Raw genomic sequence first — 57,671 nt, 5'->3', positions numbered from 1 at the left:
ACGAAGTTCCCCAAGACACTCAATCCGAATAATCTCGTAATCCAGGAGCCAATGCAAAAACCGGACATTCACGCAGAGATTCAAATTTTTCACACATACAAACGATTTACATCCAAGAAGCAATCAGGGTCTATACAGGCGCTGAGCATCGATCATGAATAGTACGGGATGGTTTTTACTGGTAGGAGCTCTGATGCTTGTCATGGGTTTGACGATGCCGCTAATCAAGCGCTTACCGGTCACCTCGGCCATAGTTTATCTGGCGGTGGGGCTGCTGGTAGGTCCGACAGGTTTCGGCCTCTTTCATTTCAACCCTCTTAAGCAGTCTGCCCTACTCGAAGTGTTAACTGAAGTGGTAGTGCTAATCTCCCTGTTTTCCGCAGGGGTAAAGATGCCGGTGCCGCTCACTTTCTGGCGCTGGCGGAGGCCGGTTTTTCTGGCCTTCTTCTCCATGGCTGTCACGGTCGCATTGGTTGCAGGCTTTGGTTATTACCTCCTGGGCTTATCGCTGGGTGCGGCAGTGCTGCTCGGAGCTATCATTGCGCCAACTGATCCAGTGCTGGCAACCGAGGTGCAGATACGTCATGCAGATGACCATGATCGTCTCCGGTTTATCCTGACAAGCGAAGCGGGAATGAACGACGGCAGCGCCTTTCCCTTTGTTATGCTGGGTCTGGGTCTGCTCGGACTGCATGACTTAGGTGATTTCGGACAACGATGGATCGTGGTAGACGTGTTGTGGGCGACTGCTGCGGGTATCACTATCGGCGTCGTTACTGGTTGGGCGCTAGCCCATTTAGCGACACGCCTGCGAGGCAATCGCCAAAATCCGGATTTACTGAATGACTTTTTGGGTTTGGGGTTGATTGGGGCGGTGTACGGCCTAAGCCTGTGGCTCAACGCCTGGGGCTTTCTCGCCGTATTCTTTGCCGCCGTGGCTTTACGCCACACCGAGCTCAAACTTGGCGGGACCGCCTCGGAAATTCCGCTGCAGCCTCAGTCTGCTGAGCCGCCGGAAGGTCTTTCACAACAGCAAGTCAGTGTAGCCTCTCTGGTTTTCAAAGAGCATCTTGAGAGGTTGTCGGAACTCGTTTTGATCCTGCTCATCGGTGGCATGCTCTTTGTCAATTCGTGGAGTTGGCGTGCCGTAGGTCTTGCTCTCTTCATATTCACCGTTGCACGCCCTCTAAGCGTAATGATAGGCCTGATCGGCACCCGCACAACGTGGCGTATTCGCGGTTTGGTCGGCTGGTTCGGAGTACGCGGTATCGGTTCGTTCTATTACCTGATGTATGCCATCCAGCATGGATTGCAAGAAGAACTGGCTATAGAATTGATCCACCTGACACTGATTGTGGTGACGCTTTCCATACTGGTGCATGGGATCAGTGTTAAGCCTACCATGCACAAATTTTGGCGACGCCCCTCAGGTCTACGAAAACACCTCCTAAGAAGAGATGTAAAAGCAACAGAAACAGCACCGCCCGAACACCAGGCGAACAAGTGCTGATCCGCGATCTTCAGGTCCGGCAAATCGAGTTGGAGAGGCAGAATGCCGCACTCCACGCTGCCCAAAAACAGCTTAAAATATCATTAGGAAGAAGAAATGGAGCAACTGCAAAACAGAGATAACCAAAGATTATCATTGATCCTTTCAGTATTCATGCTTTCAACGGTTGCCAATAACGGGCGAGGAGCAATCCACGCCCGTTAACGGGAAAGTTAGCCATAAAGCGTTTCAATCCACCTGATTGCTTCAGTGTCATTTACCTTCCCAAGATACCGTTGAGTTGTTGAGAGATCCGCGTGTCGCAGGATGACTTTTCTGACGATTTCTATTGGTGTACCAGATCTGGAGGCATAGGTGGCTGCATGACGCCGGAGATCATGAGGCCGCAATGCTATGTTGACCATGTTTCCAGCTTTTTTCACCATCGACCAAGCAGCAACATAGGAAATTGGAAAAATCCGTTCTCTGCTATCGATATTCTTGGATTTAACATAGCTGGTTAACCTTACCATTATTTTTCGTGGGACATAAACAGTCTCCCCGATGCGGCCACTTTTAGGACTCTGAATAGATAGGCTACGTTCCTGAATATCAGCTGGTGTTAAGCTGAGGACTTCGCCTACTCGCATACCACCTCTAGCCATTAATTCCAGCATGAGCCGATTTCGTGCATTCGTAGTTCTTAAGATTATTTCATCTACAGTTTCTTTGTCGACGATATTCCACTGTGTTGCTTGTGGTCGCCTAAAAACTTTTTTGATAATAGTAGTATTGCAGGGATTTGACAGAGCAGAATAGCCAGTATTGATAGTAAAATTGTAGAAAGATGCCAGAACGGAGTAACGGTTTCGTTTTGTCGACTGCTTGTTGTTCTTCGTCAAAGAGAGCAAAAAGTTGAGAACCTCTTCCTGTGATATACTCGCTAGATCACGTATGCCGAACCTCATTGTAAATCGATGCAGGACAAACTCATATGTCTTGATGGTATTTTTTTTTCGAATTTGCCCGGTGATACCGAAGATGAAAATCGACTGCTTGGGAAACTTTCATTGTACACCTCCTGTGGTTGATGGTTTCTGGCGTAAGTGCCATGATTGAATTATACCTCAAGACAAGATCGGGCGACGAGAGAGGTCGACTAGCTCATGGAGAAGCTCTAATTTCAGACTGCGTTCTTATTGTTGGGCTTCTGAAGAATCGCAATTTTCTAGATAGGAAGTTAGTGTAAACTTTTAGATTTGCTGAAATGGTTAACATTGCCATTTTGTATACGTAACAACCTTGTTTCTTCTTTTATTGTTGGGATTTGGTAATAGCAGAAATGCGTATATACAGTAGGCACGTTAAACAGGGAGCAGACCGGTAAATGGGGAGACTATAGCTGGCAATATCAACTTAAATCTGATGCTGAGTGTTCGAAAAATGGGACCACCTCCCGTCCAAGCTCTATGCCGACATCACACCCATCGAACCATAAAATATGTTGGGCCTTTTACAGCGTTGCACCTGCAGATGTAATGGTTCCAGCATCTAAGGAATTGTTGATACCGACAGCTCAAAGGGGTCAAATCAGGACAAGACATACTGCCCAACCAGGATGACAGACATCCCCACAAGGAGATACCGTAGCCAGCGCTTATAAAGAGCCTCATTAATTCTGTGTCTGAAGGACATCGCTAGCGGTGACACAATGACAGAGAGAATTACCAGTAGGAGAGAGATTTTCAACACCTCAACAGTAAAAAAACCTGCCTGGAAAAACACAAGCCCCTGGGTAAGCTTGCCAAACAGGAAACAAAGATTAAAAACCTGGATCGTAACGACTTTTTCCAGTTCCATCTCAAGAGCAAAAATAACGAGGGCGGGCAGCATAACGTTCACCATGCCACCAAGTAAACCTGCGCCCATCCCAAAAACAATCATACCGATTCGAGGATGAGAGTTCACCCAGGAAAAACCAACACCCAGGTGTTCAGCATTAAGATACAAAAGGATTGCCCCTGCTAGCAGTGGCCGGAAAGTTTCTGGGGGAACCAATATCAACAGCCTGGTTCCAAGATAAGAGCCAATGACTCCGTATACGGCCAGCGGCCAGTATTTAGCAATACTTTTCCCCCATCCCCCACCTTGAACAACGTTAACGAGGTTCAAGGTAACTGTTGGAAGCACCAGAATCAGGACGGCAGTTCGTACATCCGTGACCATGGCAAGGAGCGGAGTGGCGATCATCGGAAAACCGATTCCCAATGTACCGTGGACTGCAGCGCCAAACACACATACGACACAAAGCAAAAGTGGCTGCTGAAAGAAAATCATGGTTGCTAACAGTAGATTTTAGCAAAAAAAGGAACTCCGCAAGACATTGAAGAACCAGAAAAATGACACGTGATCTGGTATCAAAAAGCAAAAGCAGCTGGTTGTATCCAAAACATGATAATTATTTTATAAATTTAATATATTTACAGATTTCTTCAACGACAGGGCTTTTTATTCGATTAAACTCCGCCTTGTTTTTATCAAAAAGATTGTTGCCATGGGTGTCGATTGAGATGATGAGCGGACCGAAATTTTTCACCTTGCAGACCCACAATGCCTCGGGCATGCCTAAATCCTTCCATTCCACCTTTTCAATTTTTTCCACTTTACTTGCCGCAAGAACAGCACATCCGCCTGGAAAAACGGCATGGACGGCCTTATATTCAGCGCAGCCTTCCACCGTTTCAGGCCCCATACCGCCTTTTCCGACAATGAGTTTTACTCCGGTCTGATTGATAAATTCTTTTTCATGGACTTCCATGCGCATGCTGGTCGTTGGTCCAATAGAGATCATTTTATAGTCGTTACCATCCTCGGCAACAATCGGTCCCGCATGTAGGATCGCTAAACCTTCAAGATCGACAGGAAGCTGCATCCCCATATCAATGAGCCGCCGGTGGGCCATATCACGGCAGGTTATGAGATAGCCGTCAAGGAAAACAATATCACCGATGGACAACTGTTCTACATCTTCACTTTTCAATGGTGTTTGAAGATTTTTTTTCACAGTGTTACCCCCTTGTGGGAAAGAATTTCATAGCTCATATCCTCACTAATATGAATTGTCCCACGGCGATGTGCCCAGCAACCGACAGAAACAGCCACGCTTATCGTTGACGGGTGACGTGCGGCCTTTTCGATATGAACTCCCATGACGGAGTTGTTGCCTGACAGCCCTTGGGGGCCAATGCCGATTTCGTTGAGCCCTTTTTCAATGAGCAGTTCCATTTTAGCTCCTTTTTCGTCACTGCTGCGTGAGCCAATAGGACGAAAAATTGCTTTTTTCGAGAGGTTTGCGGCGACCTCAATAGAGCCACCGATGCCGATCCCCACAAGCAGTGGAGGACAGGCGTTGACCCCGTAAGAAGTCATGACATCGAAGACGAACTCGGTCACACCTTCATAACCGGCTGCAGGCATCAGTGTCTTGCCTTGACCGGGTAGGCTGCAGCCGCCACCCGCCATATACACTTCCAGGGTAATTCCTGAGTAATTTGGCACAATTTCCCAGTCAATCCAGGGAATGCGATCGCCGGTATTGTTGCCGGTATTCTTTTCCACAAAAATCTCAACCGCGTTGTGTCTAAGCGGTGCCTCACGGGTTGCTCTCTGTACCGCCTCATCAAGAATGGGTCTGATATCAGAGAGGAGAGGAAAGTTGGCACCGGCCTTGATGAAATACTGTATAACGCCGGTATCCTGGCAGCAGGGGCGGTCTAACTCGTCAGCCTTGGCAAGATTTTCAAACATCGAATCATAGACTACTTTGGCAAGCGTGGTGTCTTCCTGAGAGCGGAGCTCACTGAGTTTGTTCATAATATCATCAGGGAGGTGCTTTCCTATATAGTTGGTAAATTTGGCCATGATATCAGTCATGGTTTTTACCGCTTGATCATGTTGCATTACTTACTCCTTACGACCTTTTTTGATATTTTTGCATCTCATCCGCCTTTTCAGGTAAGAGAGCTCATCTCCCTGTAGAGATCCGTTTTTCCCTCAAACCCTATCCCGGGAAGTTCCGGCAGGGAGATATGACCATCAACAACTGCAACCCCATCTGGAAACCCACCGTAGGGCTGAAAGAGATCCGGGTATGATTCATTACCGCCCAGCCCGAGGCCGGCGGCGATATTAAGCGACATCTGGTGACCGCCGTGGGGGATACAGCGCTGCCACGACCAATTATAGCCCTGAAGCATCTCTAAAGTTCTCAGGTATTCGACAAGCCCATAACTTAAAGCACAATCAAACTGCAACCAGTCACGATCAGGCCGCATACCGCCATACCTGATGAGATTGCGAGCATCCTGCATCGAAAAAAGGTTTTCACCCGTCGCCATACTCCCAGCGTAATGGTTAGAAAGCTCCGCTTGGAGTTCAAAGTCGAGTGGATCACCTGCTTCTTCGTACCAGAAAAGGTCATAGTTTGAGAGTGCTCTAGCGTAGGCAATGGCCGTTTGCAGATCAAAGCGACCATTGGCATCCACAGCGAGCTGTTGACCAGGCCCAAGAACTTTTAGAACGTCTTCGATGCGACTAATATCTTCTGCAAGAGATGCCCCCCCTATCTTGAGCTTGACGACGGTATAGCCTCGATCAATATAGCTCCGCATTTCATCCTGGAGTTGGCGGTTATCCTTTCCTGGATAATAGTATCCTCCTGCCGCATACACAAAGACCTTTGGTTGCGCCTGACCAGAGCCATAACGCTCGGCCAGCAGCTGAAACAGGGGCTTTTCTTCTATCTTTGCGACCACATCCCAGATAGCCATATCGATAGTGCCAACAGCGACTGAACGCTCCCCATGCCCTCCGGGTTTTTCGTTTGTCATCATGCAGTCCCAGATACGGTGTGGGTCCAGATTATTCCGATCAGGATCCAACAGTGTTTCGGGGGCGGCCTCAAGCAGTCTTGAGCGAAATCGCTCCCGTATAAGCGCACCCTGCCCATATCGGCCATTCGAATTAAAACCGAAGCCAACCACCGGGTGACCATCACGAAAAACGTCGGTTACCACAGCCACCAGACTGAGCGTCATCTTGGAAAAATCTATGAACGCATTGCGAATCGGCGATGCGATAGGTTTTGTAACTTCACGAATATCGATGATTTTCATATGAAAATAACTGTTAAATCTTAGTGTAATGGACTCTCCGCTGTTTTGGTGCTGACGGCGGAGATCCTTTTTTTGGGTTTATTTACCGCAAAAATTTATCACACCTCTTCAACTTGCCTGTCGAACCGACAAGCGGCACTATTTTATTGATAGGAATCTTTCAAACAACTAGAAAAACATCCCTGTCGGCAATGGCACGTATAGTATCTTGGTGAAGATGAGATAAAAAAAAGTCACCTCAACAATCACGACGGGAATCCAGACCATAAATTTTTTTACAGTAAGCTGCGTTCTTGCCCTTGCCAGGTAACCAACAATGATGGTCATAAAAATCACGGTGCTGACAAAAAATCCCAGAACAGGCATACAGAATACCCAGCCGAAAAACAGGATGCCGGTCACGATCCATCTGGCGTTGGAACCAACACTGAAGATCTGGCTCCGGGTAGGCTTGACAAATCCCAGAACAATCAGAGCCGCGGAAATGAGAAACAGAATGTAGACTACCGTTTTGGGGAAGACGATACTCATCCAGGAAATGTCTTCCAGGCCGAAGAAAAAAACAGACGTCAGGAGCAAGCCGATAATGCCGCTGATAAGTTCAGTATTGACTTCCCTGTTCATTGAGCATCTCCTTTCTTGCTGGCCATTTTTCTCTTTAAATTTGAGACATAAGGCCATATAACTGAAAAGAGAATCATGCCGATGAGAATGTGCGACAGCCCGTTTTCAAAAAGTTTGAGGACAGGATACCGGAATGCCTGCCCGCTAAGTATCGTCTGGACATAGCCCATTTCAGCAATCGTCCCCAGGATGAGTCCCAGAACAATAGGCGCTGGGGCGATCCCCAGCTGCTTAAATAAGAAGCCGAGAGTACCGAGAATCAGCATTATAATGACATCGGTGTGACTGTTGCGTACCGCATAGGTCCCGAGCATAGTCGCCATGGCTATAGTGGGCACAAGAAAATACACAGGGGTCTTAAAGATAACTTTATAGATCAGCCTGCCACCAAGAAGGCCAACCGGAATCATTGCGATGGCAGCCAGTCCCATGGAAATGATAAAGCCATAGGTGAGGTGACCGCTGGTTGTGAAGAGCTCAATCCCCGGCCTCAAACCATGCATCATCATCACGCCAAGGATGACAGCATCGGGCGGTGCACCCGGTATTCCAAGTGTCAGCAAGGGCACCATGCTGCCTGCAACCGTGACGTTGTTACTCGACTCCGTTGCCACCAGGCCTTCGGTCAGTCCTGTACCGAATTTCTCCGGGTGCTTGGAGGCTCTCTTCGCCTCGTTATAGGCGACAAGATTGGCGACATTGCCTCCTGCACCAGGAATAATTGCAACTATTTCACCAATAATACAAGATCGTATGAGATTGCCTGGTTGGGAGAAAACGGTCTTCGTAGCACTCCAGAACGAGCTCCGTTTTTTAGCGTTCACTTCCACGGCTGTAAGTGCCGTTTTTCCTTTGGCGGCCATACTGTACAGCTCTGGAAGGACAAATAGGCCGATCAATGCAACAATCATTGCTACCCCGCCCTGAAGTACTGGCATTCCGGCGGTAAAACGGGTCTCACCGCCGATTGGGGCAACACCAATGGTACCGATAATCATACCAAGCGCACCACCCAACATGCCTTTTACACTGGAGCCTTCTGAAAGACTCGCAATAAGCGTCAAACCAAGGATAGCAACCCAGAAGTACTCTGCAGGTCCAAAGCGAAGAGAGAGTTTGGCTAGAGGAGGAGAAAGAAGGAGGAGAAACAGACTGCCTGCTATACCACCAACAGCTGAGGCCACTGTCGCAATGCTCAAAGCTTCAAGAGCTCTTCCCTGCTTGGCCATCGGGTAGCCTTCAAAAGCTGTGGCAATCGATGATGGTGTCCCCGGTGTATTGACAAGGATCGCAGCAAAGGAACCGCCGTAAATTGCTCCCATATAAACCGCCCCCAGTGCCACCAGGCCATGCAACGGGGGCAGAGTGAAGGTGAAGGGTAGCAGTACGGCCAATGCCATGGTGGCGGTAAGACCCGGCATCGCACCAACAAAGAGACCGGCGGAAACACCGACAAAAATGGAGAGGAGAATCACCGGATCCAGCAGCATCAGGAATGTCTCAAGAAGCATGACAGTATTTTTCCTTTCAAAGTAGCGATCTATTAAGGTTTGCTTACGATTGGAGCGATCTTGTCAATTTTGCCAGACCGCCCCAATGGCAGCACAACCCTCCACGGTTATGACGAGATTTGATATTTATTTCTTCTTGATATCGGCCAACACATCACCGTAGGCAGCGCGCATTGTGTCAATCAGTTTCACGGCATCATCACCGGTTGAATACTTCATGACAAAACCTAGGTCCACCTGCTTCTTGCTGATTTGCTTGTTCGCCTCGGTAAAGGCTTTAGCGAGTTTGTCAACAACGGGTTGAGGGGTTCCAAGAGGCGCCGCTACGCCGCGGAATGCCCCGCCAACGATGTCATAACCAAGCTCTTTAAAAGTGGGGACGTCAGGCATTGCTGGCACACGCTCTTCTGCGGCAACGGCCAGGGTCCTGAACTTGTCCTTGTAATTCACACTTACTGGGGTATAAGTCATTGCAGCCTTGATATGACCTCCCATCAAGGCGGGGATAACCGGGCCAGTTCCGGTGTATGGAACGTAGGTCAGATCAATACCTGCAGTCTTCATGAGTCTCAAGGTCTCAAGATGATTTGCACTATAGGTACCACTGCCACCCACAGTACCTACAAAGGGTTTCTTCTTGGCAAACTCGATGAAATCCTCCAAGGTCTTGAACTCACTATCCTTGCTTACTACCAGGGCATTGGGGGTGAAATGGAACCACATTATGACTTTGAAGCCATCGGTCTTGTATCCGGCATCCCTACGAATTAGGGGCTGACCAATGATATGCGGGATATTGCAGCCAATGATGCTGTAGCCGTCAGGCGTTGCAGTGCGCTGAAAATCACTCCATCCGACTGCTCCACCGCCACCTGGCTTATGGGTGACATTGACCGCCACACCGAGGTTTTTTTCCAGTTCTGGTTCCTGAAGTCTTGCGGTTATATCCGATTCACCGCCAGGGTTAAAAGGAATCGTGTATGTAATAGGCTTTTCGGGGAATTCTGCAAGTGCGATGGCTGGAACCATCAGGACGGCACAAAGAACTGCTAGAATCGAACACTTTGTTGTAAATTTCATTGTTCCTCCTTCCATTTGTTGGATTTGTAGTAAACAACTTGGCCTTTCTATCAAGCAGACGTAGGTGTCAGCCCACGTTACCTGCTAACAAACGAATTCGAGTGCAAACTGCTTCGGTAACCTCCCGGGTGTTGGCCCGACCGCCAACATCAGCAGTGGTCACACCCGCTTCAAGTACCTCGCGCAGGGCCTGCATGACCAATTCTCCTTCATCTGCGAACCCGAGATGCTCGAGCATCATGGCGCCGCACCATATCTGCCCCATCGGGTTAGCGATCCCTTTGCCTGCTATGTCGGGAGCAGAACCGTGTACCGGTTCAAACATCGAAGGATATTCCTTGGCCGGATTAAGATTGGCAGACGGGGCAATTCCAATACTACCTGCTATTGCGGGACCGAGATCGGTGAGGATGTCACCAAACAGGTTACTTCCGACAACAACATCAAAATCCTGAGGATGTGTTACGAATCGGGCACAGAGTGCATCGATATGAAACTGATTACGTTCAATAGTCGGGTAGGTTTTGCCGACTTCCTCAAAAATCTCGTCCCAGAACGGCATAGTAAAATTAATGCCGTTGGACTTCGTTGCAGAACTCACCTTCTGCCGCCCGGTTTTTAGCGCAAGCTCAAAAGCGTAGCGTATTACCCTCTCCACAGCGTAGCGGGTAAAAACCGTATTCTGAACGACGACCTCCCTTTCTGTTCCCTCATAGAGGCGTCCTCCCATGTTCGAATATTCCCCCTCATTGTTTTCACGGACGACGAGAAAATCTATATCTTCCGACTTTTTGTCAGCCAGAGGTGTTCGAATACCAGGCATGAGTTTAACAGGACGAAGATTGATATATTGCTGAAAGGTTCGTCGGATCGGCAGTAAAAGTCCCCAGAGTGAGACATGATCGGGGACGCCTGGGAAACCTACGGCACCAAGATATATTGCGTCGCACGGACGCAGTATATCCAGACCGTCTTCAGGCATCATGCGGTTGTGCTGGAGGTAGTACTCACAACTCCAGTCAATATCGAGGTACTCAAAACGGAGCCCGCCGTGCGCCTCACATACGGTTTCCAAAACCTGACGGCCTGCTGGAACCGTTTCTTTTCCGATACCATCACCTGGGATGGACGCGATCTGAAATATCTTCATTTTGCAACCTCATAAAAGTAGTTCATTCATGTGAACTGTTGCTAACTGCAATGAAATCCCTCTCTTCCTTTTCTATGCCATATCCATGCCAATAAAAAAAACGATGTAATTATGGACCTATAGCCATTTCACATTGAGAAAATTTTACTTTTGTTGCATAATTGTTTCAATTCTTTTCAATCGTGTTTCAAAAGGGGCCAATTATGTCTATGATCGCCTGTATCCTCCCAGATCCCTCCTTAGTTGAGCAAGCCCATCAAACTTTTCAACATGGGCATAACGATATTCAGATCGAGGTAGGATTAATGGAGGACGGTGTTAAGCAGGCTGCAAAACTTGCAGAAGAAGGGTTCGAGGTTTTTATCAGCCGTGGCCGAACCGCACAGCTCATTAATAACGGTAATCCAGAATGGTCAGTCGTTGAAATTCCATTTACCGTCCTCGATGTATTCCAGACGATTAAGCGATCCAACTTGTATGGTAAAAACATTGGGGTTATCGCATTTGCCCCGATGATAGCCGGGCTTGACTACTTCAGTATGGTAATGGACACGTCCATTCGATTCTACCCCCTAAATAATGAAGACGAAATAGAGTCTGTTGTACTTCAGGCTGTTGCAGATGATATTGACATGATCGTTGGGGGTGCAGTCATCTGCACTGTTGCTAACCGACACAACGTCCCTTTTTCCGTCATTGAAAGCAGCCCGGAGAGCATTCGTCAGGCTGCCCAGGAAGCAAAAAACATTGCGCTTGCTAAGCAAAAGGAAAAGACCAAAGGAAATCTTTTTCGCGTCGTACTCGATTACGCATATGACGGTATCATTTCTGTTGATGCAAAGGGCCAAATAACAATCTTCAACCCTGTAGCTGAGAGGATCACTAAAATTGCAGCTGCAAAGGCTGTAGGACGTAATATTCAGGAGATTCTCCCCAACTTTGAATTTAACCAGGTATTGTCCACCCAGAAAGAAGACCTGGCACAGCTGCTGATAATCAACAACGAACAAGTTGTCTGCAACAAGGTACCACTACGTGTTAACAATGAAGTCGTAGGTGTCGTCATTAACTTCCAGAATGTGACCAAGTTCCAACAGATGGAGGCCAAGTTAAGGAGGCGTCTTTTTTCATCCGGACACGTGGCTAGCATGCGCTTTAACGATATTATCGGTACCAGCCGGCAGATACAAAACTCCATCTCACTGGCAAGGGATTTTGCCAAGACAGACTCCGCTATTCTCATTCTTGGAGAAACTGGAACTGGTAAAGAGGTCTTCGCCCAGAGTATTCATAATGGCAGCAATCGAAACAAGGGACCATTTGTTGCCCTCAACTGTGCGGCGCTGCCGGAGCAGATCCTTGAGAGTGAGCTTTTCGGGTACGTTGGAGGCGCTTTTACGGGAGCCAGCCAAAAGGGCAAGGCAGGGCTGTTTGAGGTCGCCCATGGTGGCACCCTCTTCCTCGATGAAATCGGTGAAATGACCTCAGTAACCCAGGGAAAACTGCTGCGAGTGCTACAGGAAAAGCAGGTTATGCGCGTTGGAAGTGACCGTGTGACTCCAATAGATGTTAGAATCATTTCAGCAACCAACAGGCCACTGAAACAACTCGTCAATGAGAAAAAGTTTCGGGCTGACCTCTACTACCGACTTGATGTCTTGCAGCTACGGCTTTACCCTCTCCGGGACCGCAACGAAGATGTAATTGCTTTAGCCCAGTTTTTTCTCAAAAAGCACGCGACCAATATGAAGCGGAGGCTCAAATTTTCTTCCAATGCTCTGAAAGAGCTGACCCACCATAACTGGCCGGGGAATATCAGGGAACTGCAAAATGTAGTGGAAAGAATTCTAGCAACGCTGAAGGGATCAAAAATAGATACAGCAATTGTAAAGATGCACCTTGAAGAACAGCTTGACGGTGAAATCAAACTGCAACTTAAAAATGCTGAAATGGAAGATATCCGCCGCGCTCTGTTACTCAGCAGGGGAAAACATGCCGAGGCAGCTAAAATCCTGGGTATTAGTCGCGTAACTCTATGGCGTCGTTTAAAAAAAATGAAAATCTGAGTACCTAAAATTCGCAAAAAAAATATCGATGGCTATTGCAAAAAAACCTTACTGTGTTTTTGCAGATTTCATTATTTTCACTGTATGTTACAGGCAAACATGTGCCTATTTCAATGGAAATGGTCAAAAATAGAGCGACAACAGGAATGTCAGATTGAGGAATTATCAAAATATTCAATTCTTCGACATAGGTATCTTTAAGCGGTACTCATTAAGCCGGAATAGTTTGTTACGATTTACTTGAAATTCTGGTAATGTTGCCCCCTTCTTCAGGCGTTGGCTCTACAAAGTGCTTTGTAACTGCCTCGAACATTTCGACAGTATCAGTTGATGCTCTTTCTGGTTGTTCAACACGCCGTTTTTCGATCTGTTTAAGACAGACTGCACTAGGTTGCATCAAGGATATATTAACCTTTTGGAAGCATTTGAAGCATTTGAAGCATTTGAAGCATTTGAAGCATTTGAAGCATTTGAAGCATTTGAAGCATTTGAAGCATTTGAAGCATTTGAAGCATTTGAAGCATTAAAGAAAAACGAAAACCTTCGTTTACAATTAAGTAAAGGACTGTAAGTTGTAAAAACAGAAAGCACCGCTCAGTAACTAGCGGCGCTTGATGTATGCAGACTGGGAAAAGGTGTCGAAAGGAGGAGGTTAAGACACAAGAGCCTGCTGGTAGATGTAGTTTATCAACCTGGATACTTATCTGCGATATAGTCTTTGAGGTATTTGTTTTCCACGTGAACTTCTTTGAACTGGCTCTTGACCACGTCACCGATGGAGACCAGACCCTTTACCTCTTTGCCAGCTAGAACCGGAATATGGCGAACACGGTTTTCAGTCATAATGGCTTGGACGTAAGCAATATCGTCGTCTTCACTGCAGACAATGAGATCCGTTGTCATAATCTCTTCAACCGTCATTTCTTTTATATTATCGTAGTTATTGATAACGGCGTTGAGAACGTCCCGAGCTGCGATTATACCAAGAATAGTATCATCTTTATCTACTACGAGCTGGGAACCAATCCGATTGGCGGAGAAAATTTTCATTGCATCAAATACATTTGCGGACTGTTCAATAGTGACGACTCGGCTCCCTTTGCTAGCCAAAATATCTTTTACTTTCATAAAATAGCCTCCCAAAAAATTTAACCAGCAGTTGTATAAACCTGAAGCCAGTTGTTGGCAAATTCGTATCAGTTAAAAAAAAATTATTTGCAACAAACAACTACGGGGTAGAGAGAGCAATCGCAAAGACGAAAAACACGAGAACAAAGATGTCGGCGGTTGCAAGCGGTATCCCCTGGACTTCGAATTTATCTTATACCTCATTGAAATACACTGTAACTATTAGTCGCAGGTAATACAACATTGACAGTATACTGCTGACTGATCTGGTAAGAAAATCACAGATACTTTCTTAAGAATTATTTTTAATCCTTCAGGAGGTTATCTTGCGACAATAAGGTGGAAGATATCGAAAGACAAGCGTGCTCCCGCACAACGCTTTGTTGATTGTTTGTCCTCACGGGCTCACTTGCGAGGCGCACTCTGCTCGCAAATTTGTGTCTGCCAAGTGTCTATTTGTTCTTTAGCCAGTCTATTTCCCGCTCCCTCCAATCAGGATCCCTGACCTTGACAAATTCTTCTAGGACGACCGGATCAGGCCTCATACTCGGCGCCGTTAGGTAGCGCATTCGCGTTTGCAAGCAACTTGCTTAGGCTGCGAATCTCACCTCTACGTTCCTCTATGGTGCTCTTCATGTCCGTCAGCTCTGGGACGATAGTATCCTGTCTAGCCTACAGAGCGCTTTGTTGCTCGAGGACTTCCTCCTTTGCTGCCTTGATGCGGTCCTCCATTGTTGTTGCCGCCTTCCACACGATTGTGGCGGCACCAACGAACACTGCTGAGGCAATGAGTTGGAATGAGATACTTTATGGATAAGTGTACTGCATTGAGCGAGTAAGTTTCTCGCCCGTTTAGAGCAACAGGAAGAAGGGAATTTTGAAGATTTTTTCTCAACCAAAGATTGGCGTATATCACTTCCTACACCATGTAAGCAAAGGTGCCTCCCGGATGATCCGGAATCTCAAATAAACTCCAGACAGATCTTCTGGTATCGCCACAGCAGGCGTGGCATACAGTCTCTAGGTAGATTCACTTCATCCTGTTTTGCTCCAGTCTTCGAGGTGTCGCAGGGTATCCTTCTCCATAAAAATGCTTATCGTTTTTAACATGTAAATGTAAGTCTTCTAGCTACAGATCCCTGGAAGCAATTTTTCACCAGTTTAAACAGGTAACATCCAGATACATGAGGAGTGTGAGATGGTTCAGTATCAGATTTCTGTTGAAGAGTTCGGTTCCTTTAACGTCTACAATGATAACGAAGAGGCCGTCAAACTATCCTCTTTATGGCATAAGGGACCTGCTGTTTTGGTCTTTGTTCGTCATTTTGGCTGAGTAATCTGCCGTCAGCAGGTTGCTGAATTAGCTGGGTATCAGGATGATTTTTCACAACGAGGAGCGCAGCTTGCTGTCATCGGCAATGGCGGGAGCTATGATCTAATAAAATTCAGGGGCGTGACAGGATACCCGGGGATATTGCTTAGTGATCCTTCCCTGGAGACATATAAATTTTTGAATTTTAAAAGCGGTTTTACCGATGTCATCGGAATGAAATCCTTCACCCAGGGTTTTGCAGCTCTTAGGGCTGGCTTCATGCCTGGTTCGCTGCAGGGGCATGCCCTGCAGCTTGGTGGTGCCGTGGTTGTCGTGCCGGAGGGCAAGATCACATACCTTTTCAAAAGCTCTGCGGCAGGCGATCACCCGCCTATTGAAGCTCTGCTGGCGGCTGCTGGGTAGGTATCGTCCGTGATCACCTCTCCAAACCTGCATTTTTATCTCATCAAGCATGAAAGATACGAGAACAAAGTCGTGCAAAACCAGATCAGATGTTCTTATTGGCAGTATCCAGCTATTACAGCTCTTTTTACGTAAAAATGTTTCCTGATTAGGTAATTTGAGCAACTGATCCTCGAATTTAACATTGCCAAATCAAAGGCAATCAATCTTGTTGCCGACTCGAACGAGAGGTGTTTCCTGTTTCTTCTGAGAAAGCGCAAAATGCGCGTTCCCCTTAGCGAAAGGTGTTTGCAACAATGTCATATATATCTAAACCATCTGCTGAGCCCTGCGTAATGACCTTCGATGAGTTTGTGCGATTAGCGGATTATTCCCTGATGGATACCTTGAATCCCGACCCGGATGCCACCGGAGATGGTGATGATCACCATGCCCGTCAGGTTTTTTCTGGTCATTTTGTACCTGTGAAACCCACGCCGCTTACAGATCCAGAATATGTAACCCATAGCCGCACGTTTTTTAATGAACTTGGGCTGAGCGACGAGCTGGTGTTTAATGCAAGATTTCGACAGGTATTCTCTGGAGATCTCTCGGCTACACATGAGCCTATGCGCCAGGTTGGCTGGGCGACTGGCTATGCATTGTCGATTTATGGCACCGAATATACCCAACAATGTCCATTTGGTTCTGGTAATGGTTATGGCGATGGTCGGGCGATATCTGTATTTGAAGTAATACTCAATGGGCAGCGCTGGGAAATGCAATTGAAAGGTGGCGGATCAACGCCTTATTGTCGTGGTGCCGACGGGCGTGCAGTACTACGTTCAAGTGTGCGTGAGTTTCTCGCGCAAGAATATATGCATGCTTTAGGTGTTCCAACATCGCGCTCTTTAACACTTTATGTTTCTAAATCTGAGACCGTTACCCGGCCTTGGTATTCTCAAGACTCCCACTCCACTGATCCTGATATTTTGGTGGACAATCCTGTGGCGATCTCAACTCGCGTCGCACCGTCCTTTTTGCGCGTTGGTCAGCTAGAGTTGTTTGCCCGCCGCGCTCGCAACAATGCTCATCCAAGAGCATTAGAAGAGTTGCGCATGATAGTGTCGCATTTAATTGAGCGAGAATACAAAATCGACATTAATCAAGACCTTGTTTTTGCAAATCAATTGGTTGAGTTGGCTAAGCTATTTCGCCAGCGTCTTACTTCACTGGTGGCCAATTGGCAACGTATTGGTTACTGCCAGGGTAACTATAATAGTGACAACTGTGCCGCTGGTGGCTTTACCCTCGACTATGGACCTTTTGGATTTTGTGAAATTTTTGACCCGCAGTTTCAACCTTGGACTGGCGGCGGAGAACACTTTTCATTCTTCAATCAGCCAATCGCAGCTGAGGCGAATTATCACATGTTTTGGACAGCTGTGAGACCGCTACTCGCAGAAGATAATGAAGCTTTAGAACACTTCGACCACGTGCGCCATGGCTTTGCAGAAGAAATGCAAAAGCAAATCCAAAAAATGTGGGCGGCGAAACTGGGCTTGCGTGAATATAACCCGAAGCTATTCAAGAGATTAATGCAGTTAATCATCCTCTCAGAGGTAGATTACACCATTTTCTTCCGTGAGTTATCCCATATACCAGAGGATGTTTCAGCATTGAAAAAGAGCTTCTACGTTAAAACTTCACAACAACTCGATGAGCAATGGCAAGCCTGGCTAAAAAGCTGGCGAGATATCGTCATTAAAGACGGCAATTTGGCAGGGATATCAGCAAGTATGAAACAAACTAACCCAAAATATACATGGCGAGAGTGGTTGATAGTCCCCGCCTACCAACAAGCCTTGCAGGGTGACTACACCTTAGTTAGAGAATTGCAAGAAGTACTTAGTTACCCATATGATGAGCAATCACAAGAAGTAGAGGATAAATACTATCGTCTAAAACCTAGGTCGTTTTTTAACGTTGGCGGCGTGTCGCACTATAGCTGTTCATCTTGATTTTGAATAAAATTCGAAAACTTGGAATCAGGTTTGCCTAGCTGGTCACAGCTAACAAGTCAATTTTGCCGGACTTGCTAACGCGCCTGGTACCCACATTAGTGTTGCCATATCGAAAAGGTCTGAAAAAATTTCAGATCATATTTCGATTTTTGCTATTTAGACTGTTCTCCTGTAGTTCTCCAACCACACCGTGTTTTTGAATTTCAGATCGAAGGTCCGATATCACTCTTCAGGTAAAATACGTTATTACTCTCCTCCCGAACCAGGAAGATCTTATACATACTATCTGGTTCAGGATGCGTATGTTGGCACAAATGTAAATGGTCGCCCGGATTCGATTCCGGAGAAGTGCGAGCACCGACACATGGAGTTGGTTTGTCTCTTATTTCCTGGTTTTATCCTTCACTTCTCTTCTACTCTTATGGAGAACAGGCTCAGTATACCCGCTGGACTGCTCACACCCTTTAAAAACAAGATCACAAGCTGCCTGGAAAGAGACGGAGATGGAAAAATCCTGCGCCATCGGTAGATAAGACGGATCAGCGCTATTCTGGTTATCAACAACCAAAGCCATCCGTTGAAGTGCTTCAAGCACCTGTTCTTTCGTACAGATACCATGCCGTATCCAATTAGCGAGGTACTGGCTGGAAATACGAAGGGTAGCCCGATCCTCCATCAGACCAACATTGCTGATATTCGGCACTTTTGAGCAGCCGATCCCTTGATCAACCCATCGCACGACATAGCCCAGGATTGATTGGGCGTTGTTCTCCAGATCCCTTGCAATCTCCTCCTTGGTCAACTCTTTATTCTGGAGAGGTATGGTAAGCAACTCATCAATCGATGCTCTCGGTCCATTTTCAGCCAGCTCTTTCTGCACTGCAAAAACGTCGACCTGGTGGTAATGCATGGCGTGCAGTGTGGCCGCCGTCGGGGAGGGAACCCAGGCGCAGTTGGCTCCGGACCGGGGATGGCCGATTTTCTCTTGTACCATCTCCCCCATCATATCCGGTTTGGCCCACATGCCTTTACCTATTTGCGCCCTTCCGCTAAACCCAGTTGACAGGCCGATATCAACGTTTCTGTCCTCATAGGCACGAATCCACCTACTGTTTTTCATATCCTCTTTACAGACCATCGGACCGGCTTCCATGGATGTATGGATTTCATCTCCGGTTCGGTCGAGGAAGCCGGTGTTGATGAAAATGATCCTCTCGCGCGCCATGCGGATACATTCTTTCAAATTCACAGAGGTACGGCGTTCTTCATCCATAATCCCCATTTTCAGGGTGTTGGGCGCAATACCTAACAATTTTTCAGCCCTTTCAAAAATCCTGCAGGCAAAAGCAACTTCTTCCGGCCCATGCATTTTGGGTTTGACAATATAAATGGAACCATACTGGCCGTTGGTATAACGAACTTTGCCGCGAATCTGGTGCAGACCAATGTAACCGGTTACCATCGTATCAAGCATACCTTCCGGAATCTCCTCACCATCATAAAAAACAGCGTCCGTGGTCATGAGGTGCCCCACATTCCTAATCAGCATCAGGCTCCGACCGGGGAGGGTCAACTGGCGGCCATCCACTGATTGATAGGAGCGATCAGGATTCAGTTCACGCCTCACGATTTCCCCCGCTTTTATAAACTCTGCTTTCAGTTCTCCCTTGATGAGACCCAGCCAGTTACGATAGGTCAGTGCCTTGTCATCACCATCAACTGCAGCAACAGAATCTTCACAATCGCAGATAGTTGTCAGGGCGGCTTCAAGGATGATATCTTTTATTCCTCCAGGGCTTCGGCTGCCGACGATATGCTTCCGGTCTATCTGTAGTTCCAGGTGCAGGCCGTTTTTACAAAAAAGCAGTACATGCGGCGCATTTTCTCCTCTATAGCCAACGAGCTGATCTTTATCTTGTAAACCGGTTACGCTGCCATTACTAAGTTCCACCTCTAAAACGTCACGTTCACCGGATTTTACAACGCGGTATGTCGTTGCCTCTGCATGGCTGCCTTTAACCAAAGGTATTGCACTATCAAGAAAATCAACCCCGTAAGCGACGACCTTCTCACCTCGTATCGAATTGTAACTGTGCCCTTTTTCAGCTCCATCTGCTTCTGCTATGACATCTGTCCCATAGAGAGCATCGTAGAGACTTCCCCAGCGCCCGTTAACAGCGTTAACGGCATATCTGCTGTTGGTTACCGGAACGACAAGCTGGGGACCGGCGATAGTTGAGATTTCAGAATCCACATTACGGGTAGAAATGGTAAAGTCGTCGCCTTCCTCGACTATATAACCAATATCTAGAAGGAATTGTTTGTATGCAGCAGGATCATACGGTTGGTCGAACCTGTCCTTATGATAGCTGTCTATTTGGGCCTGCAGGCTATCACGTTTCCGGATCAGCAACCTGTTTTCCTGCTGTAGCTCTGCAACCAGGGTCTCCAACCCCAGCCAGAACTGCTTTGGATCAAGTCCCGTTCCCGGGGCAATTTCTTGTTCAATTAACTTGTGCAGTGATCCTGCAATGTTCAACCTGCCTTGCTGAATACGTTCCGAATGTGTCACAACAACTCCTGTTTTATTGCAAGTTTTTTTCTACCTGGTCCATATGAGCACGCATGCTATCCTCTGCTTGTCGGGCAGAATTTGCCTTTAAAGCTGCGAGAATTTGGTGATGACTTTGCAGGGATGCCTGGTATCGCTTATTGCTCTGCAATTCTCTCACCCTACTCTCTGCAAGAATGTCATGTAGTGTTTCATACAGATTCATTAAAGCCTGGTTGTCAGTAGCTTCCACAATCAGACGATGGAACCTTTCATCGAGTTCGATGTTACCTGGGCTAATTGGCAAAGCTTCTGTCTGTTTATCCAGTACCTGTTCAAGCTCAACTACTTGATTGCCGGTAATCCTCCCTGCTGCCAGGGCTGCCATTTGAGGCTCAAGAATCTTTCGTACTTCAAAAATGTCGTTGAGACGCTTCTGTTTTCTTGCTGAGCCGGCTATCATATGTGCCAAAGCACCTTCCGCGATAAAGGTTCCTGCCCCTCGTCGACTTATGACTACACCATTTTCTGCCAAGGCCTTTATTGCTTCCCTAATCGTATTCCTGGACACCTTGAATTTGCCAGCCAGTACTCGTTCAGCGGGCAATCGTTCACAGGTTTTCAATTGCCCGTTTCTGATTAACTCTTCAATTTGGGAAACTATCTCAGAATGTCTTTTACCAGTCATCAACTTCCTCCGCGAATTGGCCCAACCAATAGCGCAACACACAAGGTCTGTCAACGAAAAATCAACTAACCGATGTGATCCCTGAGATAGTATATCGTGAGATTTTTTCCCGAAATAATACACCAATAATTACTGAGCTTTCATACTAAGACTCAGCACGAACCAGGATAACAGTGGCAGATATGTACCCGCCCTCACAGTGAAAACTTGCACAACGAGACGAGACGAGACGATTATCCGTACTTATCTTTTTTGGGCAACAAACAACAACCCTCTAACCTTATTCCCCGATTGTTTTCTGATGTCAGACTCCGTCTTCGTCAACAATTCAAAGCCATTTTTTTCAAGACAGTCATAAATATAATGGTCTGAATGTGCATAACGGCCTGTCGGGAAGAGACGATAATTGTCGCTACTATCTTCCAGGTATTCAACAGAAAAAGCAATTATTCCGCAGTCTGTAAGAGTGGATGACATAGAATGCAGGATTGGCTTGAGGTTCCCGAAGTAGACAAAAACATCAGAGCTGTAAATAAGTCCAAACTGTTCCGGAAAATTCCAATCCTGGAGCACATCAAAGACTTCAAGGGAGTCGTAAATATTCTTCGCCTCAGCCTTTGCAACCATTTTGGGTGAGACATCAACACCTGTAAGTCTTTTCGCAAACGGACGATAGAGCTGAGCGCCCAGGCCTGTTCCGCAGCCGAGATCCAGGATATTCATCTCTTCAGTTAAATGCGGGGAAACCAGATCAAAGAGAAGCTCGGGAGTCCTGTACTCAAGATCCTGGACCAGGATCTTTTCGAATGTCCCGGCACACTGGTCAAATATCCTGCGTACATGCTCTGCCGGCGCGGCATCAGGTGTTGCAGACATCGTGCCGAGACTTTGAAGCATAAATTGTGCTGCCTCATCATCCGGTTTGGTTTTCAGCACCCTGTTGTAGTGTTGCTCTGCTTCTTCAAATTGTTTAAGCTTTTGCAGAGACATCCCCAGGTTGAAGTGGGCTGAAGTATATTCCGGTCGCAGCTCAATTGCCCGCCTGTAGCATATTGCAGCATCCTCAACCTTATTGAATTCATCCTGCGCCACCCCCATATTATTCCACGCTTCGGCCATTTCAGGAGCAAACTCCACCGCCTTTTGAAAACAGGATAAAGCCTCATCCGGCTTCATCGTCTCCCGATAAGCGACTCCAAGATTATTCCATGCTTGACCAAAGTCCGGCTGCGCTTCCAGTATTGTCTTGTAGAGGATAATGGCACCCAGGTGGTCATTTTCCCGCTGTTGCAGCATAGCCAGGTTATAGCAGGCAGCAACATTGAGCGGTTTCAAAGCTGCTGCCTTGGTGAAGGTCTGCTTTGCCTTATCCGGCTGGCCCTTGTCCAGGTAAACAGTGCCGAGAGCATTCAGAACCTGCCCCCAATCCGGCGTTGTTTTCAATACTTCACGATACCCTTTTTCCGCCTCAGCCAACCGCCCTTCCTTTTGAGCGAGAGAGGCCTTCATCAAAATGGTCTCAGAGTCAGTCTGCGCACATTTCGAGCGGCGCAGGTTTCTTCTTATTCGGCGTGTCATATACTCTCTTTTGATCTAAGGGATGATGTAATTTACTGCTCAAACAACCAGGTTATATAACAGTGCGTGCCATGTTGCGCCAAGAGTGAAGATGGTAATAAGCATGGTGGAAAAGTGTCAGGCACGAAATACGACGTATTTACAAATAGTAACGTCTCATGAAACAATACCCTTTAAGCTGTTTTCAACCTCTTATGCAGGGCAGCGATATGTTCCGGTCCAATACCGCAGCAGCCTCCAATTATTGTCGCCCCAAGACGGCACCAGTTGTCGACAAAATCCAGATATCCTGGCGGATCGAGGTCCTGGCGGCTCTCATGTAAAGTCGAATTAGCCTGTGCGTCTTTTTGCTGGGCCGGAAAGGCATTCGCATACACCCCGATCGGCAGATCGACATGAAGGCGGTCGATTTCCTCACGTGCTACCTTGATGGCCGGTGACATAACTTCTGGTTGACTGCAATTAAACAGGATGGCCGACACCCCTGATTCAATTGCAGCATTTACCCCCTCAATCACTGTTTCTCCAGAACGAAGACATGCCATTCGGTCTTTTGCTTCCTCGCCATCCAGAAGTGTATATGAAAGCCAGAAAGGACGATCGTCACCGGACAATGCCTGAGCAACAGTTTGTGCTTCGCTGATAGAGCTCATGGTCTCTGCCAGCCAGAGATCAACATGCGGGCTGAGCGCATCGATAATTACCTTCAGCAAATCCGGGGCACCTTCTGGACTGAAAAGGTCCGGTCTGTACGATCCGAAAAGCGGAGGTAATGAGCCTGCTACCCGGCAGCCGTAGGGTAATGCAGCTTCTCGGGCGAGTCGACCGGAAAGAGCCGTCAGTTGTGCGCCTTCGTCCCAAAATCGTTCTTCGCCTATATGGAAAGGAACAACGGCATAATTGCTGGTGGTAAGGATATCACTTCCCGCCGCAGCGAATGATTCGTGGGCCTTTCTGACCAGGGCTGGAGCCTCCATCAGTGAAAGAGCCGACCATTCCGGCTGCCGAAACGGTGCTCCCATCCGCAACATTTCTCGCCCCATTCCGCCATCCAGCAGGGTAATACCCGATGGATATTGAGTCTTTACCATATCATTGTATCCTTGTAACACAAACAGAGTGTGCTCCTAATAGTCCTTATTTTATAACATTTTACCATGCAACTATACACCTTGCAGTCTGCTTGCCTTATATAGATTAGGCACCGGTTTTAGAGATGCAATGAACAGTTACAACTTTCATTTTCAAAAATATAGTTTTAATATCATTGTCTACACGCCACGCACCTGTCAGCCCTGATCACAGCAAAACGGAGGATATCTTGAAAAACCTGTTCAAGGACGATCCCGAACTCGCCCATCTGGTTACCAAAGAGGAACAACGGATGGAGCAGACGATTAACCTGATTGCCGCCGAAAACCATGCACCGAAATCGATCATGGAGGTAGTCGGTTCCATCCTGAACACCAAGGCCATCGAAGGCTATCCAGGCAACCGGTTTCACGGTGGCTGCGCCTGTGTGGATGAAATAGAACAGCTGGCAATTATGCGGGCAAAGCAGCTATTTGGGGCGGAATTCGCCAACGTTCAACCGCACAGCGGCACATCTGCCAACCTGGCCGTTTATTTCAGCGTATTGGAGCCGGGGGATTCAATCCTGTCGATGAGTCTCCCCCACGGCGGCCATCTCTCGCACGGGCATCAGGCATCGATGACCAGTAAATGTTTTTCCTTCTCACACTACACCTTAGATCCCAAAACAGAGCTGATCGATTACGACCGGATCGAGGAATTAACCGCAAAAATTAAACCTAAAATGATCGTGGCCGGAGCCAGCTCTTACCCCCGGCTGATCGATTATGAAAGGATTTCCACCATAGCTGGGGAACACTCTGCCTTCTTCATGGTCGACATGGCCCATCTGGCCGGGCTGGTAGCAGCTAAGGTTATTCCCAGCCCGGTACCCTATGCGGATTTTGTCACCTTTACCACATACAAGACCATGATGGGAGGTCGTGGGGGTATTATCCTTGCCAGGGAACAATTTGGCAAAAAAGTGAACCATGCCGTGTTTCCGGGTTGTCAGGGCACAAGCGGTGTAAATCTGATCGCTGCCAAGGCACTCATTTGCAAACTTGCAGAAAGCGAAGAGTTCAGGACAATACAGCAACGAACACTCGATCATGCAGCACTCATGGCCACACTACTTACACAAAAAGGCTATAAATTAGTGACCGGCGGCACGGAAAACCACCAACTGCTGATCGACCTGACAGATAAAGAGATCAGTGGGTCAGTCGCTGAAAGGCAATTGGAATATACCGGTCTGGTATTAAACCGGAACGTGGTGCCGGGAGATGCCGACCACCCTGGCAGGGTCAGCGGTCTGCGCATTGGCACAGCCGCAATAGCTACCCGCAACATGTTGGAGCCTGAGGTAACGGAAGTTATCAATCTTGTTGATCGGGTACTGAGCTATCCGGAAGATCAATACGTACTCAATCTGGTCCGGCAAGACGTTGCCGCGCTATGCAGCCGTTTCCCTGTCTATGTCTGACAGACAGGGAAACGATTAATGAATACCTTGAATAATCGGAATATTCGTTCAAATTCGAGGCAGCCTTCCTCATGTCAGGTCTATCGGCTGGCCTGTCGAGGCAAGTACGCTTGCCCACAGTTTCCCTTTCGGATCAACTTTTCTCCTGGAGTGAACCACCATGGGAATGGGCACATGGGTAAACTGGTTATTCCAGTGGCCAACCAACATATTGGTACGACCTGTCACCCCCGCATGCACCGCATGCATCCCGAGCTGAAGGCAAAAAGCAGAGTCCATCGCAGAGGCCGGGGTTGAACGAATCATATAACTGGGGTCTATATACTTCAAGGTGATATCCATGGATCGTGAAGCAAAGTAATCTTTGATTGCCGACCTAAGCAACTGTCCGATATCACCAAGTTTTCTATTCCCAGAAGCGTCTTGTCCCCGGCTGTCGTCAAAGAGACTCTGCCCGGCACCTTCCCCAACTACGATGACGGCATGTCCCCGCTGGCACAGTCGTTTCTCCAGTGCCTTCAACAAGGATTCCATGGAGAAGTCAACCTCAGGAATCAGACAGAAATTCACATCATTATTGGCAAGTGTGGCGGCTGCCGCAATAAAACCGGACTCCCTCCCCATCAATTTAACAAGCCCCACACCGTTACGGGCCCCAACTGCCTCAACGTGGGCGGTTTTTGTAGAGCGTCTCGACTCGGCCACAGCCGTCTCATAACCAAAACTCATATCTACATTACAGATATCATTGTCAATAGTTTTAGGAATAGAGATGATGCTAATATTGAGCCCCCTTTTTTCTATCTCACGGGTAATTGCTTCCGCACCACGTAACGTTCCGTCACCGCCAATCGCAAAAAGAATTCCGACACCAAGCTGGACCAGGGTGTCTACCATCACTTTGGGATCCTGGGGACCGCGTGAACTTCCCAGCAGGCTCCCTCCCTTTTGATGAATATCATCGACAATAGACGGTTTCAGCTCCATGGGAGTATGGTAATAGGCGGGATTCAACCCCTCATAGCCATACCGGAAACCAAAAATCTTCTTTACCCCGTAATGGTGATGCAGGCAGAGGACAATGGCCCGAATGACATCATTGAGACCCGGACACAAACCGCCGCAGGTAACAATACCGCACGTCAACATATCCGGATCAAAAAAAATGGATTGCCTCGGTCCTGCCATCTCAAAAGCGGGTGGAATTACCTGTTGTTCTATATATGGTTCTATTTCACGATACTGGGTATGGAACAGAACCGCGTCTTTATCCTCGGTAAAACAACCGCCTTCCATTGGTGAAGCAAAGGTAGATGGTCCGAGTTTCTTTATCTCGAAATCCTTCGGATTCATTAATGTAGCATCGGTATTCATTGGTCTGACTTCCTCACCTTCTCAAGTATCTTTTTTCGGACATTCCTGCAACTCCCAGCCCCCTCTGCCCCCTCTCCTTCTTCATGGAAAGACTGCAAACTTTGCGGTTCTCCGGCCGCTTGCAGTGAAACCATCAGCCGGATCTGACAGGAGAGTAATCAACAGGCGCGGAAACTCGACCTCAGGAATATTCATCCTCACAGATATTAATACCGCCCACCGCTGCCCAGTACCTCATTATTTTTATGGACAATCATATTTATGAGTTCCTCTCTTGCCGGCCCTAAATATTTACGAGGATCAAACTCTGCGGGATTCTCTGAAAATACCTTGCGGATGGTCGCCGTCATTGCCAGCCTTCCGTCGCTGTCAATATTCACTTTGCAGACTGCCGAGGCAGCCGCCCGTCGAAGCTGCTCCTCGGGAATCCCGGCAGTATTATCCATATTACCACCATATTTGTTTATCATGGCGACATGCTCTGCTAATACTGAACTTGCACCATGAAGCACGATCGGCAATCCAGGGACCCGTTTTTCAACCTCTTCCAATATATCAAAACGAAGAGGAGGTGGCTCCTCACCAGGTTTCAGCTTAAACTTATATGCACCATGCGAGGTACCGATGGAAATGGCAAGGCTGTCCACCCCGGTAAGCTCCAAAAACCGCTCTACTTCTTCAGGTTGGGTATAGGTGCTTTTCTCGGCGACGACCTCATCTTCAATACCCGCCAGTACACCAAGTTCAGCTTCGACAGTTACATCATGATCGTGTGCATATTCCACTACCTGTTTGGAGAGTTCTGCGTTCTCTTCAAAACTGTGGTGGGACGCATCAATCATCACAGATGAAAAACCTGAATTGATGCATTCTTTTGCCAGCTCAAGCGAATTTCCATGGTCCAGGTGGAGAGCTATTGGAATGACGGAACCAAGATCATCCGCCATCGCCCTCGCCCCGGCGGCCATGTGAGGCAGGAAAGAGGTGCCGATATATTTCCTGGCACTGCCCGAGACCTGAAGAATAAGAGGTGATCTTGTTTCTACACAACCGCCGACAATAGCCTGCAGTTGTTCAAGATTGTTGAAATTATAGGCAGGGACTGCATATTTTTCAGCCATGGCTTTTTCAAACATGGCCCTGGTATTCTGCAATCCAAGATCGGAATAGTGTACTTTCCTGGTCATTATATTCTCCGCTGGTGATGGTTATATCACGGCTAACCCAAATTTCTCATAAACAGTATGTCGATTGGGATGTAATCCACTCATTGCCTGGCATCTGCTATTCCAGTGTCTGTTGCCAAATCACACACGCTGTTCACCCAAGGTGCCCTGAAGCGACGCCCCTTGGGTTGCAGTCCATTCGGCCCACCTGAACTGCTGTAAAATCCGAGCTAACAATATCGAATTTGTATTCTCTTTCTCATGAAAAATACCACTCAAAAGTAAGGCAGGATATAAAAGGATGCAAGGAATCTGTAACAATTTAACTGACTTTCCATATTGACAGAATCAAAACAGAAACGCTTTTTATGATAGAAGTGCCGGGAAAACAACCCTTTCGAATAGAGCGAGGCCGGGGGATCAGTTGATTCTCCAGCCTCGCCAGCAACATTATATACTTTCGTAATTATTATTTTTTATGTGGTAGTTGATCAAAATACCACTGCATAGGATCAAGCATTTGGAAACCTTCAGCCACCAGCCGCTTCTTGATGTTGATCACGTTATTGGTCAGGACATAAGGAAATATCGCCTTCTTTTTATGATCAAATGTCTTTGAAACGAGTACGCTTCCAAGCGAAATCTTTTCTTCCGTGATAATATCGATTATCTTTTTCATCTGTCCCTGCTCATCGTCTGCCAATATACAGAGTAATGCTCCAGGTTCATCAATACCCATGACCTCGACAAAGGCGCGGAGCAGGTCCCGCACCGACAGGATGCCCTTGAGGTATCTATCCTCGTCAACAACCGGCAGCGCACCCACTTTTTTCTGCCGCATCATCAGTAGTGTATCCTGGATGGTATAATAGACATACGCCACCCTGGGATCGGTCGTCATGATATCACTGATCGGGAAATCCATGATCTTGCCCAGGGTAATCTCGTAATCGGGTTTCTGCAGCAGCGTAGAGGGCATTGCATCCCGTATATCCCTGTCGGAGACAATCCCCATCAGCTTCCCCTCGTCATCTATGACGGGTAAATGGCGGATATCGTGGGTAACCATAATCTCCCGGGCCTCTGCGATCTTCATTTCAGGTGGTGCGGTAATAAGGTCTGTTGACATTCTTTCACCGACGAACATATCTATCCTCCATTCTCCGTTTATATAAAGGTCTGTTAAACACCACGAAGACCGGCCAAATGCTTTATATGGTTTTCGACCAGCAACGGAAGTATCTCGAGATTATACCCGCCCTCAAGGACCGATACAATTTTTCCGTCGGTCATGGCGTTAGCGATATTCATAACCGCCTCCGAGATAAAGTCATAACCGTTGGTCGTCAGGTTCACTCCGGACATCAAATCATCCACATGGGCATCGAAGCCGGCAGAAAGAAGGATAAACTGCGGTTTGAATTTCTTGAGCGCAGGAACGAGATCCTCGGTGAGTGGCCGACGGTAGTCCATATCACTTCTGCCTGGAAGAATCGGGGAGTTCAGGGTGTAACCGACCCCTTCGCCGACCCCTTTATCGAAATCACGGCCAGTACCGGGATAGGCAAAGGAAGGGTGCTCATGGATGGAATAATAGAAAACAGTGGGATCTGCCTCAAAGATATGTTCGGTGCCGTTACCGTGATGAACATCAAAATCGAGAATCGCCACTCGTTCGAGATTCCACTGCCGCTGCAGGTATCTCGCTCCCACTGCTACGTTATTGAAGTAACAGAACCCCATCGCTTTATCGACTTCGGCATGATGTCCCGGGGGACGTACCGCGCAAAATGCGGTATCCACCTCACCTTCCATGACCTTATCAATGGCATTAATCACCCCGCCGGCAGCATACAGGGCTGCATCATACGATGCACGACAGATGGCATTCTCGTTGTGGTCAAAATCGGGCATGCCCAATTCACACGCTTCCCTGAAACGCATGATATAACGAATATGGTGAACCGCCTCAATCCAGCGCTGATTAGCCGGTGTGGCTTCAATGGAAATAAGTTTTTCCAGCAGGCCGGACTCGGTCAGTCCCTTGATAATAGCCCGCAATCTTTCTGCACTTTCGGGATGCCAGTCTCCGGTCACATGCTCCAGATACTTGTCATCATATACAAAACCAGTTTTTTTCATCAATACTGTTCCTGTTGGCTTAAGGCGACCATGAACAAGAATTCGATTCAGGAACCCCCTATGAGAATAAAGCCGTTACCTACCTCCCCATCACTACTTTCCACTCAGTTTCTTTGCTACACTCCACCCACAGATCGACAGGCAGTAAAAAACAGCTACATCGGAATATACACCACTTTTCAATACCCATACGATAAGATCCTGCTTCAACCTTCCTCAAGAGTAACACCTTCTCCCAACTTCTGATATAAATTTTTTTCATTAACAAGAAAAAAAAGATTTACATCCAGATACGCAAAGAGTAACATTGTTCTTATACACTTAGTCACACTTTATAGAAGTTATATTTTTACTATTTTCTTTCAATAACTTACAAAGATAAACGAAATAAAACACAAACGACCAACAAGCCGGACTCAGCTCAGACCAGAAACATAAGAGGTGTTTTTATATGCCTAAATTGCCATCACTATTATTATCAAACCAACTCGATATAAATATGTTTGATGGAATGCCTGTAACACCGTTAAACACCTCATCACCCCTTACCACAGTCATATTCATGCCGGTCTTCACCTCTTTGGCCCTAACATTACAGAAGGATTTTTGCCGGCAAGCCATAGTAGCAAAACAAACGTACTGTCCGCAAATGAAGGCTCTCACCCCTTCAGCGGTCATCACCAAGCATACAAACATGCACCATTTCCCGGTAAAGGACCCCTATGAACGAAGGGACCGGTCACCACTTCATGCCTGCACCATCACCCCCCTTGATGGAACAGGGCAAACAGTGCTCAACCAATAGGGAGTTTTAAACATGCCTTCTGAGAAAATCGAATTACTGAGGGAGAAGAAAAAGGCTCTTGCCCTCGGCGGCGGCGCAAAGAGGATTGAAAAACAACACGCCAAGGGCAAGATGACAGCCCGTGAACGTCTGGAATACCTCTTTGATGACGGAACCTTTATAGAACTCGACGCATTCGTCCGGAACAGGTGCACCAACTTCGGTATGGACAAAATGGAGTTTGAAGGTGAATCGGTCGTGACCGGCTACGGCATGGTCGACGGGCGCCTCGTCTACGCCTTTTCCCAAGACTTCACCGTAACAGGTGGCGCGCTTGGCGAAATGCATGCCACCAAGGTTGTAAAAGCGATGGATGCTGCCATAAAAGTTGGTGCCCCCATCGTCGGCCTCAACGACTCGGGCGGCGCACGTATTCAGGAAGCGGTGGATGCCCTCTCCGGCTATGGCGATCTCTTTTTCAGAAACGCCATCTACTCCGGTGTTATACCGCAAATTTCCGCAATCATGGGTCCATGCGCCGGTGGTGCGGTTTATTCACCGGCCCTCACCGATTTCATCTTCATGGTCGATAAAACGGCCCAAATGTTCATCACCGGCCCCCAGGTAATTAAGACCGTGACCGGAGAAATCGTCAGTGCTGAGGAGCTTGGCGGTGCCATGACCCACAACTCCATCAGCGGCAACGTCCACTATATCTCTAATACGGATCAGGACTGTATAGACTCAATTCGCAAACTGCTCAGCTACCTGCCTTCCAACAATATGGAGAAGGCACCTGTTTTTGAGCTCAGTGACGATTTGAACAGGCAGATCCCTGAGTTGGAAACGGTTATTCCGGATAATCCAAATAAGCCCTACGACATCATGGATGTGATCCGACCAATTGTGGATGACAACGAATTCTTTGAATACCAACCTTACTTTGCCAAAAATATCGTTACAGGATATGCCCGCATCAACGGCAAATCTGTCGGTATCATCGCCAACCAGCCTGCGATGATGGCCGGTTGCCTCGATATGAACGCCGGAGACAAGGCAGCCAGGTTCATTCGAACCTGTAACGCCTATAATGTCCCCCTGCTCACGGTTGTTGATGTACCGGGCTTTCTCCCGGGCACCGACCAGGAACATGGCGGCATCATCCGCCACGGCGCCAAGATCCTCTACGCGTACAGTGAGGCAACGGTGCCGAAGGTAACACTCATCACCAGAAAAGCCTACGGCGGTGCATACGTTGCCATGTGCTCCAAATCGCTTGGTGCAGACATGGTTTTTGCCTGGCCATCAGCCGAAATTGCGGTTATGGGACCCGATGGAGCTGTCAACATTATCTTCAGAAACGAGATCAAAGAGGCCGAAGATAAGGAAAAGACCCATCAGCAACTGCTCAACGACTATCGGGCCGAATTCGCAACACCTTACAAGGCCGCTGAGAGAGGGTTTGTTGACGACGTTATCGAACCAGCCGCTTCACGCCAGCGCATCATTGATGCATTTAATATGCTGGAAGGAAAACGGGAAAAACGTCCTCCCAAAAAACATGGCAACATGCCCCTGTAAGCAAGGAGAGCCACTATGGATACAGTTGAACTGCTTGCAAAATTCTCAGACCCGGAAGTTATCGGAACCCTCTCACTCACCCAGCGTCTGCTGGCGGGACTGATAACAACCATCCTGGGTATGGGCATTACCTTTCTGGCCCTGGTGATCCTGCAGATCGTCACCAGCCTGTTCGAAAAACTGGCACCTACCCATACCGCGGCACTGCAACCATCACCCGCTCCGGCACCGGCGCCAGCGCAGGAACCCGATCAAAAACAGCAGGAAGAAGAGCTAATTGCAGCCATAACAGTGGCACTGGCCACACAGTTGCAAACTACCACTTCTAAGATTGTGATACGCAACATCAGGAAACTGGAAGACCATTCACCCACCTGGAATAGAGTTGGGTTAGCAGAACAAATGAACAATAATTCCTAGGTCATAGGGGAGGAACAGCATATGAGAATGTTTAGAGTGGTAGTGGGCGGAAATGAGTACGAGGTCGGTATTGAGGAGATCACCGAAGATGCAGGCAGCGCCCCGGCACCGGTGGCTAAACCGGCCGCAGCACCTTCTGCAAAACCGACTCCGTCTGCACCTAGAGCCGCAGCCCCGAAGCCAAGCGCACCAACCCCTGCAGCCGGTGAAGGAACCATAGCCGCAGCAATGCCGGGAACCATCAACGACGTGAAAGTCGGCGTCGGCGACACCGTTAAACGCGGCGACACTGTTCTCATCCTTGAAGCCATGAAGATGGAGAACGAGATCAAGTCTCCCATAGACGGAATCGTAAGCTCAATAGAAGTTGAAAAGGGAGCCTCTGTAAATGCCGGTATGACACTAATGGTGATCGGCTAACCGACAGGAGAGACACCATGCTCAATGCTATATTCACCTTTCTCCAGAATACAGGGTTCTACGGGTTGACGTTTGGTGCTATCACCATGCTGCTCGTCTCCTTCGTTCTCTTGTACCTGGCCATAGTCAAGGGTTTTGAACCACTGTTACTGGTTCCCATCGCTTTTGGCGTGCTGTTGACAAATCTGCCCTTTGCCGGACTCATGGCCCCCCCGGTTATGGAGATAACCGAACACGGTATTCACACGACTGAGCCGGGCGGCCTTCTTTATTATCTGTTTCAGGGTGATCATCTTGGCATTTTCCCACCCCTGATCTTTTTAGGTGTTGGTGCCATGACCGATTTCGGTCCGCTTATCGCCAACCCGAAGTCACTGCTTCTTGGAGCAGCGGCACAGTTCGGTATCTTTGTCACTTTTATCGGTGCCATCGCTTCCGGCATGTTCACCGCCCAGGAAGCTGCTTCTATCGGTATCATAGGTGGTGCTGACGGTCCAACAGCTATCTTCCTCTCATCTAAACTGGCACCTCATCGTCTTGGAGCAATCGCCATTGCGGCTTACTCCTATATGGCACTGGTCCCCATCATCCAGCCGCCGATCATGCGCTGGCTGACGACAAAAAAAGAGCGGACCATCAAGATGAAACAGCTGCGCGACGTCTCCAAGCGGGAAAAAATTCTTTTCCCGATCATCGTCACTATCATCGTCTCACTCATTGTTCCGCCGGCAGCCACCCTTATAGGTATGCTGATGCTCGGCAACCTGTTCCGTGAGTGTGGCGTTGTCGCCCGGCTTGAAGACACTTCCAAAAATGCGCTTATAAACATTATCACCATTTTCCTAGGGGTGACTGTAGGGGCAACGGCCACAGCTGAGCAATTTCTTCAGGTCGAGACACTTGCGATCCTGGCACTTGGTATAGTGGCTTTCGGCATAGGTACAGCTTCCGGTGTACTGATTGCCAAGCTGATGAATAAGGTCTTGGATGTTGAGATTAATCCACTCATCGGTTCGGCTGGCGTTTCAGCCGTTCCCATGGCGGCACGAGTCTCGCAGGTTGTCGGCCAGCAGGAAGAGCCGTCCAATTTCCTGCTTATGCACGCCATGGGTCCGAATGTCGCTGGCGTCATCGGCTCGGCAGTGTCCGCCGGAGTACTGCTGTCGATGTTCGGTGGATAATCCTTATAACTCACGATGAGAAAGCAGCCGTAATTATACTCGTATTACAGAAAAGGAAGTACCAAAATGGCAGACGATCTGAACCCCGAAATACATGCACGGTTAGAAAAAGCGGTACTTGAAGTCTTCTCACATTCCGATTTTCACAAGGCGAGTATCCGTGACATCGCCGACAAGGCCGGTGTCAGCTTTACCACCATCTACAAGCATTACGAGTCCAAGGAACGCCTGGTCTTTGCTTTTGTGGACATCTGGATGGGAAAACTGACCGACAGAATCGTCGATCACCTTCAAGGCATAGAAGACTTAAAAGAAAAGCTGCGCAAGGTATTCTGGCTGCAGCTCGATTATTACGAACGCCACGAGGGTCTCGGCAGGATCGTATTCATGACCCTGCCCATGAAAACCTGGATGGCGGACGAGACGTTTGAACAGAAGAGGATGATGGACTTGCTAATAACCGTACTTCGAGAAGGACAAGAGGAAGGCGTCCTCAACAACGATGTACGGGCAGGCACTTTACTTGATTTCCTTATGGGGTTTGTCCAGCGAAGCTTCTTTATGTGGATATTACGAGGCAAGCAGGAGAGTCTTGCGGGACAAGCAAATCACATGTTCGAAATGGTGTGGCGCGGCATGGTAAACCCTGAAGGGAAATAACCGAATCAACTTTTTGGAGGCGTACAATGAAAATCTTGAAAATCGACCATCTGGGCATTGCTGTCAATTCAATCGACGCAGGAAAATCCTTCTGGTCCGAGGTCCTTGGTCTTGAATTTGAGGGCGCTGAAACAGTTCAGGAACAAAAAGTAACCACTGCATTCTTCCCGGTAGGCGAAAGCGAGGTAGAACTCCTTGAGTCCACCGCACCTGATGGCCCGGTAGCAAAGTTTATCGAGAAGAAAGGCCAGGGCTTCCAACATGTAGCTTTTCGTGTAGAGAATATCGAAGAGGCTCTGGAGGAACTCAAGGCGAAAGATATCCAGCTTATCGACCAGAAACCGCGCATCGGCGCGGGTGGTGCCAAAATTGCGTTCCTGCACCCCAAGGCCACCGGCGGTGTTCTCGTCGAACTCTGTCAGCGCGACTAGAAAAACAATAGTTGCAAACATCTCCTGGCGGTGTAGAGTCCGCCGCCAGTCTCTATAATTTTTCTACAAAAACCCGGTATATTAGCCGGACCGCAAACAGATTGCATCCGGGTTTTCCCGGTATCGATAAGGAGCATCTCATGTCACAACACAAGGATTATGCCAAGTGGGAAGAAGCAGCGACAAAGTTACTAAAGGGTAAATCTCCCGACGCTCTGAACTGGGAGACTCCTGAGGGAATCACCGTTAAGCCACTCTATACGGCAGAAGACCTTGACGGAATGGAATCCACCAACACCCTGCCGGGGCTTGCACCTTACGTTCGTGGTCCCATGGCCACCATGTATGCCGGCCGCCCCTGGACCATTCGCCAATACGCCGGTTTTTCAACCGCCAAGGAATCCAACGATTTTTATCGCAAAGCGCTCGCCGCAGGCCAGAAAGGCCTGTCAGTTGCATTCGACCTCGCCACTCATCGCGGATACGATTCGGACCATCCCCGCGTAGCCGGTGATATTGGTAAAGCCGGTGTCGCCATCGATTCCGTGGAAGATATGAAGATTCTGTTCGACGGTATCCCGCTGGACCAGATGTCCGTTTCCATGACCATGAATGGTGCGGTTATACCCATCCTGGCCGGTTATATCGTTGCCGCCGAGGAACAAGGTGTCAAACATGAGCAGCTTTCCGGCACCATCCAGAACGATATCTTAAAAGAATACCTGACCCGCAACACCTACATCTATCCTCCGGGACCATCCATGAGGATAATCTCAGACATCATGGCCTTCTGCTCAACCAATATGCCTCGCTACAACACCATCTCCATCAGCGGGTACCATATGATGGAAGCTGGTGCAAACAGTGTTCTGCAGACCGCCTTCACCCTGGCTGACGGCCTTGAATATGTAAGGGCAGCTCTCAAATCAGGCATGGATGTTGATGCATTTGCCCCGCGCCTGTCCTTCTTTTTCGGCATCGGCATGAACTTCTTCATGGACATCGCTATGTTACGGGCCGCACGCTTTCTGTGGCACCGCATGATGAGCGAGTTCAACCCGAAGAACCCGAAATCCTCCATGCTGAGAACCCATTGCCAGACCTCAGGCTGGTCCCTCACCGAGCAGGACCCGTATAATAATGTTATCCGTACCACTCTTGAAGCGATGACCGCAGTTCTGGGTGGTACCCAGTCTCTTCACACCAACTCTTTTGACGAGGCAATCGGCCTGCCAACAGATTTCTCCTCACGTATCGCCCGCAATACCCAGATCATCGTGCAGGAAGAATCCATGGTCACCAAAGTTATTGACCCGCTTGGCGGCTCTTATTATATAGAGTCCCTCACCAACTCTATCGTCGAAGAAGCTCAGAAGATAATCGACGAGGTTGAAGAACTGGGCGGCATGGCCAAAGCCATCGAATCCGGTATGCCGAAGATGCGTGTTGAGGAATCCGCCGCACGTAAGCAGGCCCGAATCGACCAGGGTCTCGATGTTATCGTCGGTGTCAACAAGTATAAACTTGCTGACGAAAAGATCGACTTCGAGGTACGTGAAGTACCGGCAACCGTTCGCGACGAACAGGTAGCACGCCTTAAAGAGATCAAGGCCAGCCGTGACAGTGCAGCCGTCGAGAAGGCACTTGCCGACCTCACCAAAGCTGCTGAAAACGGTGGCAACCTGCTGGAGGCTGCGCTTCCAGCCGTTCGCGCCCGGGCAACCGTAGGAGAAATTTCCGACGCCATGGAAAAAGTATTTGACCGTTTTACCGCAACAACCCGCTGTATCTCCGGAGCCTACGCCTCAGAGTATAATGATGCGAACAAAGAAGTGATCGAAGCGATCCGTAAACGTACCGACGACTTCCTGGCCAAGCAGGGTCGCCGACCCAGAATGCTGGTCACCAAGATGGGCCAGGACGGACATGACCGCGGTATAAAAGTTATCGCCTCCTCTTATGCCGATCTCGGTTTCGACGTTGATATCAGCCCGATGTTCCAGACCCCGCAGGAAGCAGCCAAAATGGCCGTTGAAAACGATGTTCACGTTGTCGGCGCATCAAGTCTTGCTGCCGGCCACAAGGCACTCGTTCCTGAATTGATCGAGGAGCTGAAGAAACTGGGCGGCGATGACATCATCGTCGTAGCCGGTGGCGTTATTCCTCCTGGAGATTATGAATATCTCTATGAGAAGGGCACCAAAGCTGTATTCGGCCCAGGTACTCCTATCCCGGATTCAGCCAATAAGACCCTGGATTTGATCGAGGAAAAATATGCATAAGTGCTTCTCCCCCTGATACGGTTCACCCGAGAAAAAGGCATGTTGATTAACATGCCTTTTTCTTTTATTTTACGGGAAATAACTATTTCACTGATATCCTGAAAAACTTCCGCAACATCCTCTAATTATGCAAATCGATATCGAAGGACACATTAACGGCATCCTCAACCAGAATCGGCTGATGCTGGCCCGGACCATTACCCTGATCGAGTCGACACTTCCTGCTCATCAACAGGCAGCACGAACTATTATCGACAGACTCCTACCACAAACAGGGAAGAGTGTACGCCTTGGTATTACCGGGGTTCCTGGAGCAGGCAAGAGTACCTTCATCGAATCATTTGGCACCATGCTCACTTCCATGGGCCACAAGGTGGCGGTTCTCGCTATAGACCCGAGCAGTACCCGAAGCGGTGGCTCCATTCTTGGTGATAAGACTCGAATGGAAAAGCTTTCTGTCGATCCACACGCCTTTATACGTCCCTCACCTTCCGGCGGGAACCTCGGCGGTGTTGCGAAAAAAACGCGGGAAGTCATGCTTGCCTGCGAAGCTGCTGGTTTTGATGTAATAATCATCGAAACGGTCGGTGTCGGTCAATCCGAAACCACCGTTGCCTCAATGGTCGATTTTTTTATGGTGCTGATGATCGCAGGGGCTGGAGATGAACTCCAGGGAATCAAAAAAGGTGTCCTCGAAGTGGCCGACACTATAGTCATCAATAAATCTGACGGAGATAATATTACCCGCACCCAGCTGGCCCAAAAGGAATACCAGGCAGCACTCCATCTCCTGATGCCGCGCTCCCCGAACTGGAATCCGCCAGTCCTGACCTGCAGTTCTCTTGAGGCAACTGGTCTCGATACAATTTGGCAGACCATCAACGAACATCGAAAGACACTTACGGAATGCGGCGAACTGGCAGACAAACGTCGCAACCAGGCGCAGGACTGGCTTTCGTTTCTGGTCGAGGAAGGCCTCAGAGAATGGTTTTTCAACCGCAAAGACATCGCCGAGATTCTACCGAAACTTCGAAAACGCCTCGATCAAGGGAAGCAGTCTCCAACCGCTGCCGCCTCCGAACTACTCGAATTCCTGACACATTAGCAGATCATCGCCCACTTACTAACATTTCCCAATGAAGTCCATCTTCAATTATACGGAAATAGCCTACCGGTTCAGCACAAAGACTCTGGTCAGGCACCATTCCTGACAACTCGGCACCTCGCTTTGTGTGATATTGATCTCGAAAATACCTTCAAACACGCCTATTTCGAATCAAACCTGCTGATAGGACGCGTTTGCCATTTCCTGGCTATTCTATTCTATGGCCTCATTGGCCTTTGGGATGGCATGGTGATCGAACCGAGCCGTCTGGATGGCTGGCGCATATCGATAAGTGCGGTTACGATTATCTTCTCATCACAGACGTTATCATGCCGGAGATGAACGGCCAATCCCTCCCAGACAGGCTGCGGGCTCAGACACCAAACCTCCGTACTCTTTTTATGTCGGGCTATACAGCCAATGTCATAGCCCACCATGGTGTTCTTGATGAAGGTGTCCAGTTTATTCACAAGCCATTCACCAAAAAAGGTCTCGCCGCAAAGGTACGTGAGGTACTGGAGACCCCGGGTACACATTAATCAGGTGGAGACTTTGCGACACCACTTCATCACCCCTGGTCAGAAAACTGCTGAGTTCAGCTGGCAGTGTGGTAGAATTACCAGTTACAGGACATCAATTAACGAATCTCATAGAGGAATAGCAGGATGAACAGAGAAACAGTAAAAAACTGGTGTAAGGGATGGGGGTTCAGTTTCACCATAGCCCTGTTGATTGCAACCTCTTTTAAATCCGCCATTGCGGATTGGAACGACATCCCTACAGGTTCGATGGAACCAACGATTTTGGTGGGAGACCGTGTTTTTGTCAACAAACTGGCGTACGACCTCAAAATACCATACACCACAATCCACCTCGCTACGTGGGACGAACCGAGGCGTGGTGATATTGTCGTCTTTTATTCTCCCCAGGACGGTACACGCCTCATTAAACGTGTGGTGGGTCTGCCTGGTGACACAATAGGGTTACGACACAACAAGCTCTTCATTAACGGAACATTCCTGCAATATGAGGAAGCTGAAGCAGGACTGAGTGATCAGGATAGTATAGATGTTCTCTCTAACTCAGCCATCTTCAAGGAAGACCTGTTGGGGCACCACCATATTGTGAAAATCATGCCGGAACAACCGTCTCGTAACACCTTCAGACCTGTCACTATCCCTGAAGGAAACTATTTCATGATGGGTGACAACCGTGATAACAGTGCCGATTCGAGGTTCTTTGGGTTTGTAGAACGAAAACGTATCGTGGGTCGTGCCTCAACGGTTGCTATATCACGAAAAGATTCGTTTGCCCATCCAAGATGGGAACGTTTTTTCAAAGAACTTATATAACTGAACCTGATCGCCCATGTTCCTCCGCCGGATCCCTTACTGAGTTAGAGGGTAATCAGGTAACTGAATGGACGGTGCAATCTCGCTCGCTAGGTCCTCACGCCAATCCCTTTTTTCAATAGATAGAGGTTGGCTGAAAAGAGCGCCACTGCAAAGAGAATCAGCATAACCAGCCCTACGGAAATGCTGATATCTGAAACCCCCAAAAAGCCATAACGAAACCCGTTAACCATATAGACAATAGGATTGACTTTGGATACCACCTGCCAGAATCCTGGCAGGAGGCTCAGCGAGTAAAAGACACCACCCAGATACGTAAGTGGGGTAATCACGAAGGTGGGAATGATGGAGATGTCGTCAAATTTCCTGGCAAACACCCCGTTAATCATGCCAGCCAACGCGAACACAAAGCTGGTCAACAGGCCGAAAAGAGCGGTGTAGAAGATGCTGTGTATCGGCAGTCTGATAAAAACAAGACTCACCAGGGAGACAAGCAGACCAACACTTAAACCACGCACCATCCCCCCGGACACATAGCCAAGTATGATCACCCAGTTGGGGGTCGGACTTACCAGCAGTTCCTCAATGTTTCTTTGAAACTTGGCGCTGAAAAACGAGGAAACGGTATTCGTGTAGGAGTTGGTTATGATCGACATCATGATCAGGCCGGGGGCTATAAATGCCATATAGCTGTACCCCTCAATCTCACGCAGCTGAGAGCCGATAAAGCTTCCGAAAATAACAAAGTAGAGGCTAATGGTAATAACCGGTGGGACCAGGGTCTGGATCCAGATACGGAAAATGCGGATAATTTCTTTTCTGGCGATTGCGCCAAGCGATATAAGGTTCTCTTTCATTTTTCCACCAGCTCCAGAAATAACTCCTCAAGCCTGTTTGATTTATTGCGCATGGACTCGACCGAAATGTTGCGGGCTGAAAGATGATCGAAAATTGAATTCATGGACCCCTCTTTTGATTTGGTAACCTCCAGGGTCGTCTCATCGATGGACCTGAAACTGGTTCCCGCAATCGGCGGGATTTCATCGGTGCCTTGCGGGCCGGTCTCAAACACGAACGTCTCCTGATCCAGTTTTTTTAGGAGTGTTTTCTTGTCAGTGTTTTCGATGACCCTGCCATCTCGTATAATAGCTATAGTATTACAGAGCTGCTCCGCCTCTTCCAGGTAATGGGTGGTAAGAATGATGGTTTTTCCCTGATCGTTAAGTTTCTGGAGGAAATCCCACATCCCGCGCCTCAATTCTACGTCCACCCCGGCTGTGGGTTCGTCGAGGATTAACAGTTCCGGCTCATGGATGAGCCCCCTGGCGATCATGAGTCTTCGCTTCATCCCGCCGGAAAGCTCACGGGCCGGGCTGTTTCGTTTTTCCCATAGTCCTAGTTGCCTGAGGTAGCGTTCTGAATTGACCAGGGCTCTATCCCTGGGAATACCGTAATAACCTGCCTGCTGCGTAACGATATCCTGCACCTTTTCAAAGATGGAGAAGTTGTATTCCTGGGGAACTACGCCAATAAGTTTCTTGGCCCGGGGAAAATCCTTGTCGATATCGACCCCAAACACCTCTACCTTGCCACCACTCTTGGTAACAAGCGAGGTGATGATACCGATGGTGGTGGTCTTTCCTGCCCCGTTTGGGCCTAACAGCCCGAAGAACTCACCCTGGGCCACCTTCAGGTCAACGCCTTTTAAGGCCTCAAATCCGCCCGAATAAGTCTTTTGCAGATTCGTGATAGAAAGAGCTTCCATAATGTGTACACTACCTTGACATTTCTATAAAATAATCGACAACCTGCCGGGGCAGGTCGGTTTCGTTCAATCTGGATATCTGGATGATTCCGGTTGGACAGGTAATATTTATCTCGGTCAACTGCTCCCCGATAAAATCCAGCCCGGAAAAATGTATGCCCTGCCCAACCATCCATGGCCCGACCTCGTCAACAATCCGCTGCTCACGAGAAGTAAGACCGGTCTTCAAGGCATCACTACTGGCAAAATTTGCATGGTATCCGCTTCGTGGTTTTCGCATTGCGGCACCCAGGACCTTATCACCAAGCATGATGACACGTTTGTCACCCTCGTATACCCGTTCGAGGAATTGCTGCACCATCACAGGAGAACGGCCACCGTCAGTGAATTCTTCCACCGGTTCATTCTGACCCGGCTCTACCCGGCGCACCGACTTCCCCTGAAAACTATCGAGGGACTTGATCACGCAGCTCCCATGATTATCGATAAACTCCCCTATCAGCCCGGGATGGGAACTGACCAGCGTGGGAGGCATATACGCAGCAAATGGCAGGGCTATCAGTTTCTCATTATAATTCCGAAGAGATTCCGGGCTGTTTACCACGCGTGTGTCGGCCAGGGAGAGCAGCTGGGTGGCGTAATGGAAGGCAAGGTCGTAGGGAGGCTCCTTTCTCATGAAAATAAGGTCGTACTCACCTAACCCTCTTGGATGCTCCGTGCCACCTGCAGCCAGGGCAACACATTTCGCCTGGCCGGAAAAGTGAAGCAGATCAATGGTTGTGGTATCAACCTCTATACCCTGACTTCTTGCCTGTGTGATAATAGCAAGGGACGTATCTGTCTCTGGCAGAAGTCCTTCAATCGGGTCTAAAATTACGAGCCATTTCATGATGCATGTCCTTTGGTAGTATTATGCGTATGATAATTACGTCTCCTCCGGATTTACAAAATAATTCTCATGAAAACCCGAATTGGAGCCAACAACAGTGATAAGGACGGATTCTCATTTTGTCAAAAAGACAACCGGCTTCATTGACTCTTCAATTCCACCGACTTGAGAGAAGACCATATCCACTTATTTCGACTGATGTGGAAAAAAGTTTCGAACTAGTCAGGGTTATTGCATGTATATTCTCTTATTTCCATCCGAACCGATTTGTATCGTTCCACCTGCTCCACGTCAACTAAACGCGAGTACTATCCCCGTCTCCTCCCAGGTATGAGATGGAGTTGTTCTGAAGAACCATAGATTATGGACACTCCAAGGTCAATGAAGCGGTCTACTCGAACGAGCAAGCTGTACAAGATCAACGCGGCTGACTTTGCGGCCTTATGACGAAGCGGTCGTCCCTGGAATGTTTTTTAGGGAGTTATTCGGTGATAAAACCAAAGGTATGGGTGTAACTCTCCTTTTCATCCTTAAATACTTACGATGAATTGTTCGATTTTCTGTACCACTCTTCATTGCCGTATAGTTTTTCTATACAATCATTGCAAATACCATGACTGAACTCCGCCCCCGTGTGTTCTCCCAGATATTCTTCTATCTGCTTCCAATAGCCTTCATCATCACGGATTTTCTTGCACGACGAGCATATCGGCAGCATGCTACCTAAAGTTTTCACTTCCATTAATGCCGTCTGCAACTCCAGGATCAACTTTTCCCGTTCTTTTTCCAGATGTTTTCGATCACTTATATCTTCGATAATCCAGATACTTCCGTCCTGCGGACACTCAGGATTAACAGCCTGCCCATGCAGGCTGACTTCCATGTCAGAGCCGTCAGCCCGACGTAAAGTAGTTTCTGTATGGTAGGCCTCCCCTCTTTTCAATACTGGGTATGCTTCGGCTCCTATCTTTTCATACTCCTCCTGGCTTCTATAAAAATTGAGTGTTGAGAGATTTTTTACTTCCTCATCTGAGTAACCAAAAAGTTCCAGAGCGGCAGAATTCTGCCAGACCTGTTTTCGTTGCCGTACCATTGTGATGCCGACAGTGGTATTCTCCAGAATAATAGTATTTTCCTTTAAAACCTCAGCTAAACGCTGACGTTCCTCCTGAAGTTCTTGTGTACGGTTTGCCACTGCCTCTTCAAGGCTGATATTGACCTTATGGTTTTTTTCAAAACTCTTGGCTAAACTCTCTGCCGACAACTGGAAATTTTGTATTAATTTAGAGACGTCTTCGAGACGGGATGAAGGCCAGGTTACACGTTCCTGTTTTTCAATCTTTTGCGGCAAATTGACTGTTACCCGTGCAAGCTTTTGCAAAGCAGCCGTCAGCCACCTGCTTAAAAGAGAAATAGCAGAGGTCATGATGATCAGGAGTCCCAAAATACAGGCAAGCCCTTGAATGGCATTATGGTGGTACTCGTTTTGAAGAGGTGCCACAGGGTGCGCCACATTGAGATACCATGGAGTACCGGAAATTGGCATCCTGATTAAATAATAAGCGTCTTTATAGGCCTGCATTATACTGATGTTCCTCTTTACTCCGGGAACCACCAGTATGACGTTATTGCCAACAGGAATTTGCCGGGCATCGGCAAAAGAATTTGCCTCGAACAACTGTTCGGATTTATGACTTGTGCTTACCAAGACTTTTTGGTTCCTGTCAACAAGGTTGAAGATTCTTCCATGCTCGGAACCTTGTAAGCTCATTACCTTTAACAATTTATTTAAATTAATAATGCCAGACACAAAGTAGCTAAACTTGTCAGTACGTCCTGGAGGAGTGCTGACAATGAAAAAGGGGACAGAAATACCCCAACGGTCAAAAAACACATCTGACACAACTGGGCCTTTGTTACTCTCCAGTTCCTTGAACCAAATCTCGTCTTCAACATCAAAATCCAGAATTGCCTCACCATCATCATTAATCAATGGCCTTAAGGTAATGGTAGGTGCCGTATTATCTCCAATGTAAATATCGTTAAAATCGGGATAAAGTGAACGTATCCGAGTCAACTGTTCCTGAAAACTTGCTGTGGAGACAAGGTTCCTGTCCCCGGTTACTATTTCGTTGACAACCTGGATAGCTACTACATGTTTATCAATCCATTCACTCAAATTACTGGCTGCCGCTTCAGAATCTGACTGTAAGGAATGAGTGACATCTTCATGGCTATTCCTGAGCTCTCTTTGAGTATACAGCAAAAGCATCAGCAATGAAGATGTCAGTAAAAACATCCCGGCAAATTGAAAAATCACATGTTCACTGGTGATGTGCCGCTTCGTGAAGGGCCCAATTGGCCGAGTAAACACGAGTGGCAGCGAGAGAATTATCCAGGCCAACAAGGTGTTTAATGTCCCATTAATTGACTGTTTTAGAGCTATGAGCAGAACATTCTGAAAACCAAGGCCCATCAATGCACCGTAACAAACAAAAACAAGTGGGCTCCCAACGAGTAACCAGAAACTGAGATCAATAAGGAGGAAATTGCTTTTCCCACGTCGTAAAAACCAACCTATCCACAAGATTTCCAGAAAGAAAATGATGATAGCATAAGGATGATTCCATAGGTGGTATGTGTAGCTGGAAGCAATCAGACTGACAACAAGACCAGGCCCAATGCCAAAATATGCTACTGCAATTACTGAACAAATACTGCCAAATATGAAGGAGACACCAAAAGAAATCGGAAGATCAAGGATATTACCGAAATAACCGCATAAACCAAGAATGGCAATAGGCAAGTAGTGTCCGGAAAAGACTTTCCGCATATATTGTACCTTTATGTTTTTTAATCTAACCGAGCATAATTAATCTGGTTGCAACCTTTCTGACTAAACTTTTCCCATTAGCCCGAACTTCTCGTCAGTTCAGATGGTACCGGCTGCGAATGTTTTGGCAGTGTATATAGGTAAACGAAGACTCCGATAATAGACTAGATACACTGTTACAACACTGAATACTATACAGGCAGCTGGTTGAGAGGAAAATCGACACATTGTTCATGAGAAATTAGGGCTAAGGACTCCGGTTCTCGAGTCGCTGCTCGGTGTTGAACCGAACTTTCTCACATATTCCCGGCTAAATTGACTCGGGCTTTCATAACCAACTTTTAAGGCAGTTATCGTGACGGATTCACCCTCGTCCACCAGTAATCTTCTTGCTTCCATGAGTCTTATGTTTTTTTGGTATTGCAAAGGTGTTGACTCAGTGATCACTTTAAAATGATGAAAAAAAGACGAGGCACTCATTCCCACAGATCTGGCAACTTCAGCAACTACCAGGGGGTCACGATAGTTGCACCGAATGAGTGAAATGGCTTTTCTGATTTTACTGGCATGGCTATTATGCCGAAGGAGACTTCTCAACATACCACCGCAGGGAGCCTGTAACAGACGGAAATGAACCTCTCTCAGGATCTGCGGCAAAAGAACGATAGAGTCTGCTGCGACCTGGGTAGCATTCAGCAACCTGAAAAGTGAATCTATTATATGATTATTCGCCTCATTCACCTCTAAAGAGCGAGCCCCGTCCATATCAAAAGGGATTTGGGCATATTCACCATGAAGTCCTCTTATGATAGCATGGTCGAGGCGCAGGACCAGTGCTATGTACGGTTTAGATACAGATGCCTCTGTAATCTTTGAGACAACCGGTATCTCGTGGCTGACTATCAACAACTCTCCGACACCAAAGGAGAAACGCCGCCTACCAGCAATGATCTCTTTCCCACCTTGTAGAATTAGGCAAAGTGCAGAGTCATAAAATGTGGCACTGAGATCCGAAGGGGAGTCCTGCTTCAAAAGTAGAAATTGAATATCCTTATTGAGTATCAGCTCCGACTCTTGACTACTATGAAGGATTTCAATTGCTCTATTTGTTAGTTCCTGAATATCAGCCATAGACCTTCACTCCTCTTATTCAGCATAATATGACCAAAGAACATTGTCTATCTTTCCTTCAGAAAATCTAGAGAAATAGGCATATCTCGAATATCAATAGGCAAGCAGATACAGTCCTATCCGTATTATAATTAACCTGATTATTATGAATTGGAGAAGAAGCAAAGATTTGAATTCAGTTTGCAGAGGAACCTTATTCAAAAACCATGAAATCGTGAGGAATTGTTACCATGGAAATTACAAAAAATTCACGTAACCGTATTGAAATGCCACTTGTGGGCTATGGTACCTACCAACTTTCAACTATGCAAGCTGAGACCTGTGTTGCCGAGGCTCTGAAGGCTGGATTTCGCCATATAGATTCAGCAGAGGGATATAACAATGAAGAAGGTACCGGTAAAGGAATTAAGGCGTCAGGTCTGTCGAGAGATGAAGTATTTGTAACGACCAAACTTTTCCCGGGATATGAAAAATGGGGTTCAAAGGAAAAAAACTATAAACAGTCGATCGCGACCTTGAAAGAGCAACTCAAAACGCTCCAGTTAGATTACGTTGACTTATATCTGATTCATGCGCCATTTGCTTCTTTACGTTTAGAGCAATGGAATGCACTCATTGATTTAAGGAAACAAGGCCTTGCAAAGCATATCGGTGTTTCCAACTACAGCCAGGAACGACTCGAAGAAATTATGGATGCTGATTTACCTATGCCAGAGGCCAATCAGGTGGAATTTCATCCAATATGCGCTCAAACAGACCTGACAAATTTTATGCAAAATAATTCTATTGAGCCTGTTGGTTATAGTTCTCTCGCACCGTTATCAACCTGGAGGATTGAAGACGGGCAAGGAGGGGAAGTCCTTTCTGAGATAAAAACAGAATGTCAGAATGTAACCAGAGATGTGGCGGAAAAGCTTAAGGTGTCAGAAGCAAAAGTACTTTTACGGTGGGGTTTGCAGCGAGGATATGCTGTTTTGACCAAAAGCAGCAAGCCCTCGCGAATACGAGAGAATCTGGAACTATTCGATTTTTTCATTCCCGAGGATGACATGAGTCGTTTAAATACCCTTGATTTACAAAGGCCAATGGCCTGGGCTGCTAATGGTGTTGACCCGATGGAGATTGCGGCACAACTCAAATAGCTGGGTAGAGATTGCTCGACGATTTGATAATTCAGGGTACTGGGAAGCAATTTGCCAACAGAATTTTGACGGCTTATACTTTCAAGAGTCGGTAAACATTTCAAGTTAAAAATTCTGGAGGGAAAATGAAAATTGTTAAACTTGGTCAGCAAGGTTTGGAGGTTCCTGCCGTTGGACTTGGCTGCATGGGCATGTCAGAGTTTTATGGCCAAGCCGAGAACACCAATAACCTGAAACTGCTTGATGAAGCCTTGGAAATCGGCTGCATATTCTGGGATACCGCTGATATGTACGGTCCATTTTCCAATGAGTTATTACTTGGTAAGGCGCTGGCGAATCACCGTGATAAAATCACTTTAGCCACAAAGTTCGGCATTAAACGGGGACAAGATGGTTCCTGGCTAGGCATCAGTGGCTCACCAGAATACGTTAAAGCCTGCTGCGACGCCTCACTGAAGCGCTTAAACACAGATTATATCGACCTTTACTACCAACATCGCCCCGATCCGGAAGTACCAATTGAAGAAACCATCGGCACGATGGCCGAACTGGTTCAGGCAGGTAAAATTCGCTACATCGGCCTATCAGAAGCCAGCGCTGATGACCTGGAACAAGCCCACAAGACCCACCCGATTTCTGCGCTACAAACTGAATTTTCACTGTGGTCGCGGGATGTTGAAGAAAGTATTCTACCTAAGGCGCGTGAACTTGGTATTGGCTTTGTCAGCTACAGTCCATTAGGTCGAGGCTTTTTAACCGGAACCATAAACAAACGTGAGGACCTCGAACAAAATGACTGGCGATTAAGTAACCCCCGATTTAGTGAAGAAGCTATTGCAAACAATCTACCGCTTGTCGCGAAAGTGAAAAAAATTGCGAATGAAAAAGGCGTTACACCTTCACAAGTGGCATTGGCATGGGTGCTTGCTCAAGGTGATAATATCGCTGTAATACCGGGGACACGGCACTCTAAATATCTGAATTTAAATTGGGCTGCTCAGGCAATTACTTTGAATAACAAAGAGCAAGAAGAATTAGACACTTTTTCTCAGAACTTCAAGGTCGCTGGTGAGCGCTATTAAGAAAACTCCCGAAGACGGTACCGCATGGCCTGGCCTCTGGTGAGCATTGTGTCAATTCAGTCATATACGGAAATTGCTTTAACAAACTGCAAGATCGAATGAAATCCTGAATTGACGCAATGCTCATAAGAAGTACGGGTTCGTGTTTACAGCTTATCCTGATATGCACCTGCAGCATAAGTCAGCTCATAACTATGGGAGTATAATTCGAGTATATTTCCGAAAGGGTCTTCACAATATACCATTCGATACGGCTTCTCTCCTGGATAATACTCTCTTATCGGCATCCTCTGCTTCCCACCGTTTTCTACAATTTTTGCTGCGAGACCTTCAATATCAGGGTCCTGAACAGCAAAGTGAAACACTCCATTTTTCCAGAATTCGAAATTACCCTCTCGGAGTTCTGCGTTCTTGAACTCAAATATTTCAACACCTATTTTGTCCCCGGTAGCAAGGTGTGCGATTCTAAACCGTTCCCATCCTCGCCCGAAAACGTCATCACACATCACACCAATAGCTGAATCATCTGACACAATTTCAGTGGGAGCCATAATCACGTACCAGCCAAATACCCTGGTATAAAATTCTACAGCTTTTTCAAGATCGGTTACTGATATTCCAATGTGGGAAAATGTTCTCGGGTATGTCATTGTTATCTCCTGTTTGCATGTTTAATAAATATTTGCGACTGATACACTTACACTATAAACATTTGAGATAATGACAAAAGAAGGCACTATTTTGTTCGGCACGAACCTTTTGGTATGTATTGCCTGTAATAGAGGATGTTAGAGGATATCTTTTTTTAAAGATAAGGAGCGATAGGCCATGATCCAGTGGAACAATAAAGAGTTTCATTGTCCTGTAGAAGTCTCGATGAATATGCTGAGTGGAAAATGGAACTGTCTGATGTTATGGCATTTAAATGAGGGAACGAAGCGTTATAAAGAACTTGAACGAATAGTGCCGGCTGTGAGTCAAAAAATGCTAACTCAGCAATTGAAAGAGATGAAGCGAGATGGACTTGTAGTTAGAATTGTATACCCGGAGGTTCCTCCACGTGTTGAGTATTGTCTTACTGAACTCGGATGTTCAGCTTTTCCTATTCTTGAAATGATGCATTCGTGGGCGGTCAGCCAACTAGGAGTTGATAACCCTGAAGAGCATCAGGATTAATTCAATCACGCAGTGCTCAGAACCTGATACACCAATCGGCTCAACTCTCCTTTCTTGTAGGGTTTTCGAATAAATCCTTTCAATCCCTCAGCCAGCATATCTTGCAGGTCTTCCTCTCTGGTAAAACCGGATGAGAGAACAACGCAAACCTCAGAATCCATTTTGCGTAAACGCCGAAAACAATCTTTACCGTTAAGAACCGGCATAATCATGTCCAAAAGCACGAGATCTATCCGCTCTTCTGTTTTTCTGAATAGCTCCAGGGCTTCTTTCCCGTCTTTTGCTGTTATGACCGTGTAGCCTAGATCTTCGAGAATTCCTTTGGCAGTGGACCTCATCACCTCTTCATCATCAACGACGAGTACTCGCCCCCTTCCTCTTAATACTCCGGGTTCCGCCTGCTGCTGTATAATAGAACTATTTGAAAGTGGCAAAAGCAAGGTAAAGACGGTCCCAACGTCCTCCCTGCTCGTGACAGTTATCGCGCCTTGGTGTTGCTGCATTGCCCCAAAAACAGAGGCAAGCCCTAACCCTGTACCCTTGCCCTGCTTTTTGGTCGTGAAAAACGGATCGAAAATTTTTGGCAGATGTTCAGGCTCAATCCCTTCTCCTGTGTCACTGATTTGTATTTCAATATACCGTCCTGGTATAAGGTCAAAAGCTGCATAATCCCGACAAGCGGCTTCATCAAGCGCACAGGTCTGTGTGCGGATATCTATTACACCGCCCTCGGGCATTGCGTGGGCACTGTTAATGCACAAATTCAGCAGCATACTTTGCAATTGTGAAAAATCGCCGACAACCGTACTGGTTTCCTGAGTAAAATCCGTTTTCAGGCTTACTCTCTTATCAATCGTATTCCTTACAAGTACCAGAGATTCTCCCAGCACCTCGTGAATATCCAGGGCAGTCGACGTCCTGGGGCTGACCCTGGAAAATGTCAGCAACTGCTCAGTTAAATTTGCCGCCCTTTCAGCTGATTTGACGATAATTTTTCGATACTTTTCTATATGTTCATCTTTGGGAAGATGTAAGGCCATCATCTCCGCAGCCCCCATTATACCTCCAAGCATATTGTTAAAATCATGCGCAATACCACCTGCAAGCGTGCCGATAGCTTCCATCTTGTGGGCCTGTCTCAGCTGCTCCTGCAACACTTCCCGTTCCGCCTCCAACTTCTTCTGATGGCTAATATCCCGAAACTCTACGACCCGCATATTCCGATCTCTATAGGGAATATTTCCTACTTCAAGGCGTAAGGGGTACTCCTCACCACTCTTCCTCAATCCCACCACCTCGTAGGGTTTTTCATAACCGGCCTGCATATTCGACATGACTTTTTCCCTGAAGTCCTCGGAAATCAATAACAACCCATCCATTCCAATAAGCTCTTCAATAGAATAGCCGGAAATTTCAGACAGCACTCTGTTACAGTCCAGAATAACCCCTTTGTCGTGAATAAGGATGCCGCCGAAAGAGGCATTGTGCAGCGCCTTAAAACGTTCTTCACTTTTTCTCAAATCTTCTTCAGCTTTTTTACGCTCCGTAATATCTCGGACGATACCAATAGCATGATATTTGCCCTGAAACCGGATTCTGGATAAAGAAAGCTCAATTGAGATCTCATGCCCATCCTGATGGCGGGCTTCAAGCTCTATAGTATTATCAATTGCAGCACCAATCCCTTTACGTTGAAATTTGACAAAAGCATCTTTATGCAATTGAAGATAATGTTCAGGGGCCAGGACATCGTGCAGGTTTTTACCGATAATTTTTTCTTTTGCATACCCCAGGATCTGCTCAGCAGCAGGATTCCAGAAGATAACACAACCCCTGTCATCTATAATAATGATAGCGTCTCTGGTTGAATCTGTAACAGCCTTGAAATAAGTGTTCTTATCGTGCAGTTCAGGAGTACGGTCGATTATCTCGGCGACTTCAATGGTATGTTCTTCATGATGCAGTGCTTGCCGTTTCTTGTTGGACATTCTTACACAATTGATACTTTTGCTTAAAATAGCTTTTCTTAATGCGGACTCTTTGCCTGCCCTCCGGAGTCATATAAAATACTCTACTAAAATATATCACACCTCCTGCACGCAGGTTAAATGAATTCGGGGACACACCAACAAGACCGGAAATGGCGTACCGGATAATCTATGAAACAGGGCTCATAACCTGTGAAAATCATATTGCGAGTGCTGCGTTGGTGTCACCTTGTTTTTTAAACATTATTTTCTTTTTCATGCGTCTTTGTTGTTCGCAATGTGAGCATTTCGCCGGGCTACTCCAGGAGAAACACCGATGAAGCGCTTAAAAGCACGGCTGAACGCAGCCTCGGATTTGTAGCCGAGACGGTTAGCGAGTTCAGCCACAGACATATCTTCCTTCCTGAGCCAGGTCAAGGCCAAATTCATTCTCCACTGGGTAATGTATTGCATCGGTGATTCCCCAACGAGTTCTTTGAAACGGGCCGCAAAGGCAGAACGTGACATAGCGATAGTAGAAAGGCGCTACCGTTCATATATAAACCTATTGGTGGCATTCATGCTGGGCCTTGTGTTTGCAGATCATGAGACTCAGGAGAGTTATATCAAAGAGAGCCTGGAGTGGATAATCGTTCGCCCTGCTGCCTTAACCGACGTTGAGTATACAGGTTCATACCAACATGGATATTCAACTGAGGGAAAAACAGTGACGAACATAATTTCACGTGCGGATGCTGCCGACTTTATGCTGAAGCAATTCAGTGAATGAAAACTACTTGCATAAAACACCAAGCATTTCATCTTAATGAAGCCGCAACACTTTTTGTGTATTTTGCGACCACGAGTCATATCGGCAATCGAAAGGTACAAAGTGGGTGCAGGTTTCAGATATTACAAAAATACCAGCGAGATCAGTAATCTATACCGGGCTGGGGTTCTATATCCCGACGATAGGCGTGTTTTATCTCCTGTACCTCACTCACCGTATCGGCTATCTCAACAATCTCTGGGGGCGCGTCTCTGCCAGTCATTATAAGGTGTAACTCTGGCGGACGATTCCTGAGGATATTCAAAACCTGTTCAAGATCAACCAGCTTCAACTCAAGTGCATTGTTAATTTCGTCGAGAATAAGGGTTTGAAATAAACCTGACTGCATTTTTTGATCGACAAGAAGCAAGGCGTCCTGGGCATTCTGCCGATGCTCCTCAAATGGGTAGGGGTTTCCCTGGATTCCGCAAAACCCTTTACCTGTTGGTGTCAACTCGACAAGGTCGTCAAGAAGTTTTACTCCATCCCACTCTCCAGAGTAAATATCACCTTTCATGAACTGGATAATGCAGACCTTCATGCCATGGCCGGCAGAACGAAGAGCCATCCCCATAGCGCTGGTGGTCTTGCCCTTGCCCTTGCCGGTAATGACGACCACCAGCCCTTGCTTTTTCTCTGGTTCCAGCTTTGTGATTTTCATTTATAGCACTCTCAGGAAGGACGAATATACCCAGTCCTGGCCTTCTATTGATCCCGACGCCTTTGCACAGTAACCATTACCTTCCAGGATACTGATACAGTTCAATTGACATTAGAGACGGTCAACAACCTCAAACTGTCCCATCATACCATCGTCTTCATGTTCCAGCATATGGCAGTGATACATATAAATTCCTGTATAATCAAGGAACCGTGCAATAATCCTCACCTTGTCGTTGGGCCATAAGAAAACTGTATCTTTCCTTCCCGATTCAAGAGGGTCGGGTGGTTGACCGTTTCTATCCAGGATATTGAATTGAACATCATGCAAATGCATAGAATGGGGCAGTTGCATCATTGAAGAAGAGGTATTAACCAATTCCCATATTTCTGTTGAACCTAAAGGAATTATTTCATCGATTCTATTCATATCCATTTTTTTACCATTGATGGTCAATCTACCGCCCCCCATCATCATGCCCCTGCCCCTGCCCGACATAGTCTCCATGCTAAAAAGCCTTGTATTTTCTGCTTCTGTTTCATCGACCCTGTCCATTGCACGCAAAAATGATGGTATTTTTAGATATTTACCACTTTTCTTCGTAACAATAAATTCCATGGCTTCGAAACTGCTGCCGCCATATTGATCGACATTAAGCCGAACCTTGTCACCCGCCAAATCTTGAGAGAAATCAATGAGAATTTCCACCCGTTCCCCGGCGGACAGAATAATTTCCTTTCGGACCACTGGCTTTTCAAGGAAACCACCATCACTTGCTATCGCAGCCATGACTTTTTCACCGGACAGTCGTAACCGGTAAATGGAAGAGTTTGAGCCGTTTAGTACTCTGAACCGGGTAAGCCCTCTTGAAACCTCCAGAAAAGGCTGAATCATGCCATTTACAAGAAGGTAATTCCCTCGAACACCATGCATGACATCATGCATGGATCGAACATATGCAAATTCTCCAGTGTCAAAAAATCTCCGATCCTGGAGGACTAGAGGAATATCGTCAAGACCATAGTCTTTGGGAATGGGCAGGTTACTTGAAATTTCATCTTCAATAATAAACAGGCCAGCAAGCCCCCGATACACATGTTCGCCAGTCAAACCCATTGCATGAGGATGGTACCAGAGAGTAGCAGCCTGCTGTTTTATTTGAAATTCAGGGTACCATGTCTCACCAGGCTGAATAGTCTGATGCGGTCCGCCATCCCATTTGGCTGGAACATGTAAGCCATGCCAGTGAACAGTAGTGACCTCTTTTAATTTGTTATGGATCTTAAATCGTACCTTCTCTTTATCTGTAACCCTTATGGTCGGCCCAAGATAATTGCCGTTATAGCCAAGAGTTTCTGTTGATGTACCCGGCCAGAATGATTGCTCCCCATAGTCAGCGGTAAAGACATAGGGACTTTTTTTACTGCCGGCACTTGTTCCTTGCTCTAAAATGGGTGGTACAGGCAACCTTGACTGGTAAGGTTTATTGCCCTCACCGGCATAAACAGTCGCAGGGCTAAAGACATTGTATCTACCCATTGAAACCAGGGTTGCACCTGCAACAACCGATTTAATGAAGTCTCTTCTTTGCATATGAGTTCTCCTTTAAAGTGTTTCTGTCACTTTGTAGTATATGCATGAAGATAAGATCTGTCAGTGCACAAAGCATTACGCCTCTGTAATCACAACTCATCCAGGAGCATCCGGTTGAGCCAGGATGTGTTTTGCTGTCTCCCCGATTTAGATTTCAAAATCACTTCCTGCTATGCAATATGGAGGTGTGCCACCTCCCTGCTACTGATAGAACTCTGCAGATTCCTCTTGAGTTTTTTTTTAGGGGGTCTGTTACCCCAAAATATTCTATATACCGGTCCTAACCCGGGAATTTCATGAAGAACTTATGCAATGTATAGATTACCATGTATATCTGATGATTAATGAGCGACTTCCGGGTACACTTTGTACCAAGAGATTTCGAGGACTTTTATTGTGATATTGAACAGGAGATTATTTTCGAACGGTTACATCCGACACGCAATATGAACACCATAAACAAAAGAGCCATGAAACACCTCTCTCAGCTTTATGCCCTATCCGTTATAATTGTGCTCACTATAGTATCAGTCGAATGTCTTGCCGCAGCCCCTTCAGAACCCAACAGGTGCCTACAGGACCTCGTCATGACTGCGCCGGACACAATGACCCTCGGTGAGGCCCGACGCATCTGTAGTACAAATCCGCTTGTGGATACAGAAGATATCGACGCAACAAAAACCAATGGAGCAGAGGCAGACAAAAAAGGAAGAATTAATGAGAGACTGGCAGTGGACGACTCCAACATCAGGAAGCCGTTCACACTCATGTCCCATCAGAATAATTACATACTTGTTGCTTCTTACAATTTTCAAGGTTGGGACGTCTCGCGATACCAGGATTTTTTTGGCCTGGACGATATCGAAACAGACGATTTGGAAGTGCAATTCCAACTCAGCATCAAAACCCCGCTTGCGGTCGACCTATTCGATAACCGTTTGGATATTTTCGCTGGATACACCGTAAATTCATACTGGCAGTTCTATAATGATGATGCTTCATCACCATTTCGTGAAACCAATCACGAGCCGGAGGTGTGGCTCCAGGTCCGCCCGGAAAAGCTCGAAATACTTGGCTTTAGCAATACCGTTAATGGCATAGGAATGAACCACATGTCCAATGGCCAGGGGGGAAGCCTTTCACGCAGCTGGAACAGGGTGTATGGTTTTTTTGCCTTTGAACGGGACAACATGGCATTCATGATCAAACCGTGGATGCGGATAGCAGAGGACTCTGAAGATGACGACAACCCTGATATCACGGATTATTATGGACATGGGGAACTATGGCTGAACTACAGCCAGCAGGGACACACCTTTTCATTCATGGCCCGTAACAATCTCGAATCCGGATTTTCTAAAGGAGCGGTGGAGTTGGGCTGGAGCTTTCCAATTTTAGACTATCCGTACCTCAAAGGATATATCCAGTACTTCTCTGGTTACGGCGAAAGTTTGATTGATTATAATCGTTACGTAAACCGCATTGGAGTTGGACTGCAACTGACCGATATACTGTGAACCACTGAAAAACCTGCAGCAATACAGCACCCCCTAACTCGTTTTCGTCCTAAAACCAGGCGTTTCGAAGTCTACGCTTATCTGGTCCGGATCGAAGCATGTGAAAAATTTTGAGCATAACGAAGATATTGACCCAAAAAGCAGTTTTAGGATGGGAACTAACTGATCATGCCTTGAGGGCGAAGGCTACCTGATTCCAACCTGTGAACATCGAACCTGAACTCTCTTACAGAATCCTGTGTTTCCATATCTTTTCAACATAGTCATTAAGGGCTTCAGGGGAGTTCAAGTTGGGAAAAACCGGTCTACGTGCTATAATTCCAGTCTCAAAGGAAGAAGGTTAGAGACCTTCGGGATGTCCCAATATTCTGACATATTACGTGAGCAAGGCCTCCTATGACTCTGCAGTCGCTTGGCATTCGAACCAAACTGATAATAATCTTCATCCTCATCAAAGTTCTGCCGCTGGTCGCCCTTGCATGGTATGCCTGGGAGCAAATCGCAAACCTGACCGTTTCCGTTGAAAAACAATCCAGTCAGATGATCGTAAACACTCACGAAGTTGTGAGTGGAGTTTCAAAATTATCAACGGAGAATTCTATCCGTGCACTGGATGAAAAATCCAGGGAGGCCATTGAGAGACTTACTACAGACACAGCCAAGCAGGTGGCCGATTTTCTGTACGACAGAGATTTAGATATTCTGCTCGCATCAAAACTGGAGGTGGATGGATCAAAATACAGAGAGTTTCTTGAGTCACGGTTTCGTCCCGTCATTCTCCATCATCCCTGGGTAATGAATGAAAATGGAGAGCAGTGGATTAGCAGTTCTAAAGATATTTCTGGCGATGAGCC

The 57,671-nt window shown here is 47.2% G+C and carries 51 protein-coding genes (1 of these 51 cut by a window edge); 23 read left to right on the top strand and 28 right to left on the bottom strand.

Going from position 1 to position 57,671, the window contains the following annotated elements; genetic code table 11:
* Window positions 1–154: 154 nt before the first annotated feature.
* A complete protein-coding gene (locus GA520_RS06650) occupies window positions 155–1,510 on the top strand; it encodes a sodium:proton antiporter (RefSeq protein ID WP_163338982.1) in 1,356 nt (451 codons plus the stop codon).
* A gap of 212 nt (window positions 1,511–1,722) precedes the next feature.
* On the opposite strand, the gene GA520_RS06645 is transcribed toward GA520_RS06650, so the two are convergent.
* The 9 genes from GA520_RS06645 to GA520_RS06605 form a co-directional block, all read right to left on the bottom strand.
* Window positions 1,723–2,139 carry a tyrosine-type recombinase/integrase gene (locus tag GA520_RS06645; protein WP_370362749.1) on the bottom strand — a complete coding sequence of 139 codons (417 nt, stop codon included), beginning with the start codon at window positions 2,137–2,139 and terminating at the stop codon, window positions 1,723–1,725.
* Between the two features lie 940 nt (window positions 2,140–3,079).
* Window positions 3,080–3,802 (bottom strand): sulfite exporter TauE/SafE family protein, encoded by a 723-nt coding sequence (locus GA520_RS06640; RefSeq protein ID WP_163338984.1) that lies wholly within the window; start codon window positions 3,800–3,802, stop codon window positions 3,080–3,082.
* Between the two features lie 145 nt (window positions 3,803–3,947).
* Window positions 3,948–4,553, bottom strand: coding sequence for a L(+)-tartrate dehydratase subunit beta (gene ttdB, locus GA520_RS06635; protein ID WP_163338985.1), 606 nt, complete (start codon window positions 4,551–4,553; stop codon window positions 3,948–3,950).
* Complete coding sequence (gene ttdA, locus GA520_RS06630) at window positions 4,550–5,449, bottom strand: L(+)-tartrate dehydratase subunit alpha (RefSeq protein ID WP_163338986.1); 900 nt, start codon at window positions 5,447–5,449, stop codon at window positions 4,550–4,552. Before ttdA ends, ttdB begins: the two co-directional genes overlap by 4 nt.
* A gap of 50 nt (window positions 5,450–5,499) precedes the next feature.
* Entirely contained in the window at window positions 5,500–6,663 is a 1,164-nt protein-coding gene (locus GA520_RS06625; protein ID WP_163338987.1) for a mandelate racemase/muconate lactonizing enzyme family protein, read from the bottom strand.
* A 168-nt stretch (window positions 6,664–6,831) separates the two neighbouring features.
* Window positions 6,832–7,287, bottom strand: coding sequence for a tripartite tricarboxylate transporter TctB family protein (locus GA520_RS06620; RefSeq protein WP_163338988.1), 456 nt, complete (start codon window positions 7,285–7,287; stop codon window positions 6,832–6,834).
* A complete protein-coding gene (locus GA520_RS06615) occupies window positions 7,284–8,798 on the bottom strand; it encodes a tripartite tricarboxylate transporter permease (protein ID WP_163338989.1) in 1,515 nt (504 codons plus the stop codon). The genes GA520_RS06620 and GA520_RS06615 overlap by 4 nt, the downstream gene beginning before the upstream one ends.
* Before the next feature lie 126 nt (window positions 8,799–8,924).
* Complete coding sequence (locus GA520_RS06610) at window positions 8,925–9,878, bottom strand: tripartite tricarboxylate transporter substrate binding protein (RefSeq protein WP_163338990.1); 954 nt, start codon at window positions 9,876–9,878, stop codon at window positions 8,925–8,927.
* Window positions 9,879–9,945: 67 nt separating this feature from the next.
* A complete protein-coding gene (locus tag GA520_RS06605; protein WP_163338991.1) occupies window positions 9,946–11,028 on the bottom strand; it encodes a tartrate dehydrogenase in 1,083 nt (360 codons plus the stop codon).
* Between the two features lie 305 nt (window positions 11,029–11,333).
* Here GA520_RS06605 and GA520_RS06600 point away from each other — a divergent pair, with 305 nt between their 5' ends.
* Window positions 11,334–13,094 (top strand): sigma-54-dependent Fis family transcriptional regulator, encoded by a 1,761-nt coding sequence (locus GA520_RS06600; protein WP_163338992.1) that lies wholly within the window; start codon window positions 11,334–11,336, stop codon window positions 13,092–13,094.
* Between the two features lie 415 nt (window positions 13,095–13,509).
* Window positions 13,510–13,665, top strand: coding sequence for a hypothetical protein (locus GA520_RS06595; protein ID WP_163338993.1), 156 nt, complete (start codon window positions 13,510–13,512; stop codon window positions 13,663–13,665).
* Window positions 13,666–13,781: 116 nt separating this feature from the next.
* Here the strand turns inward: GA520_RS06595 and GA520_RS06590 are convergent, their stop codons facing one another.
* Window positions 13,782–14,222, bottom strand: coding sequence for a CBS domain-containing protein (locus tag GA520_RS06590; protein WP_163338994.1), 441 nt, complete (start codon window positions 14,220–14,222; stop codon window positions 13,782–13,784).
* A 1,198-nt stretch (window positions 14,223–15,420) separates the two neighbouring features.
* Between GA520_RS06590 and GA520_RS06585 the strand changes: the two genes are divergently transcribed.
* The gene (locus tag GA520_RS06585) at window positions 15,421–15,957 is read left to right on the top strand and encodes a peroxiredoxin-like family protein (protein ID WP_263657640.1); all 537 of its coding nucleotides are present in this window, start codon (window positions 15,421–15,423) and stop codon (window positions 15,955–15,957) included.
* 296 nt (window positions 15,958–16,253) lie between these two features.
* On the top strand, window positions 16,254–17,957 hold the full coding sequence (locus GA520_RS06580; protein WP_163338995.1) for a protein adenylyltransferase SelO family protein: 1,704 nt from the start codon (window positions 16,254–16,256) through the stop codon (window positions 17,955–17,957).
* A 385-nt stretch (window positions 17,958–18,342) separates the two neighbouring features.
* Here the strand turns inward: GA520_RS06580 and GA520_RS06575 are convergent, their stop codons facing one another.
* The 4 genes from GA520_RS06575 to GA520_RS06560 all read right to left on the bottom strand — a co-directional run bounded on the left by GA520_RS06575 (window position 18,343) and on the right by GA520_RS06560 (window position 23,868).
* Entirely contained in the window at window positions 18,343–20,532 is a 2,190-nt protein-coding gene (locus GA520_RS06575; protein WP_163338996.1) for a malate synthase G, read from the bottom strand.
* Between the two features lie 13 nt (window positions 20,533–20,545).
* A complete protein-coding gene (locus tag GA520_RS06570) occupies window positions 20,546–21,199 on the bottom strand; it encodes a FadR/GntR family transcriptional regulator (protein WP_163338997.1) in 654 nt (217 codons plus the stop codon).
* Window positions 21,200–21,442: 243 nt separating this feature from the next.
* The gene (locus GA520_RS06565) at window positions 21,443–22,777 is read right to left on the bottom strand and encodes a tetratricopeptide repeat protein (protein ID WP_163338998.1); all 1,335 of its coding nucleotides are present in this window, start codon (window positions 22,775–22,777) and stop codon (window positions 21,443–21,445) included.
* 173 nt (window positions 22,778–22,950) lie between these two features.
* Window positions 22,951–23,868 carry a homocysteine S-methyltransferase family protein gene (locus GA520_RS06560; RefSeq protein ID WP_163338999.1) on the bottom strand — a complete coding sequence of 306 codons (918 nt, stop codon included), beginning with the start codon at window positions 23,866–23,868 and terminating at the stop codon, window positions 22,951–22,953.
* Window positions 23,869–24,098: 230 nt separating this feature from the next.
* Between GA520_RS06560 and glyA the strand changes: the two genes are divergently transcribed.
* Window positions 24,099–25,334 (top strand): serine hydroxymethyltransferase, encoded by a 1,236-nt coding sequence (glyA, locus tag GA520_RS06555; RefSeq protein ID WP_163339000.1) that lies wholly within the window; start codon window positions 24,099–24,101, stop codon window positions 25,332–25,334.
* Between the two features lie 69 nt (window positions 25,335–25,403).
* Here the strand turns inward: glyA and GA520_RS06550 are convergent, their stop codons facing one another.
* The 4 genes from GA520_RS06550 to GA520_RS06535 form a co-directional block, all read right to left on the bottom strand.
* On the bottom strand, window positions 25,404–26,708 hold the full coding sequence (locus GA520_RS06550) for an ATP-dependent 6-phosphofructokinase (RefSeq protein ID WP_240910189.1): 1,305 nt from the start codon (window positions 26,706–26,708) through the stop codon (window positions 25,404–25,406).
* Window positions 26,709–26,914: 206 nt separating this feature from the next.
* A complete protein-coding gene (locus GA520_RS06545) occupies window positions 26,915–27,895 on the bottom strand; it encodes a class II fructose-bisphosphate aldolase (RefSeq protein ID WP_163339001.1) in 981 nt (326 codons plus the stop codon).
* A 448-nt stretch (window positions 27,896–28,343) separates the two neighbouring features.
* Window positions 28,344–29,021: a CBS domain-containing protein gene (locus tag GA520_RS06540; protein ID WP_163339002.1), complete on the bottom strand. Its 678-nt coding sequence runs from the start codon at window positions 29,019–29,021 to the stop codon at window positions 28,344–28,346.
* A gap of 35 nt (window positions 29,022–29,056) precedes the next feature.
* Window positions 29,057–30,016, bottom strand: coding sequence for a histone deacetylase (locus tag GA520_RS06535; protein WP_163339003.1), 960 nt, complete (start codon window positions 30,014–30,016; stop codon window positions 29,057–29,059).
* A 451-nt stretch (window positions 30,017–30,467) separates the two neighbouring features.
* On the opposite strand from GA520_RS06535, the gene GA520_RS06530 reads away from it, so the two are divergent.
* The 11 genes from GA520_RS06530 (at window position 30,468) to lepB (ending at window position 40,232) form a co-directional block, all read left to right on the top strand.
* Entirely contained in the window at window positions 30,468–30,821 is a 354-nt protein-coding gene (locus GA520_RS06530) for a hypothetical protein (RefSeq protein WP_163339004.1), read from the top strand.
* A 12-nt stretch (window positions 30,822–30,833) separates the two neighbouring features.
* A complete protein-coding gene (locus tag GA520_RS06525) occupies window positions 30,834–32,381 on the top strand; it encodes a carboxyl transferase domain-containing protein (RefSeq protein WP_163339005.1) in 1,548 nt (515 codons plus the stop codon).
* A gap of 15 nt (window positions 32,382–32,396) precedes the next feature.
* The gene (locus tag GA520_RS06520; RefSeq protein WP_163339006.1) at window positions 32,397–32,801 is read left to right on the top strand and encodes an OadG family protein; all 405 of its coding nucleotides are present in this window, start codon (window positions 32,397–32,399) and stop codon (window positions 32,799–32,801) included.
* 21 nt (window positions 32,802–32,822) lie between these two features.
* Window positions 32,823–33,221, top strand: coding sequence for a biotin/lipoyl-containing protein (locus GA520_RS06515; RefSeq protein ID WP_163339007.1), 399 nt, complete (start codon window positions 32,823–32,825; stop codon window positions 33,219–33,221).
* A gap of 17 nt (window positions 33,222–33,238) precedes the next feature.
* Window positions 33,239–34,402, top strand: a complete 1,164-nt coding sequence (locus GA520_RS06510) for a sodium ion-translocating decarboxylase subunit beta (RefSeq protein ID WP_163339008.1) — start codon at window positions 33,239–33,241, stop codon at window positions 34,400–34,402.
* A 66-nt stretch (window positions 34,403–34,468) separates the two neighbouring features.
* Window positions 34,469–35,062: a TetR/AcrR family transcriptional regulator gene (locus tag GA520_RS06505; protein ID WP_163339009.1), complete on the top strand. Its 594-nt coding sequence runs from the start codon at window positions 34,469–34,471 to the stop codon at window positions 35,060–35,062.
* 26 nt (window positions 35,063–35,088) lie between these two features.
* Window positions 35,089–35,493 (top strand): methylmalonyl-CoA epimerase, encoded by a 405-nt coding sequence (gene mce / locus GA520_RS06500; RefSeq protein ID WP_163339010.1) that lies wholly within the window; start codon window positions 35,089–35,091, stop codon window positions 35,491–35,493.
* Between the two features lie 140 nt (window positions 35,494–35,633).
* Window positions 35,634–37,775 carry a methylmalonyl-CoA mutase gene (gene scpA / locus GA520_RS06495; RefSeq protein ID WP_163339011.1) on the top strand — a complete coding sequence of 714 codons (2,142 nt, stop codon included), beginning with the start codon at window positions 35,634–35,636 and terminating at the stop codon, window positions 37,773–37,775.
* Window positions 37,776–37,902: 127 nt separating this feature from the next.
* Window positions 37,903–38,880, top strand: coding sequence for a methylmalonyl Co-A mutase-associated GTPase MeaB (meaB, locus tag GA520_RS06490; protein ID WP_163339012.1), 978 nt, complete (start codon window positions 37,903–37,905; stop codon window positions 38,878–38,880).
* Window positions 38,881–39,074: 194 nt separating this feature from the next.
* The gene (locus GA520_RS06485) at window positions 39,075–39,419 is read left to right on the top strand and encodes a response regulator (protein WP_240910191.1); all 345 of its coding nucleotides are present in this window, start codon (window positions 39,075–39,077) and stop codon (window positions 39,417–39,419) included.
* Window positions 39,420–39,545: 126 nt separating this feature from the next.
* Window positions 39,546–40,232: a signal peptidase I gene (gene lepB / locus GA520_RS06480; RefSeq protein WP_163339013.1), complete on the top strand. Its 687-nt coding sequence runs from the start codon at window positions 39,546–39,548 to the stop codon at window positions 40,230–40,232.
* A gap of 89 nt (window positions 40,233–40,321) precedes the next feature.
* Here lepB and GA520_RS06475 read toward each other — a convergent pair whose 3' ends face one another.
* The 5 genes from GA520_RS06475 to GA520_RS06455 all read right to left on the bottom strand — a co-directional run bounded on the left by GA520_RS06475 (window position 40,322) and on the right by GA520_RS06455 (window position 46,850).
* The gene (locus GA520_RS06475) at window positions 40,322–41,089 is read right to left on the bottom strand and encodes an ABC transporter permease (protein ID WP_163339014.1); all 768 of its coding nucleotides are present in this window, start codon (window positions 41,087–41,089) and stop codon (window positions 40,322–40,324) included.
* Entirely contained in the window at window positions 41,086–41,997 is a 912-nt protein-coding gene (locus GA520_RS06470) for an ABC transporter ATP-binding protein (RefSeq protein WP_163339015.1), read from the bottom strand. Before GA520_RS06470 ends, GA520_RS06475 begins: the two co-directional genes overlap by 4 nt.
* Before the next feature lie 10 nt (window positions 41,998–42,007).
* The gene (locus GA520_RS06465) at window positions 42,008–42,886 is read right to left on the bottom strand and encodes a hypothetical protein (protein WP_163339016.1); all 879 of its coding nucleotides are present in this window, start codon (window positions 42,884–42,886) and stop codon (window positions 42,008–42,010) included.
* A 538-nt stretch (window positions 42,887–43,424) separates the two neighbouring features.
* Window positions 43,425–45,719 (bottom strand): PAS domain S-box protein, encoded by a 2,295-nt coding sequence (locus GA520_RS06460; RefSeq protein WP_163339017.1) that lies wholly within the window; start codon window positions 45,717–45,719, stop codon window positions 43,425–43,427.
* A gap of 231 nt (window positions 45,720–45,950) precedes the next feature.
* A complete protein-coding gene (locus GA520_RS06455) occupies window positions 45,951–46,850 on the bottom strand; it encodes an AraC family transcriptional regulator (RefSeq protein WP_163339018.1) in 900 nt (299 codons plus the stop codon).
* Between the two features lie 230 nt (window positions 46,851–47,080).
* Between GA520_RS06455 and GA520_RS06450 the strand changes: the two genes are divergently transcribed.
* Entirely contained in the window at window positions 47,081–47,992 is a 912-nt protein-coding gene (locus GA520_RS06450) for an aldo/keto reductase (protein ID WP_163339019.1), read from the top strand.
* Between the two features lie 125 nt (window positions 47,993–48,117).
* Entirely contained in the window at window positions 48,118–49,074 is a 957-nt protein-coding gene (locus GA520_RS06445) for an aldo/keto reductase (protein ID WP_163339020.1), read from the top strand.
* A 146-nt stretch (window positions 49,075–49,220) separates the two neighbouring features.
* On the opposite strand, the gene GA520_RS06440 is transcribed toward GA520_RS06445, so the two are convergent.
* The gene (locus tag GA520_RS06440) at window positions 49,221–49,724 is read right to left on the bottom strand and encodes a lactoylglutathione lyase family protein (RefSeq protein ID WP_163339021.1); all 504 of its coding nucleotides are present in this window, start codon (window positions 49,722–49,724) and stop codon (window positions 49,221–49,223) included.
* A 178-nt stretch (window positions 49,725–49,902) separates the two neighbouring features.
* On the opposite strand from GA520_RS06440, the gene GA520_RS06435 reads away from it, so the two are divergent.
* Entirely contained in the window at window positions 49,903–50,250 is a 348-nt protein-coding gene (locus GA520_RS06435; protein ID WP_163339022.1) for a helix-turn-helix domain-containing protein, read from the top strand.
* 5 nt (window positions 50,251–50,255) lie between these two features.
* On the opposite strand, the gene GA520_RS06430 is transcribed toward GA520_RS06435, so the two are convergent.
* Complete coding sequence (locus tag GA520_RS06430) at window positions 50,256–52,238, bottom strand: PAS domain-containing hybrid sensor histidine kinase/response regulator (protein WP_163339023.1); 1,983 nt, start codon at window positions 52,236–52,238, stop codon at window positions 50,256–50,258.
* 255 nt (window positions 52,239–52,493) lie between these two features.
* The gene (locus GA520_RS06425) at window positions 52,494–52,691 is read right to left on the bottom strand and encodes a helix-turn-helix transcriptional regulator (RefSeq protein ID WP_240910192.1); all 198 of its coding nucleotides are present in this window, start codon (window positions 52,689–52,691) and stop codon (window positions 52,494–52,496) included.
* A 106-nt stretch (window positions 52,692–52,797) separates the two neighbouring features.
* Here GA520_RS06425 and GA520_RS06420 point away from each other — a divergent pair, with 106 nt between their 5' ends.
* On the top strand, window positions 52,798–53,007 hold the full coding sequence (locus GA520_RS06420; RefSeq protein WP_163339025.1) for an NAD(P)H-binding protein: 210 nt from the start codon (window positions 52,798–52,800) through the stop codon (window positions 53,005–53,007).
* 142 nt (window positions 53,008–53,149) lie between these two features.
* Here GA520_RS06420 and GA520_RS06415 read toward each other — a convergent pair whose 3' ends face one another.
* Both GA520_RS06415 and GA520_RS06410 read right to left on the bottom strand, forming a co-directional pair.
* Window positions 53,150–53,707 carry a cob(I)yrinic acid a,c-diamide adenosyltransferase gene (locus tag GA520_RS06415; RefSeq protein ID WP_163339026.1) on the bottom strand — a complete coding sequence of 186 codons (558 nt, stop codon included), beginning with the start codon at window positions 53,705–53,707 and terminating at the stop codon, window positions 53,150–53,152.
* Window positions 53,708–53,818: 111 nt separating this feature from the next.
* On the bottom strand, window positions 53,819–55,300 hold the full coding sequence (locus GA520_RS06410) for a multicopper oxidase family protein (RefSeq protein WP_163339027.1): 1,482 nt from the start codon (window positions 55,298–55,300) through the stop codon (window positions 53,819–53,821).
* 587 nt (window positions 55,301–55,887) lie between these two features.
* Between GA520_RS06410 and GA520_RS06405 the strand changes: the two genes are divergently transcribed.
* Entirely contained in the window at window positions 55,888–56,817 is a 930-nt protein-coding gene (locus tag GA520_RS06405; RefSeq protein WP_163339028.1) for a phospholipase A, read from the top strand.
* A 396-nt stretch (window positions 56,818–57,213) separates the two neighbouring features.
* Window positions 57,214–57,671, top strand: the 5' portion of a protein-coding gene (locus GA520_RS06400) for a response regulator (RefSeq protein WP_163339029.1). It continues 3,250 nt past the right edge of the window; only the first 458 of its 3,708 coding nucleotides appear in the window; its start codon is at window positions 57,214–57,216; the stop codon falls past the right edge of the window.

Source organism: Desulfopila sp. IMCC35008 (assembly GCF_010646885.2).
Taxonomy (GTDB): Bacteria; Desulfobacterota; Desulfobulbia; order Desulfobulbales; family Desulfocapsaceae; genus Desulfopila.
The sequence above is the reverse complement of the archived record's forward strand: the minus strand, read 5'-3'. Positions and strand labels throughout refer to the sequence as shown.

Coding starts and splice junctions, on each gene's coding strand:
- GA520_RS06460 (WP_163339017.1), bottom strand. CDS start 45,719: ATGCGGAAAGTCTTTTCCGGACACTACTTGCCTATTGCCATTCTTGGT.
- GA520_RS06435 (WP_163339022.1), top strand. CDS start 49,903: ATGATCCAGTGGAACAATAAAGAGTTTCATTGTCCTGTAGAAGTCTCG.
- GA520_RS06510 (WP_163339008.1), top strand. CDS start 33,239: ATGCTCAATGCTATATTCACCTTTCTCCAGAATACAGGGTTCTACGGG.
- GA520_RS06470 (WP_163339015.1), bottom strand. CDS start 41,997: ATGGAAGCTCTTTCTATCACGAATCTGCAAAAGACTTATTCGGGCGGA.
- GA520_RS06605 (WP_163338991.1), bottom strand. CDS start 11,028: ATGAAGATATTTCAGATCGCGTCCATCCCAGGTGATGGTATCGGAAAA.
- GA520_RS06560 (WP_163338999.1), bottom strand. CDS start 23,868: ATGGTAAAGACTCAATATCCATCGGGTATTACCCTGCTGGATGGCGGA.
- GA520_RS06550 (WP_240910189.1), bottom strand. CDS start 26,708: ATGAATACCGATGCTACATTAATGAATCCGAAGGATTTCGAGATAAAG.
- GA520_RS06475 (WP_163339014.1), bottom strand. CDS start 41,089: ATGAAAGAGAACCTTATATCGCTTGGCGCAATCGCCAGAAAAGAAATT.
- GA520_RS06525 (WP_163339005.1), top strand. CDS start 30,834: ATGCCTTCTGAGAAAATCGAATTACTGAGGGAGAAGAAAAAGGCTCTT.
- GA520_RS06625 (WP_163338987.1), bottom strand. CDS start 6,663: ATGAAAATCATCGATATTCGTGAAGTTACAAAACCTATCGCATCGCCG.
- GA520_RS06535 (WP_163339003.1), bottom strand. CDS start 30,016: ATGAAAAAAACTGGTTTTGTATATGATGACAAGTATCTGGAGCATGTG.
- scpA (WP_163339011.1), top strand. CDS start 35,634: ATGTCACAACACAAGGATTATGCCAAGTGGGAAGAAGCAGCGACAAAG.
- GA520_RS06580 (WP_163338995.1), top strand. CDS start 16,254: ATGTCATATATATCTAAACCATCTGCTGAGCCCTGCGTAATGACCTTC.
- mce (WP_163339010.1), top strand. CDS start 35,089: ATGAAAATCTTGAAAATCGACCATCTGGGCATTGCTGTCAATTCAATC.
- GA520_RS06645 (WP_370362749.1), bottom strand. CDS start 2,139: ATGCGAGTAGGCGAAGTCCTCAGCTTAACACCAGCTGATATTCAGGAA.
- meaB (WP_163339012.1), top strand. CDS start 37,903: ATGCAAATCGATATCGAAGGACACATTAACGGCATCCTCAACCAGAAT.
- GA520_RS06440 (WP_163339021.1), bottom strand. CDS start 49,724: ATGACATACCCGAGAACATTTTCCCACATTGGAATATCAGTAACCGAT.
- GA520_RS06570 (WP_163338997.1), bottom strand. CDS start 21,199: ATGACTGGTAAAAGACATTCTGAGATAGTTTCCCAAATTGAAGAGTTA.
- GA520_RS06430 (WP_163339023.1), bottom strand. CDS start 52,238: ATGTCCAACAAGAAACGGCAAGCACTGCATCATGAAGAACATACCATT.
- GA520_RS06610 (WP_163338990.1), bottom strand. CDS start 9,878: ATGAAATTTACAACAAAGTGTTCGATTCTAGCAGTTCTTTGTGCCGTC.
- GA520_RS06465 (WP_163339016.1), bottom strand. CDS start 42,886: ATGAAATGGCTCGTAATTTTAGACCCGATTGAAGGACTTCTGCCAGAG.
- GA520_RS06620 (WP_163338988.1), bottom strand. CDS start 7,287: ATGAACAGGGAAGTCAATACTGAACTTATCAGCGGCATTATCGGCTTG.
- GA520_RS06530 (WP_163339004.1), top strand. CDS start 30,468: ATGCCTAAATTGCCATCACTATTATTATCAAACCAACTCGATATAAAT.
- lepB (WP_163339013.1), top strand. CDS start 39,546: ATGAACAGAGAAACAGTAAAAAACTGGTGTAAGGGATGGGGGTTCAGT.
- GA520_RS06540 (WP_163339002.1), bottom strand. CDS start 29,021: ATGTTCGTCGGTGAAAGAATGTCAACAGACCTTATTACCGCACCACCT.
- GA520_RS06615 (WP_163338989.1), bottom strand. CDS start 8,798: ATGCTTCTTGAGACATTCCTGATGCTGCTGGATCCGGTGATTCTCCTC.
- GA520_RS06650 (WP_163338982.1), top strand. CDS start 155: ATGAATAGTACGGGATGGTTTTTACTGGTAGGAGCTCTGATGCTTGTC.
- GA520_RS06425 (WP_240910192.1), bottom strand. CDS start 52,691: ATGCAATACATTACCCAGTGGAGAATGAATTTGGCCTTGACCTGGCTC.
- GA520_RS06565 (WP_163338998.1), bottom strand. CDS start 22,777: ATGACACGCCGAATAAGAAGAAACCTGCGCCGCTCGAAATGTGCGCAG.
- GA520_RS06505 (WP_163339009.1), top strand. CDS start 34,469: ATGGCAGACGATCTGAACCCCGAAATACATGCACGGTTAGAAAAAGCG.
- GA520_RS06415 (WP_163339026.1), bottom strand. CDS start 53,707: ATGAAAATCACAAAGCTGGAACCAGAGAAAAAGCAAGGGCTGGTGGTC.
- GA520_RS06545 (WP_163339001.1), bottom strand. CDS start 27,895: ATGACCAGGAAAGTACACTATTCCGATCTTGGATTGCAGAATACCAGG.
- GA520_RS06405 (WP_163339028.1), top strand. CDS start 55,888: ATGACTGCGCCGGACACAATGACCCTCGGTGAGGCCCGACGCATCTGT.
- GA520_RS06410 (WP_163339027.1), bottom strand. CDS start 55,300: ATGCAAAGAAGAGACTTCATTAAATCGGTTGTTGCAGGTGCAACCCTG.
- GA520_RS06590 (WP_163338994.1), bottom strand. CDS start 14,222: ATGAAAGTAAAAGATATTTTGGCTAGCAAAGGGAGCCGAGTCGTCACT.
- GA520_RS06445 (WP_163339020.1), top strand. CDS start 48,118: ATGAAAATTGTTAAACTTGGTCAGCAAGGTTTGGAGGTTCCTGCCGTT.
- GA520_RS06450 (WP_163339019.1), top strand. CDS start 47,081: ATGGAAATTACAAAAAATTCACGTAACCGTATTGAAATGCCACTTGTG.
- ttdA (WP_163338986.1), bottom strand. CDS start 5,449: ATGCAACATGATCAAGCGGTAAAAACCATGACTGATATCATGGCCAAA.
- GA520_RS06455 (WP_163339018.1), bottom strand. CDS start 46,850: ATGGCTGATATTCAGGAACTAACAAATAGAGCAATTGAAATCCTTCAT.
- GA520_RS06515 (WP_163339007.1), top strand. CDS start 32,823: ATGAGAATGTTTAGAGTGGTAGTGGGCGGAAATGAGTACGAGGTCGGT.
- GA520_RS06420 (WP_163339025.1), top strand. CDS start 52,798: ATGCTGGGCCTTGTGTTTGCAGATCATGAGACTCAGGAGAGTTATATC.
- GA520_RS06520 (WP_163339006.1), top strand. CDS start 32,397: ATGGATACAGTTGAACTGCTTGCAAAATTCTCAGACCCGGAAGTTATC.
- GA520_RS06600 (WP_163338992.1), top strand. CDS start 11,334: ATGGAGGACGGTGTTAAGCAGGCTGCAAAACTTGCAGAAGAAGGGTTC.